Source organism: uncultured Pseudoxanthomonas sp., assembly GCF_947498795.1.
Taxonomy (GTDB): Bacteria; Pseudomonadota; Gammaproteobacteria; order Xanthomonadales; family Xanthomonadaceae; genus Pseudoxanthomonas_A.
The window spans coordinates 114360-168650 of the sequence record NZ_CANMLQ010000004.1 but is presented as its reverse complement, the minus strand read 5'-3'; the positions used below and the strand labels follow the sequence as shown (position 1 = coordinate 168650).

General features: G+C 67.7%; 56 protein-coding genes and 1 riboswitch (2 of these 57 running past the window's edge). Of the genes, 29 read left to right on the top strand and 27 right to left on the bottom strand.

Features of this window, described 5'->3' with window-relative positions:
- The 9 genes from Q0907_RS11780 to purU all read left to right on the top strand — a co-directional run.
- A protein-coding gene (locus Q0907_RS11780; RefSeq protein ID WP_299344870.1) for a sterol desaturase family protein crosses the window boundary here: on the top strand, nt 1-667 show its 3' portion. Its footprint begins 197 nt before the window's first position; the window shows 667 of its 864 coding nt (coding positions 198-864); its start codon lies off the left edge, out of view; the stop codon is at nt 665-667.
- A 74-nt stretch (nt 668-741) separates the two neighbouring features.
- Complete coding sequence (locus Q0907_RS11775; RefSeq protein ID WP_299344868.1) at nt 742-2106, top strand: VOC family protein; 1365 nt, start codon at nt 742-744, stop codon at nt 2104-2106.
- Between the two features lie 56 nt (nt 2107-2162).
- Nucleotides 2163-2723, top strand: coding sequence for a hypothetical protein (locus Q0907_RS11770; protein WP_299344866.1), 561 nt, complete (start codon nt 2163-2165; stop codon nt 2721-2723).
- Between the two features lie 65 nt (nt 2724-2788).
- A riboswitch (cobalamin riboswitch) is annotated at nt 2789-3011 on the top strand.
- A gap of 272 nt (nt 3012-3283) precedes the next feature.
- The gene (locus tag Q0907_RS11765) at nt 3284-5635 is read left to right on the top strand and encodes a ribonucleoside-diphosphate reductase subunit alpha (RefSeq protein WP_299345242.1); all 2352 of its coding nucleotides are present in this window, start codon (nt 3284-3286) and stop codon (nt 5633-5635) included.
- 231 nt (nt 5636-5866) lie between these two features.
- Nucleotides 5867-6886, top strand: a complete 1020-nt coding sequence (locus tag Q0907_RS11760; RefSeq protein ID WP_299344864.1) for a ribonucleotide-diphosphate reductase subunit beta — start codon at nt 5867-5869, stop codon at nt 6884-6886.
- A gap of 171 nt (nt 6887-7057) precedes the next feature.
- Nucleotides 7058-7474, top strand: coding sequence for an acyl-CoA thioesterase (locus Q0907_RS11755; RefSeq protein ID WP_299344862.1), 417 nt, complete (start codon nt 7058-7060; stop codon nt 7472-7474).
- Nucleotides 7475-7554: 80 nt separating this feature from the next.
- Nucleotides 7555-8820, top strand: coding sequence for a serine hydrolase domain-containing protein (locus tag Q0907_RS11750; RefSeq protein WP_299344859.1), 1266 nt, complete (start codon nt 7555-7557; stop codon nt 8818-8820).
- 67 nt (nt 8821-8887) lie between these two features.
- On the top strand, nt 8888-9205 hold the full coding sequence (locus Q0907_RS11745; protein ID WP_299344856.1) for a hypothetical protein: 318 nt from the start codon (nt 8888-8890) through the stop codon (nt 9203-9205).
- A gap of 19 nt (nt 9206-9224) precedes the next feature.
- Entirely contained in the window at nt 9225-10076 is an 852-nt protein-coding gene (gene purU, locus Q0907_RS11740) for a formyltetrahydrofolate deformylase (RefSeq protein WP_299344853.1), read from the top strand.
- 122 nt (nt 10077-10198) lie between these two features.
- On the opposite strand, the gene Q0907_RS11735 is transcribed toward purU, so the two are convergent.
- Complete coding sequence (locus Q0907_RS11735; protein WP_299344850.1) at nt 10199-11536, bottom strand: APC family permease; 1338 nt, start codon at nt 11534-11536, stop codon at nt 10199-10201.
- Between the two features lie 150 nt (nt 11537-11686).
- Between Q0907_RS11735 and Q0907_RS11730 the strand changes: the two genes are divergently transcribed.
- Nucleotides 11687-12997 (top strand): amidohydrolase, encoded by a 1311-nt coding sequence (locus Q0907_RS11730; protein WP_299344848.1) that lies wholly within the window; start codon nt 11687-11689, stop codon nt 12995-12997.
- 155 nt (nt 12998-13152) lie between these two features.
- Here Q0907_RS11730 and Q0907_RS11725 read toward each other — a convergent pair whose 3' ends face one another.
- On the bottom strand, nt 13153-13938 hold the full coding sequence (locus tag Q0907_RS11725) for a TSUP family transporter (RefSeq protein WP_299344845.1): 786 nt from the start codon (nt 13936-13938) through the stop codon (nt 13153-13155).
- Between the two features lie 133 nt (nt 13939-14071).
- Between Q0907_RS11725 and Q0907_RS11720 the strand changes: the two genes are divergently transcribed.
- Nucleotides 14072-15397: a M20 family metallopeptidase gene (locus Q0907_RS11720; RefSeq protein WP_299344843.1), complete on the top strand. Its 1326-nt coding sequence runs from the start codon at nt 14072-14074 to the stop codon at nt 15395-15397.
- A 216-nt stretch (nt 15398-15613) separates the two neighbouring features.
- On the opposite strand, the gene Q0907_RS11715 is transcribed toward Q0907_RS11720, so the two are convergent.
- Both Q0907_RS11715 and folE read right to left on the bottom strand, forming a co-directional pair.
- Nucleotides 15614-15997: a YchJ family metal-binding protein gene (locus Q0907_RS11715; protein WP_299344840.1), complete on the bottom strand. Its 384-nt coding sequence runs from the start codon at nt 15995-15997 to the stop codon at nt 15614-15616.
- Between the two features lie 145 nt (nt 15998-16142).
- Complete coding sequence (gene folE, locus Q0907_RS11710) at nt 16143-16748, bottom strand: GTP cyclohydrolase I FolE (protein ID WP_296278653.1); 606 nt, start codon at nt 16746-16748, stop codon at nt 16143-16145.
- Nucleotides 16749-16936: 188 nt separating this feature from the next.
- Between folE and dcp the strand changes: the two genes are divergently transcribed.
- Entirely contained in the window at nt 16937-19084 is a 2148-nt protein-coding gene (dcp, locus tag Q0907_RS11705; protein WP_299344837.1) for a peptidyl-dipeptidase Dcp, read from the top strand.
- A gap of 82 nt (nt 19085-19166) precedes the next feature.
- On the opposite strand, the gene Q0907_RS11700 is transcribed toward dcp, so the two are convergent.
- The 3 genes from Q0907_RS11700 to Q0907_RS11690 all read right to left on the bottom strand — a co-directional run bounded on the left by Q0907_RS11700 (nt 19167) and on the right by Q0907_RS11690 (nt 20299).
- The gene (locus tag Q0907_RS11700; protein WP_299344835.1) at nt 19167-19718 is read right to left on the bottom strand and encodes a YdeI/OmpD-associated family protein; all 552 of its coding nucleotides are present in this window, start codon (nt 19716-19718) and stop codon (nt 19167-19169) included.
- A 181-nt stretch (nt 19719-19899) separates the two neighbouring features.
- Nucleotides 19900-20148: an isochorismatase family protein gene (locus tag Q0907_RS11695; RefSeq protein WP_299344833.1), complete on the bottom strand. Its 249-nt coding sequence runs from the start codon at nt 20146-20148 to the stop codon at nt 19900-19902.
- Entirely contained in the window at nt 20117-20299 is a 183-nt protein-coding gene (locus Q0907_RS11690) for a hypothetical protein (RefSeq protein ID WP_299344830.1), read from the bottom strand. Before Q0907_RS11690 ends, Q0907_RS11695 begins: the two co-directional genes overlap by 32 nt.
- A gap of 148 nt (nt 20300-20447) precedes the next feature.
- Between Q0907_RS11690 and Q0907_RS11685 the strand changes: the two genes are divergently transcribed.
- Together Q0907_RS11685 and Q0907_RS11680 are read left to right on the top strand one after the other, a co-directional pair.
- A complete protein-coding gene (locus tag Q0907_RS11685) occupies nt 20448-21068 on the top strand; it encodes a hypothetical protein (protein ID WP_299344827.1) in 621 nt (206 codons plus the stop codon).
- A gap of 10 nt (nt 21069-21078) precedes the next feature.
- Nucleotides 21079-21504, top strand: a complete 426-nt coding sequence (locus tag Q0907_RS11680) for a hypothetical protein (RefSeq protein ID WP_299344824.1) — start codon at nt 21079-21081, stop codon at nt 21502-21504.
- Here Q0907_RS11680 and Q0907_RS11675 read toward each other — a convergent pair.
- The 3 genes from Q0907_RS11675 to Q0907_RS11665 all read right to left on the bottom strand — a co-directional run bounded on the left by Q0907_RS11675 (nt 21498) and on the right by Q0907_RS11665 (nt 23058).
- A complete protein-coding gene (locus tag Q0907_RS11675; protein WP_299345239.1) occupies nt 21498-21995 on the bottom strand; it encodes a YetF domain-containing protein in 498 nt (165 codons plus the stop codon). The two genes, Q0907_RS11680 and Q0907_RS11675, sit on opposite strands and share 7 nt — an antisense overlap.
- A 35-nt stretch (nt 21996-22030) precedes the next feature.
- The gene (locus Q0907_RS11670) at nt 22031-22372 is read right to left on the bottom strand and encodes a cupin domain-containing protein (RefSeq protein ID WP_296278659.1); all 342 of its coding nucleotides are present in this window, start codon (nt 22370-22372) and stop codon (nt 22031-22033) included.
- A 185-nt stretch (nt 22373-22557) separates the two neighbouring features.
- Nucleotides 22558-23058, bottom strand: a complete 501-nt coding sequence (locus Q0907_RS11665; RefSeq protein ID WP_299344820.1) for a M48 family metallopeptidase — start codon at nt 23056-23058, stop codon at nt 22558-22560.
- A 77-nt stretch (nt 23059-23135) separates the two neighbouring features.
- Here Q0907_RS11665 and Q0907_RS11660 point away from each other — a divergent pair, with 77 nt between their 5' ends.
- The 4 genes from Q0907_RS11660 (at nt 23136) to Q0907_RS11645 (ending at nt 25344) form a co-directional block, all read left to right on the top strand.
- Nucleotides 23136-23684: a DUF2058 domain-containing protein gene (locus Q0907_RS11660; RefSeq protein WP_299344817.1), complete on the top strand. Its 549-nt coding sequence runs from the start codon at nt 23136-23138 to the stop codon at nt 23682-23684.
- 67 nt (nt 23685-23751) lie between these two features.
- On the top strand, nt 23752-24450 hold the full coding sequence (locus Q0907_RS11655) for a class I SAM-dependent methyltransferase (RefSeq protein ID WP_299344814.1): 699 nt from the start codon (nt 23752-23754) through the stop codon (nt 24448-24450).
- Nucleotides 24451-24490: 40 nt separating this feature from the next.
- The gene (locus Q0907_RS11650) at nt 24491-24721 is read left to right on the top strand and encodes a hypothetical protein (RefSeq protein WP_299344811.1); all 231 of its coding nucleotides are present in this window, start codon (nt 24491-24493) and stop codon (nt 24719-24721) included.
- 89 nt (nt 24722-24810) lie between these two features.
- The gene (locus Q0907_RS11645; protein WP_299344808.1) at nt 24811-25344 is read left to right on the top strand and encodes a nucleoside 2-deoxyribosyltransferase; all 534 of its coding nucleotides are present in this window, start codon (nt 24811-24813) and stop codon (nt 25342-25344) included.
- Between the two features lie 2 nt (nt 25345-25346).
- Here Q0907_RS11645 and Q0907_RS11640 read toward each other — a convergent pair whose 3' ends face one another.
- Together Q0907_RS11640 and Q0907_RS11635 are read right to left on the bottom strand one after the other, a co-directional pair.
- Nucleotides 25347-26060 carry a 2OG-Fe(II) oxygenase gene (locus tag Q0907_RS11640; protein WP_299344806.1) on the bottom strand — a complete coding sequence of 238 codons (714 nt, stop codon included), beginning with the start codon at nt 26058-26060 and terminating at the stop codon, nt 25347-25349.
- A gap of 25 nt (nt 26061-26085) precedes the next feature.
- Nucleotides 26086-27111 (bottom strand): class 1 fructose-bisphosphatase, encoded by a 1026-nt coding sequence (locus Q0907_RS11635; protein ID WP_299344803.1) that lies wholly within the window; start codon nt 27109-27111, stop codon nt 26086-26088.
- 97 nt (nt 27112-27208) lie between these two features.
- Here Q0907_RS11635 and Q0907_RS11630 point away from each other — a divergent pair, with 97 nt between their 5' ends.
- On the top strand, nt 27209-28444 hold the full coding sequence (locus tag Q0907_RS11630) for a DUF4010 domain-containing protein (protein WP_299344800.1): 1236 nt from the start codon (nt 27209-27211) through the stop codon (nt 28442-28444).
- Nucleotides 28445-28604: 160 nt separating this feature from the next.
- Here Q0907_RS11630 and Q0907_RS11625 read toward each other — a convergent pair whose 3' ends face one another.
- From Q0907_RS11625 to phhA, 9 genes are all read right to left on the bottom strand, one after another.
- Nucleotides 28605-29234: a response regulator transcription factor gene (locus tag Q0907_RS11625; RefSeq protein ID WP_299344798.1), complete on the bottom strand. Its 630-nt coding sequence runs from the start codon at nt 29232-29234 to the stop codon at nt 28605-28607.
- Nucleotides 29231-30337 (bottom strand): sensor histidine kinase, encoded by a 1107-nt coding sequence (locus tag Q0907_RS11620; protein WP_299344795.1) that lies wholly within the window; start codon nt 30335-30337, stop codon nt 29231-29233. The genes Q0907_RS11625 and Q0907_RS11620 overlap by 4 nt, the downstream gene beginning before the upstream one ends.
- Nucleotides 30338-30404: 67 nt before the next feature.
- A complete protein-coding gene (gene prpF / locus Q0907_RS11615; RefSeq protein ID WP_299344792.1) occupies nt 30405-31598 on the bottom strand; it encodes a 2-methylaconitate cis-trans isomerase PrpF in 1194 nt (397 codons plus the stop codon).
- Nucleotides 31599-31610: 12 nt separating this feature from the next.
- Nucleotides 31611-32015 (bottom strand): endonuclease domain-containing protein, encoded by a 405-nt coding sequence (locus Q0907_RS11610; protein ID WP_299345236.1) that lies wholly within the window; start codon nt 32013-32015, stop codon nt 31611-31613.
- A 65-nt stretch (nt 32016-32080) separates the two neighbouring features.
- Complete coding sequence (locus tag Q0907_RS11605; RefSeq protein ID WP_296278672.1) at nt 32081-32545, bottom strand: SRPBCC family protein; 465 nt, start codon at nt 32543-32545, stop codon at nt 32081-32083.
- A gap of 43 nt (nt 32546-32588) precedes the next feature.
- Nucleotides 32589-35204: a Fe/S-dependent 2-methylisocitrate dehydratase AcnD gene (acnD, locus tag Q0907_RS11600; RefSeq protein WP_299344789.1), complete on the bottom strand. Its 2616-nt coding sequence runs from the start codon at nt 35202-35204 to the stop codon at nt 32589-32591.
- A 167-nt stretch (nt 35205-35371) separates the two neighbouring features.
- Nucleotides 35372-36958 carry a TIGR00341 family protein gene (locus Q0907_RS11595; RefSeq protein ID WP_299344787.1) on the bottom strand — a complete coding sequence of 529 codons (1587 nt, stop codon included), beginning with the start codon at nt 36956-36958 and terminating at the stop codon, nt 35372-35374.
- Nucleotides 36959-37040: 82 nt separating this feature from the next.
- Nucleotides 37041-37496 carry an azurin gene (azu, locus tag Q0907_RS11590; RefSeq protein ID WP_299344785.1) on the bottom strand — a complete coding sequence of 152 codons (456 nt, stop codon included), beginning with the start codon at nt 37494-37496 and terminating at the stop codon, nt 37041-37043.
- 46 nt (nt 37497-37542) lie between these two features.
- Nucleotides 37543-38427 carry a phenylalanine 4-monooxygenase gene (gene phhA, locus Q0907_RS11585; protein WP_296278675.1) on the bottom strand — a complete coding sequence of 295 codons (885 nt, stop codon included), beginning with the start codon at nt 38425-38427 and terminating at the stop codon, nt 37543-37545.
- A gap of 129 nt (nt 38428-38556) precedes the next feature.
- Between phhA and Q0907_RS11580 the strand changes: the two genes are divergently transcribed.
- The 3 genes from Q0907_RS11580 to Q0907_RS11570 all read left to right on the top strand — a co-directional run bounded on the left by Q0907_RS11580 (nt 38557) and on the right by Q0907_RS11570 (nt 40137).
- On the top strand, nt 38557-39039 hold the full coding sequence (locus tag Q0907_RS11580; RefSeq protein WP_299344782.1) for an Lrp/AsnC family transcriptional regulator: 483 nt from the start codon (nt 38557-38559) through the stop codon (nt 39037-39039).
- A gap of 61 nt (nt 39040-39100) precedes the next feature.
- Nucleotides 39101-39403, top strand: coding sequence for a putative quinol monooxygenase (locus Q0907_RS11575; protein WP_299344779.1), 303 nt, complete (start codon nt 39101-39103; stop codon nt 39401-39403).
- Nucleotides 39404-39525: 122 nt separating this feature from the next.
- Complete coding sequence (locus tag Q0907_RS11570) at nt 39526-40137, top strand: N-methyl-D-aspartate receptor NMDAR2C subunit (RefSeq protein WP_299344776.1); 612 nt, start codon at nt 39526-39528, stop codon at nt 40135-40137.
- Nucleotides 40138-40144: 7 nt separating this feature from the next.
- On the opposite strand, the gene Q0907_RS11565 is transcribed toward Q0907_RS11570, so the two are convergent.
- Together Q0907_RS11565 and Q0907_RS11560 are read right to left on the bottom strand one after the other, a co-directional pair.
- The gene (locus tag Q0907_RS11565) at nt 40145-41179 is read right to left on the bottom strand and encodes a patatin-like phospholipase family protein (RefSeq protein ID WP_299344774.1); all 1035 of its coding nucleotides are present in this window, start codon (nt 41177-41179) and stop codon (nt 40145-40147) included.
- Nucleotides 41180-41253: 74 nt separating this feature from the next.
- Nucleotides 41254-42210: an AraC family transcriptional regulator gene (locus tag Q0907_RS11560; protein WP_299344771.1), complete on the bottom strand. Its 957-nt coding sequence runs from the start codon at nt 42208-42210 to the stop codon at nt 41254-41256.
- Nucleotides 42211-42384: 174 nt separating this feature from the next.
- Between Q0907_RS11560 and Q0907_RS11555 the strand changes: the two genes are divergently transcribed.
- From Q0907_RS11555 to Q0907_RS11535, 5 genes are all read left to right on the top strand, one after another.
- On the top strand, nt 42385-42687 hold the full coding sequence (locus tag Q0907_RS11555; protein ID WP_296278680.1) for a hypothetical protein: 303 nt from the start codon (nt 42385-42387) through the stop codon (nt 42685-42687).
- A gap of 25 nt (nt 42688-42712) precedes the next feature.
- Nucleotides 42713-43558 carry a DUF692 domain-containing protein gene (locus Q0907_RS11550; protein ID WP_299344767.1) on the top strand — a complete coding sequence of 282 codons (846 nt, stop codon included), beginning with the start codon at nt 42713-42715 and terminating at the stop codon, nt 43556-43558.
- Nucleotides 43555-44319 carry a DNA-binding domain-containing protein gene (locus tag Q0907_RS11545; RefSeq protein WP_299344765.1) on the top strand — a complete coding sequence of 255 codons (765 nt, stop codon included), beginning with the start codon at nt 43555-43557 and terminating at the stop codon, nt 44317-44319. Before Q0907_RS11550 ends, Q0907_RS11545 begins: the two co-directional genes overlap by 4 nt.
- A gap of 18 nt (nt 44320-44337) precedes the next feature.
- Entirely contained in the window at nt 44338-44802 is a 465-nt protein-coding gene (locus Q0907_RS11540) for a DoxX family protein (protein ID WP_296278683.1), read from the top strand.
- Between the two features lie 248 nt (nt 44803-45050).
- Nucleotides 45051-47339 carry a TonB-dependent receptor gene (locus Q0907_RS11535; protein WP_299344761.1) on the top strand — a complete coding sequence of 763 codons (2289 nt, stop codon included), beginning with the start codon at nt 45051-45053 and terminating at the stop codon, nt 47337-47339.
- 280 nt (nt 47340-47619) lie between these two features.
- On the opposite strand, the gene Q0907_RS11530 is transcribed toward Q0907_RS11535, so the two are convergent.
- Together Q0907_RS11530 and Q0907_RS11525 are read right to left on the bottom strand one after the other, a co-directional pair.
- A complete protein-coding gene (locus Q0907_RS11530) occupies nt 47620-48405 on the bottom strand; it encodes a rhomboid family intramembrane serine protease (RefSeq protein ID WP_299344759.1) in 786 nt (261 codons plus the stop codon).
- A 90-nt stretch (nt 48406-48495) separates the two neighbouring features.
- Nucleotides 48496-49455 (bottom strand): TerC family protein, encoded by a 960-nt coding sequence (locus Q0907_RS11525; RefSeq protein ID WP_296278686.1) that lies wholly within the window; start codon nt 49453-49455, stop codon nt 48496-48498.
- A 243-nt stretch (nt 49456-49698) separates the two neighbouring features.
- Between Q0907_RS11525 and Q0907_RS11520 the strand changes: the two genes are divergently transcribed.
- Both Q0907_RS11520 and Q0907_RS11515 read left to right on the top strand, forming a co-directional pair.
- Nucleotides 49699-50868 carry a class I SAM-dependent rRNA methyltransferase gene (locus Q0907_RS11520; protein WP_299344755.1) on the top strand — a complete coding sequence of 390 codons (1170 nt, stop codon included), beginning with the start codon at nt 49699-49701 and terminating at the stop codon, nt 50866-50868.
- 2 nt (nt 50869-50870) lie between these two features.
- Nucleotides 50871-51539: a DUF1080 domain-containing protein gene (locus Q0907_RS11515; protein WP_299344752.1), complete on the top strand. Its 669-nt coding sequence runs from the start codon at nt 50871-50873 to the stop codon at nt 51537-51539.
- Between the two features lie 135 nt (nt 51540-51674).
- Here Q0907_RS11515 and fabV read toward each other — a convergent pair whose 3' ends face one another.
- Complete coding sequence (gene fabV, locus Q0907_RS11510) at nt 51675-52892, bottom strand: enoyl-ACP reductase FabV (protein ID WP_299344749.1); 1218 nt, start codon at nt 52890-52892, stop codon at nt 51675-51677.
- Nucleotides 52893-53049: 157 nt separating this feature from the next.
- Nucleotides 53050-54291, bottom strand: the 3' portion of a protein-coding gene (locus Q0907_RS11505; protein ID WP_299344747.1) for an amino acid permease. The gene runs 195 nt beyond the window's last position; the window shows 1242 of its 1437 coding nt (coding positions 196-1437); its start codon lies beyond the right edge, outside the window; it ends in the stop codon at nt 53050-53052.

Sequence of the window (54291 nt, the reverse complement as noted above, 5' to 3'; positions counted from 1 at the left end):
GATCCGGGAGTTCCGCGTGACCACGATCGCGATGGACCAGGCGTGGCACTGGATCGCGCTCTTCCTCGGCCAGGAGCTCTGCTACTACGCGATGCACCGTGCCGACCACCGCGTGCGATGGTTCTGGCTGAACCATTCGGTGCACCACTCGGCCGAGCAGTACAACCTGTCCACCGCCTACCGCCTCGGCTGGACCAGCAAGCTCACCGGCGCGGCGGTGTTCTTCGGCCCCCTGGTCTGGCTGGGCTTTCCGGTGCCGTACGTGGTCGGCGCGCTGGCACTGAACCTGCTGTACCAGTACTGGCTGCACACCGAGTTGGTGCCGCGCCTGCCGCGCGCCATCGAGTTCGTCTTCAACACGCCGTCGCACCATCGCGTGCACCACGCCAGCAATCCGGAATACCTGGACTGCAACTACGGCGGCGTGCTGATCGTGTTCGACCGGTTGTTCGGCACCTGTCGCGAGGAACGTCCCGGCGTGCCGATCCGCTACGGCCTGGTGGAGCCGGTACACAGCTACAACCCGGTGAAGATCGCGTTCCATGCCTGGGTGAAGCTGGCCCGCGACCTGCGCCGTACGCGTGGCATCAGGCAGGTCGCCATGACGCTGTTCGGCCCGCCCGGATACCTCCCGGGAAGCGGGAAAAAGGTTCGCCAGGGGCACTGAGAGTGGCCCGGGCGGGCGCGGGCGGCGACAATACGCGCCCCCGGCGGCCCCACGCCGCCCGCACGCAGAATCCCATGACCGCCTTCGTTTCGCCCGACCGCATCCGCGGCCTGTTCGCCCAGGCCATGTCCGACATGTACCGCGCCGAGGTGCCGCTGTATGGCGACCTGATCACGCTGGTCGGCGACATCAATGCCGACACGCTGCAACGCGATCCTGCGCTGGCCGAGCGGCTGCAGCGCACCAGCGAGACCGGACGCCTGGACCTGGAGCGCCACGGCGCGATCCGCGTCGGGACGCCGGCCGAGCTGGCGATGCTCGGGCGCGTGTTCGCGCTGATGGGCATGCACCCGGTGGGTTACTACGACCTGACCGTGGCCGGGGTGCCGGTGCACGCGACCGCGTTCCGCCCGCTGACGGAAGAGGCGCTGGCCGCCAACCCGTTCCGCATCTTCACCTCGCTGCTGCGGCTGGAGCTGATCGCCGACGCCGCGCTGCGCGCCGAGGCCGAAGCGATCCTGGCCCGCCGCGACATCTTCACCGCCGACGCGCGCGCGCTGGTCGCGCAAGCCGAACAGGACGGCGGACTGGACGACACCGATGCGCAGCGCTTCGTCGCCGAAGTGCTGGAAACCTTCCGCTGGCATGGCGATGCGACCGTCTCGCTGGAGACCTACCGCGCGCTGCACGGCCTGCACCGCCTGGTGGCCGACGTGGTCAGCTTCCGCGGCCCGCACATCAACCACCTCACCCCGCGCACGCTGGACATCGACGCCGCGCAGGCCGCGATGCTGGAACGCGGCATCCAGGCCAAGGCCCTGATCGAGGGTCCGCCGCGCCGTGCCGTGCCGATCCTGCTGCGCCAGACCAGCTTCAAGGCGCTGGAAGAGGAAGTCGCCTTCCCCGACGCCACCGGCACGCTCGTGCCCGGCAGCCACAGCGCGCGCTTCGGCGAGATCGAGCAGCGCGGCCTGGCGCTGACCCCGGCCGGCCGCGAGTTGTACGACCGCCTGCTCGCGCAGGTGCGCCAGGCGGGCGGCGCCGGCAACACGTCGGCCGACTATCCGCAGCGGCTGGCGGCGGCGTTCGCGGCGTTCCCGGATGACGAGACCACGCTGCGCCGCGAAGGCCTGGGCTACTTCCGTTACCGCCTGACCGACACGGGCGCCGCATTGCCGGCGGCCGAGCGCGCGGCGATGACGCCCGACGCTCTGGTCGATGCCGGTCATGCCGTCGTCGATCCGATCATCTACGAAGACTTCCTGCCGGTCAGCGCGGCGGGCATCTTCCAGTCCAACCTCGGCGGCGGTGAACAACGCGCGTACGACGCGCATGCCAACCAGGACGCGTTCGAAACCGCACTCGGCGCGAAGATCCACGACCCGTTCGCCCTGTACGCGCAGGCGCAGGACGCGTCGATCGCGGCGCTGCGCGGCTGAGTGCGGAAAGCTTGCGGAAACGCGTGCAAAGCGCACCATCCTTTGAAGGTATGAGAATGGCCTATCGCATCCCACGCTTCCTGTTCCTGGCAGCCCTGACCTGCTCGGCCGACGCTGCGGAAACGGGACCTAAGCCCGGGAAAGCGAACTCGGCACTGGCGGAAGAGCTTCTGAGCCTAGGACTGGCGCCGGACCTCACGCTCGGCGACTTGGGCAGGTATGCGGATCTGGACAGGAAGGCGGTCAGCACGCGCCGTTTCGGCGCCGGACGGATCTTCGATATTCCACCGAACCGCAGCGCGAAGGAGGTCGAAGAAGTATCCGTGCACCTAGCGGGTCGCGACAGGGATGGGATTGTCTCGGTGAGCTTCCTGCTTGAGGAAAAGACGGATAGCTGCTCGTCTGTCAGGGATTTCGCTCGCCGCCATAGGCTGGTGCCTCGCGTAGCGGGTGTTGCAGAACCCGATCAAGCGATGATCGCGTTCGAAGGCATCGTCAGCGGCTCACGTGTGGTCGCCATCCCGGAACAGGCGCGGCCGGCGTGCATCGGGGAGTTGGTGATTTCGCGCTCCGCAGAGGCAGGTGCCCGTCGGCGTATCCGACGCTCGGAACCGTGAAACCCGCGCCCCGCCAAGGTCTGCTGTTCCACACAACATTTGGTGTTGACGCTTCTGTATACCCCCACTATCTTGTGGCCGTCGGTTCCGGTGGTCGCAAGCCACGGGATTAAAACGGGAAGCCGGTGACGCGTTCGCGCCACTCCGGCACTGCCCCGCAGCGGTAATTGGGAACGAACCCGCCACACAGCACTGAGGCCCCATGCCTCGGGAAGCGGCGGACGTAGGAAGAAGGCTCGCCCTTCGCGCCCATGAGTCCGAAGACCTGCCGACAGCCGCGCGATGCACACCGCGCGGTGCCGGCCGCGGAATCTCCGGGGGGAGAGGGCTGGCGAAGCAGGGCGCCCGCAGTCCGTCTGCGCGGTCGCGTCTCCTGCGACGCCGCTTTCCCACTGTGATCCTCCATCCGGCCTTGCGCAGCCCCGCGAGGGACGGGCCGCCGCGTGCACCACGCATGGAGGAATCTCGTGACCCAGACCGACAGCGCCGTCGCCGACGCCGGCACCACTCCGTCCCAGAAGGACGCGTTCTCGCTGACCCCGCCGCCCACCGCCACCGCGATGAGCGTGACCAAGCGCAACGGCGGCCGCGAGCCGGTGGATCTCAACAAGATCGTGCGCGCCGTACAGCGCAACTGCGAAGGCCTGCACGCCATCGATCCGATGCGCGTGGCCACGCGCACCATCTCCGGCCTGTACGACGGCGCCAGCACGCGCGAACTGGACGAACTGTCGATCCGCACCGCCGCGCTGCTGACCGGCGAAGAACCCGAATACAGCCGACTGGCCGCGCGCCTGCTGGCCGCCTACATCGCCAAGGAAGTGACCGGCCAGGAGATCCATGCATTCTCGCAGTCGGTGACGCGTGGCCACGAGGTCGGCCTGATCAACGACCGCCTGCTGAACTTCGTGCAGACCAATGCGCGCAAGCTCAACGACGCGCTGGACGCGTCGCTCGACCTGCACTTCGACTACTTCGGCCTGCGCACGCTGTACGACCGCTACCTGCTGCGCCACCCGCACACGCGCAAGGTCATCGAGACGCCGCAGCAGTTCTTCCTGCGCATCGCATGCGCGCTGAGCGAGGACGTGCCGGAAGCGCTGGCGCTGTACCGCCGCATGGGCAACCTGGACTACCTGCCCAGCTCGCCGACGCTGTTCAACAGCGGCACGACGCACGAGCAGCTGTCGTCGTGCTTCCTGCTGGACTCGCCGCAGGACACGCTGGAATCCATCTACGCCAAGTACGGTGACATCGCCCAGCTGAGCAAGTTCAGCGGCGGCATCGGCGTGAGCTATACGCGCGTGCGTTCGCGCGGCTCGCTGATCAAGTCCACCAACGGCCACAGCAACGGCATCGTGCCGTGGCTGAAGACGCTGGATTCCTCGGTCGCGGCGGTCAACCAGGGCGGCAAGCGCAAGGGCGCGGCCTGCGTATACCTGGAAACCTGGCACGCGGACATCGAGGACTTCCTCGAACTGCGCGACAACACCGGCGACGAAGCCCGCCGCACCCACAACCTTAACCTGGCCAACTGGGTGCCGGACCTCTTCATGAAGCGCGTCGAGGCCGACCAGGAATGGTCGCTGTTCGATCCGCGCGTGGTGCCGGAACTGACCGACCTGTACGGCGCCGCCTTCGAGCTGGCGTATACGCAGGCCGAAGCGCAGGGCAAGGCGATGAAGACCACGTCCGCCCGCAAGCTGTACGGCCGGATGATGCGCACGCTGGCCGAGACCGGCAACGGCTGGATGACCTTCAAGGACAAGTGCAACGCCGCCAGCAACCAGACCCTGCGTGCGGGCAACGTCATCCACCTGTCGAACCTGTGCACCGAGATCCTCGAGGTCACCTCGGCGGAAGAGACCGCCGTGTGCAATTTGGGATCAATCAACCTGGGGCGCCATTTCGATAGCGATCCCGAGACCGGCCGCACCTGGTTCGATTTCGACAAGCTGGCCGAGACCGTGCGCCTGGCCGTGCGCCAGCTGGACCGCGTGATCGACCTGAACTTCTATCCGATCGAGACCGCGCGCCGCGGCAACCTGCGCTGGCGCCCGGTAGGCCTGGGCTGCATGGGCCTGCAGGACGTGTTCTTCAAGCTGCGCCTGCCGTTCGACAGCGCCGAGGCGCGCGCGCTGTCGGCGAAGATCGCCGAGACCATCTACTTCCACGCGCTGGAAACGTCGGTGGAACTGGCGCAGGAGCGCGGCCGCCATCCATCCTTCGCCGATACCCGCGCCGCCAACGGCGAGCTGCAGTTCGATGCCTGGAACGTGGTTCCGGAGAACGCGGAACGCTGGGACGCGCTGCGCGCGCGCATCAAGGAGCACGGCCTGCGCAACTCGCTGCTGATCGCGATCGCGCCGACCGCCACCATCGCCTCGATCGCCGGCTGCTACGAATGCGTGGAGCCGCAGGTGTCCAACCTGTTCAAGCGCGAGACGCTGTCGGGCGACTTCCTGCAGGTCAACCGCTACCTGGTGGACGAGCTGAAGAAACTGGGCCTGTGGACGCCGGAAACACGCGACGCGATCAAGCTGGCGGAAGGCTCCATCCAGGGCATCGCGCAGATCCCGGAAACGTTGCAGCAGGTCTACCGCACGGCGTGGGAACTGCCGATGCGCTCGCTGATCGACATGGCCGCCGACCGTGGCGCCTTCATCGACCAGTCGGCCTCGCTCAACCTGTTCATGGAAAGCCCGAACATCGGTGCGATGTCGTCGATGTACATGTACGCGTGGAAGCGGGGCATCAAGACCACCTACTACCTGCGCTCGCGCCCGGCCACCCGCATCGCCAAGACCACGGTCAGCAGCGCAGCGGTCACCGCGCCGCAGCGCGAGTACACGCCTACGGAGGCGATTGCGTGTTCGCTCGAGAACCCCGAAGCCTGCGAGGCCTGCCAGTAACCGCTCCCCCTGCGCCGGCTCCGGCCGACGACCCCTGGAACAGGAACACGGACGTTCCCGGCGCAAGGACGCGCCACCTTTCTTGATCGAGCCCCTCTCCCACCGGGAGAGGGGTTGGGGTGAGGGTACGGCGGCGTCACGACGTGTCGCCGCCGCTGCCTTTGCCGCACCCTCATCCGCCCTACGGGCACCTTCTCCCGGAGGGAGAAGGAACCAAGAGACCACCGCACCATGTCCGTACACCCCAAGCAGATGCTGCTAGACCCCGGTTTCGAACTGACGCTGCGCCCGATGCGCTACCCGCTGTTCTATGACATGTACCGCGACGCCATCAAGAACACGTGGACGGTGGAGGAGATCAACTTCCAGATCGACATCACCGACCTGCACTCGAAGATGACGCCGGCCGACCGCCACCTGATCCACCGGCTGGTCGCCTTCTTCGCCACCGGCGATTCCATCGTGTCGAACAACCTGGTGCTGAACCTCTACCAGCACCTCAACGCGCCCGAAGCGCGCATGTACCTGTCGCGGCAGCTCTACGAAGAAGCACTGCACGTGCAGTTCTACCTGACCCTGCTGGACAACTACCTGCCCGACCCGTCGGAGCGCTTCAAGGCGTTTGCGGCGGTGGAGAACATCCCGGCAATCAAGAAGAAGGCCGACTTCTGCTTCAAGTGGATCGATTCGCTGCAGGACATGAAGCGGATCGAGACGCGCGACCAGCGCCGGCAGTTCCTGCTCAACCAGATCTGTTTCGCCGCGTGCATCGAGGGCCTGTTCTTCTTCGCCGCGTTCGCCTACGTGTACTACTTCCGCTCGCGCGGCCTGTTGCCGGGCCTGGCCAGTGGCACCAACTGGGTGTTCCGCGACGAGAGCTGCCACATGGAGTTCGCGTTCGAGTGCGTGCGCACCGTGCGCGAGGAAGAACCGGACCTGTTCGACGACGTCATGCAGCAGCAGGTCTACGACATGCTCGAAGAAGCGATCGAGTGCGAGGTACAGTTCGCCGAGGACGTGCTGTCCGGCGGCGTGGCCGGCATCTCCACGCGCGACATGCGCCAGTATCTTCAGCACTGCGCGGACCAGCACTTCGCCAAGCTCGGCATGCCCAAGCGCTACGACGTGCGCAACCCGCTGCCCTTCATGGAGCTGCAGGACGTGCAGGAGCTGACCAACTTCTTCGAGCGCCGCGTGTCCGCCTACCAGCTGGGCGTGCAGGGCGAGGTCGGCTTCGACCACGCGTTCTGAGGCGTGACGATGGCTGACGTGGGAGCGACGTAAGTCGCGATCGCGGCAACGACACGTCGTCGTGGCATCCGAAGGGCGACGGGGTGCTTCTTTCGCCCTGTCGCGACTCACGTCGCTCCCACAGGGCCTGCGCTATGCTCCCGCCGGGAGTACGCGAACCGGAGCACCACCATGACCGAACTGGCCAACGCCGAAGCGCTCCCGACCGAGGCGCGCCTGCTGCACATGGTCTTCCCCGACCACACCAACCACCTGGGCACGCTGTTCGGCGGCCAGGCGCTGGCGTGGATGGACATGTCGGCCTTCATCGCCGCGTCGCGTTATGCGCGCACCACCGTTGTCACCGCACGCTCGGAACAGGTGGACTTCAACCAGCCGATCCACAAGGGCGACCTGGTCGAAGTGGTGGCGCGCGTGGTGAAAGTCGGCCGCAGCTCGATGAACGTGGACGTGGAAGTCATCACCGAGAACCTGCTGACCGGCGAGCGGAAGCTGTGCACGCGCGGCCACTTCGTGATGATCGCGCTCGATCCGCTGGGGCGGCCGACACAGGCGCCGCCGCTGCCGCCCGCCATCGCGCAGGACTGACCGGGCCTGCGCACCCGATGCGCGGGGTTCCGTATCGTCGTTCGTCATCCTTGTGCATGTGCCCTCCACGTGCAGCCGACATGACGCCGAATACCGCCCCGTCCTCCCCGCAGCGTCGCCGCTGGCTGGCCACGTTGGCCTCTGCACCGTTCATCGCCTGCGCGTGGCCGCATCTTGCGACCGCCGCCGCCTGCGACGATGAGGCGAACTGGATCCCGCCCGATGCCTTCCTCGCCGACCTGCCGCGACTGATGCAGGCGCTGCGCGTGCCCGCCATCGGCATTGCCGTGGTCGAGCGCGGCGAAGTCGTGTGGTCGCGCAACCTTGGCGTGCTGAATGCGGAAACGCGGACGCCGGTGGCCGACGACACGCTGTTCGAGGACGCCTCGCTCAGCAAGCCGGTGTTCGCCTATCTGGTGCTGCAACTGGCTGACCAGGGCGTGATCGATCTCGATGTGCCGCTGGTGCGCTATCGGCGGATGGACTACCTGGCCGACCATCCGTGGGTGGACCTGGTCACCGCGCGCGACGTGCTGCGCCATTCCACCGGCATGCCGAACTGGCGCAAGGACCCGGCCCACGAGAAGCTCGTGCCGGCGGTGAAGCCCGGCACGCGCATCGACTATTCGGGCGAAGCGATCTTCTGGCTGCAGCTGGTCGTGGAGAAGCTCACGGGTGAGAGCCTGGACGACTCGATGCAGCGCCTGCTGTTCGGTCCGGCCGGCATGCGCGACAGCAGCTATACGTGGAGCAAGGATCTCGCCGCGCGTTCGGTCTACGGCCATCGCGCCGTCGAGGACGAGGAAACCGGCATGCCGCCGCAGATGCTGCGCGACACCTGGAACGCGGCACAGACCGTCGCGGACCGCTGGGGCAAGCCGCTGTCCGCATGGCGTTACGAAGACGCAGAGCGCGCGTTGCCGGACGTGCAGGCCATCACGCCGAAGGGCCTGGTGAACTGGCCCGGCGACATCCTGGCCAACGCGGCCGCCAGCCTGCGCACCACGCCCACCGACTACGCGCGATTCATGGCGCTGATGGTGCGCGCGCCGCGCGCACCCTGGCAGATCAGTGAGGCGACGCGCCGCGCGATGTTGAGCAAGCAGATCGACGTGCCGGGCCGCTGGACCGACAAGGGCCTGGGCTGGAATCTTGAAAGCACCCCGCGCGGCCCGGTGTTCTACCACTCGGGCAGCAACGGCAACATCTTCAAGAATTTCGCCCTCGGCGATCTTGCCGGCGAGCGTGCGCTGGTCGCGCTGACCAACGGCGGCAGCGGCAACGTGCTGTACCGGCGCGTGGTACGTGCCGCGACGGGACACGACCTGCTGGCGTTCGACCTGTAGGCACGGCCACTGCGGGCCTGTCGACAATGTGCTAAACAGCGATCCTCACTGCCCCGGAGACGCTGCCATGGCTTTCCCCCGTCCGTCCCTTCGTTGCTTCTGTCGCAGCCTCGGCATCGTTGCCGGTTCCCTGGCCTTGTCCGCCTGCGTCAGCACGCCCGGCCCGCAGGTCGCCGGCAGCGGCAGCTGCCGCGATGCCTCGCTGGACTGGGCCGTGGGCCAACCGGCGGACGAAGCGACGCTGAAGCGCCTGTCGAGCGAGAGCGGCGCCGGTCTGGTCAACCCGATCGGCCCCACCACGGCCGTGAAGAAAGACACCCGCAACGACCGCCTGCGCGTTTACATCGACGCGCAGAACCGCATCACCGCCGCACGCTGCGAATGACACCCGATCCGAACCCCGCATGCGCCGCGACCATATCCTGACCCTCTCCTGCCCGGACACCACCGGCATCGTCTATCGCGTGAGCGGTCTCCTGTACGAGTCCGGCTGCAACATCCTGGATGCGCAACAGTTTGGCGACGACGAATCCGGGCGCTTCTTCCTGCGCGTGCATTTCGACGTGCCGGGCGCGGCCGAGATCGATGTGCTGCACGAAGGCTTCGCGTCGCTCGCGGAAATCTTCAACATGGACTGGCAGCTCCACGACGCCAGTCGCAAGGCGCGACTGATGGTGCTGGTCAGCAAGCAGGGTCACTGCCTCAACGACCTGCTGTTCCGCGTGCACAGCCGGCAATTGCCGGTGGAGATCGCCTGCATCGCGTCCAACCACGCCGACTTCGCGCCGCTCGCCCAGTCGTACGGCGTCGCCTTCCACCACCTGCCGGTCTCCGCCGAACACCGCGAAGAGCAGGAGCATCGCATCATCGACCTGGTCGAGCGCGAACGGATCGACCTGGTCGTGCTGGCGCGCTACATGCAGATCCTCTCGCCGACGCTGTGCGATGCGCTGGCCGGACGGGCTATCAACATCCACCACAGCTTCCTGCCCAGCTTCAAGGGCGCCAAGCCGTACCACCAGGCGCACGCGCGCGGGGTCAAGATCATCGGCGCGACGGCGCATTACGTGACGCGCGACCTCGATGAAGGTCCGATCATCGAACAGGATGTCGCGCGCGTGGACCATGCGATGACGCCTAAGGAACTGGTACGGATGGGCAGCGACATCGAATCGCTGGTGCTGGCCCGCGCGGTGCGCCGCCACGTGGAGCACCGCATCCTGCTCAACGGGCACCGGACGGTGGTGTTCCGCTAGGCTGCCCGGAGTAGGAATACCCGACGTGGGAGCGACGTAAGTCGCGAGCTTTTGGTGCTACCAGAGGAAGAGCTCGCGACTTACGTCGCTCCCACAATCAGCCTTCCTGCCTCGTCTGGAACTCAGCTTCCGACGCGCCGCCGCAGCCCGACCAGCACCGCGTAAATCGCGGCCAACACCACCACCGCCACGCCGATCGCCGTCCACTCGCGCGTACTCAACGTGGTGAGGATGGCGACCATGCCAACCACCGCCAGCCCCGGCACCAGCGGACCGCCGCGCAGGACGAACGGTGCACCACGCTCGCGCAGGTCGGTGCGCTGCGCCCGCCACGCGGCCACGCAGACCATCACGTACACCAGGCAGACCGCGCCGCCGGAAATCAGCACCAAGGCTTCGAAGTTGCCGACCACCGCCAGCAGGCAGGCGATGCCGGCATGCGTGGCCAGCGCCAGCAGCGGCACGCGATGGGTGGCGCTGACGCGAGCGAAGGCCTGCGGCAGGTAGCCATCGCGCCCCAGCGCGAACAGCAGCCGGGACGACCCCAGCAGGTTGCCCAGCAGGAAGCCCGCCATCGAGATGCACGCGGTCACCAGCAGGGCGATGCGCGCCGGATCCCACAACCGACCCGCGGCTTCGGCGATCGGCACGCTGCTGGTCGCGAGGGCCGGGCCCAGTACACCCTGGCAGACGATCTGCAGGCCGAGGTACAGCAGCACCACCAGCAGGATCGCGCTCAATGCCGCGCGCGGCACGCTGCGCGAAGGGTCGCGTACTTCGCCGCCGGGAATCAGCGCGGTTTCCACGCCGGAGTACGCGAACACCACCATCACCATCGCTGCGCCCAGCGCGGTCCACGAGGGCACGTCGGCGAAGGCGAAGCTGACGTGCAAGGTATCGACGAAGGCCAGGCCAACGATCACCAGCAGGAACAGCGGCACCAGCTTCAACGTCGCCAACGCCATCACCGCGCGTGCACCCAGCTTCACGCCGAAGGCATTGAGCGCATAGATCGCGGCATACACGCCCAGCAGCAGCAGCGCGCGCGGCAGGGGCGCGTCGAAGACCGGCCACAGACTGGCGGCCTGCAGCGACAGCGCCGCGGCGACGCCGGCACTGGAGGCCACGTTGCAGATCCACATCAGCGCGCCAGCCAGGAAGCCCGGCAGCGTGCCGAACACCGCGCTGACATAGGTATAGGGTCCGCCGGTGGCGGAGGCCCGGCTGCCGATGGCGGCGAAACACAACGCCACCGGCACCATCACCACGGCACCGGCCAGCAACGCCAGCGGCGCGGCGGCGCCGACCTGCGCCGACAGCGCCGCAGGCATCTTGAAGATGCCGCCACCGACGATGATGTTGATGACGGCCGCGGCCAGCGCCAGGCTGCCCACCGCGCGCAACAGCGCGGCATCGCCCTGCAGCGGACGGGAAGAAGCGGGATCGGCGTCTCGGGTCATGGGCAGGGGCGCTCTCCAGTGGCCTGCGAGCCTGCCACGCGCGCGTGGCGAATGCGAGCAACGCGCACGCATGCGCTCATGGTGATTTGCCATTGGACGCACGCGCCGCCCGGGCTAGCATCGTGCTCCCCGTCTGTCCCGGATGCCGCCATGCTTCGCGCCCATCGTTTGTTCGCCGCCGTGCTCGTCGCGACGGTCTCGCTGGCAGGCACGGACGCAGCGCGGGCACAGGACGCCACGGCGTTCGCGGCGCTGGAGCGCGCGCAGCCCCAGCTCGTGCAGTGGCGGCGCGACCTCCACCAGCATCCCGAACTCGGCGAACAGGAAACGCGCACCGCCAAGCGGGTCGCCGATCACCTGCGCTCGCTGGGCCTCACGGTGCGCACCGGCGTCGGCAAGACCGGCGTGGTCGCGGTGCTGAAAGGCACAAAACTCGGCCCGCGCATCGCCCTGCGCGCCGACATGGACGCGCTGCCGGTGACCGAACAGACGGGCCTGCCTTTCGCGTCGAAGGTGAAAGCCGAATATCGTGGCCAGCCGGTCGGCGTGATGCACGCCTGCGGCCACGATGCGCACGTCGCAATCCTGATGGGCGTGGCGCAGGCGCTCGTCGCCGCGAAGGACGAACTCGCCGGCGAAGTGATGTTCGTGTTCCAGCCGGCGGAAGAGGGCCCGCCGGTCGCGGGCGCGGTGTTCGGCGCGGCGCTGATGCTGCAGGACGGCGTGTTCAAGGACTTCACCCCCGATGCCGTGTTCGGCCTGCACGTCTGGGCCGGCCTGCCGGTCGGCAGCGTGGGCTATCGCAGCGGGCCGCTGATGGCGGCGGCGGACGAGTGGTCGCTGGTGGTGAAGGGCAAGCAGACGCATGGCTCGCGGCCGTGGGATGGCGTGGACCCGATCACCCTGGGCGCGCAGATCCTGCTGGGCACGCAGAGCATGATCGCGCGGCAGGTGAACATCGCCACCAGCCCGGTGGTGCTGACCGCGGGCCAGTTCCAGGCCGGCGTGCGCTTCAACATCATTCCGGACGAAGCGACCCTGGTCGGCACGCTGCGCACCTTCGACCCGACCGTGCGCGAGGACGTGATCGCGCGTTTCCGCCGCATCGCCGACGACTACGCGCACGCCAGTGGCGGCAGCGCCGAACTGAAGGTCGCCAACAACGCGCCTGCCACCATCAACCAGCCTGCGCTCACCCAGCGCGTACGGCCGTCGCTGGAAAAGGCGGTGGGCGCGGCGAACGTGGTCGAGATGCCGTTGGTGACCGTGGCCGAAGACTTCTCGCAGTTCGCCAACACGGTGCCCGGTTTCTACTTCTTCGTCGGCTCGACGTCGAAGGGGATCAATCCGGCCACCGCACCGATCAATCATTCGCCGCAGTTCCTGCTCGACGAACAGGCGCTGCAGACCGGCAGCCAGGCGATGCTGCAGGTGGCGCTGGATTACCTGCGCTCGCCTTGATGTCCCCCTCTCCCCGCCTGCGGGGAGAGGGTGCCGAAGGCGGGTGAGGGGCGACGAAGCCGCCGAGTGCGACATGCGCAGGCTGCAACCGAAGTATCGCGCTCGCCCCTCATCCGCCCTCCGGGCACCTTCTCCCCGCCGCGCGGGGAGAAGGGTTAGAACCCCGCCCACACCCGCAACGGATGCTGCGGATCCGCCAGAAGGCGGATCGCCAGCGCGATCGACACGGTGACCAGCAGCGGCTTGATGATCCGCGCACCCTGCTTCATCGCGAAGCGCGAGCCCAGCTGCGCGCCAAGGAACTGGCCTGCGCCCATCAGCAGGCCGATCTTCCACAGCACCGCGCCGTGCAGCAGGAACACGCCGAACGCGCCGAGGTTGGAGCCGAAGTTGAGGAACTTGGTGTGTGCAGTGGCCTTGAGGATGCCGAAGCCGGCCAGCGCGACGAAGCCCAGCATCAGGAACGAGCCGGTGCCCGGGCCGAACACGCCGTCGTAGAAGCCGATCGCCGGGACGAAGGTCAGCGCGAACACCTGCGGGCGCATGCGCTGGTGCCGGTCCACGTGACCGATGTCGGGCTTCATGCCGAAGTACACCGCGATGCCGACCAGCAGGAACGGCAGCGCCCACTTCAGCCAGTCCACCGGAATGATCGTGGCCAGCAATGCGCCACCGACAGCGCCGAGCCCCGCGGTCAGCACCATCGGCAGCTGGCCCTTGAGGTCGACGTGTCCATGGCGCGCGTAGGCCCAGCTCGCCGAGCCCGAGCCGAACAGCGACTGCAGCTTGTTCGTGCCCAGCACCTGCAGCGGCGGGATGCCGGCCAGCAGCATCGCGGGAATGGTGATCATGCCGCCGCCACCGGCGATGGCATCGATGAAACCTGCCAGCATCGCGGCGAGGAACAGCAGCAGGAGCACCTGCAGGGCGAGATCGGGCATGGTGGTTCCGGCGGGGAGCGGAGGCGTCGCCAGCCGTGATCGGCCACACGGAACGCCTGCGCATTCTAAGGTGGCATGCGCACCGTCGCGACGCAGGCGTTAGCATCGGGGCTTGCCTCCAGGAGCCGACCCGATGCGCCACGCACGTCCTCTCGCCGTTTCCCTGCTCGCCCTCGCCTGCGCCCTGCCCGCCGCCGCGCAGGATGCCGCGCCCACGCAACGGCCGGAAGTCGCCGCCGCAGGCAAGGCCGTGCAGCAGCAGGTGATCGACTGGCGCCGGCACTTCCACCAGTATCCGGAGCTGTCCAACCGCGAGGAGCAGACGTCGAAGCGCGTGGCCGAGGAACTGCGCAAGCTCGGCCTGCAGCCGCGCACCGGCATCGCGCGCCACGGCGTCACCGCGGTGATCAAGGGCGGCAAGCCAGGCCCACGCATCGCGCTGCGCGCCGACATGGACGCGCTGCCGGTCACCGAGCGCAACCGCCTGCCGTTCGCATCGAAGGCGACGTCGACCTATCGCGGCGAGACCGTCGGCGTGATGCATGCCTGCGGCCACGACGCGCATACCGGCATCCTGCTGGGCGTGGCGAAGGCGCTGGTCGGCATGAAGGACACGCTGCCGGGCGAAGTGCTGCTGGTGTTCCAGCCCGCCGAGGAAGGCGCGCCGGCCGGCGAGGAAGGGGGCGCGGAGCTGATGTTGAAGGAAGGCGTGTTCAAGGACTTCAAGCCCGAGGCGGTGTTCGGCCTGCACGTGTTCTCGTCGATTCCGGCCGGCCAGATCGGCGTGCGCCAGGGCCCGCTGATGGCGGCGTCCGACAGCTTCACCCTGAAGGTCATCGGCCGGCAGACGCACGGCTCGCGGCCGTGGGGCGGCGTGGACCCGATCGTCGCGATGGCCGACGTCATCGGCACCACCCAGACCATCGTCAGCCGCCGCACCGACATCTCCAGGCTGCCCGCGGTGGTCAGCTTCGGCGCGATCAAGGGCGGCATCCGCTACAACATCATCCCCGACGACGTCGAAGTGGTCGGCACCATCCGCACCTTCGACGAAGGCATGCGGCAGAAGATCTTCGCCGACCTGAAGAACGTCGCCACCCACGTCAGCGCCGCGCACGGCGCGAAGGTGGAAGCCAGCGTGCCCGACAACGACGGCAATCCCGTCACCGTCAACAACCCCGAGCTCACCGCGCAGATGCTGCCCAGCCTGCAGGCCGTCGTGGGCACGGACAACGTCATCACCCCGGGCCTGCAGATGGGCGCGGAGGATTTCTCGTTCTATGCGCGCGAAGTGCCGTCGATGTTCTTCTTCGTCGGCAGCACGGCCAAGGGCATCGATCCGGTCACCGCACCGAGCAACCACTCGCCGGAGTTCATGCTGGACGAATCCTCGCTCGACATCGGCCTGCGCGCCCTGCTGCAGGTGACGCTGGATTACCTGGAGAAGCCGAAGGGTTGAGGTTCAATGGCATCCCCCTCTCCCCGCCTGCGGGGAGAGGGTGCCGAAGGCGGGTGAGGGGCGAACGGAGACCTGTTGCTCCACCGCACGCGAAACCATCAAAGCAGTGACCACGCGTGTAATGGGCGCGCGACATGGCCAGCGTCACCGCTTCGTTCGCCCCTCATCCGGCCTCCGGCCACCTTCTCCCCGCCACGCGGGGAGAAGGGTTCAACATCACCGATGCTCGCCATCCACGTACAGCCATCGCCCGCCGATGCGGGCAAAGCGGCTGCGCTCTTGCAGGCGCACCGCACTGCCGCCGCCGACGCGGTAGCGGGCGACGAACTCGACTTCGGCCGTGTCCGGCCCAGTGATGCGGTGCGATTTCACCGCGAGCCCCAGCCACGTCGTCCTCGGTGCACCGGGGGCGTCCAGGCCGATTTCGTCTGGCCGCGTGTCGGGATGCCAGGTCGTACGCAGGTAGTCCGCGTTGCCGGCGACGAAGGCGCTGTAGCGCGAGCGCATCAGCGCTTCGGCATCAGGCGCGGGCTCACCGCCGTGATAGCGGCCGCAGCAGGCCGCGTAGTCGCGGCTGGTGCCACAGGGGCAGGCATTCATGGCTTCGCTTCACTGTAGGAGCGACGTAAGTCGCGACCGGGCACCTTCAGGCTACAGGAAGGTTGATTCCTCGAGATGAGCAAGCACATGGACAGTGGCATCATGCGGTCGCGACTTACGTCGCTCCTACAACAGCCGCACGCACTCAACGCTTCCCGTGGCCCGTCTCGATGAAGCGCAGGAATTCCGCGCGGGTGCGCGCGTCCTCGCGGAAGGTGCCCAGCATCTTGCTGGTCACCATGCTGACCCCGCGCTTGTGCACGCCACGGGTGGTCATGCATTCGTGCGCGCCGTCGACGACGACGGCCACGCCGCGCGGCTGCAGCACGTCCTGGATGCACTGCGCGATCTGCGCGGTCATCTTCTCCTGCACCTGGAAGCGGCGCGCGTACACGTCCACCACGCGCGCCAGCTTGCTGATGCCGACCACCTTGCCGGCCGGCAGGTAGCCCACGTGGGCACGGCCGATGATCGGCGCCATGTGGTGTTCGCAATGACTTTCGAATTCGATGTCGCGCAGCACTATCATCTCGTCGTAGCCGGCGACTTCCTCGAAGGTGCGCGCCAGGTACTCGCGCGGATCCATCTGGTAACCGCTGAACCAGTCGCGGTAGGCCTTGGCCACGCGCTTGGGCGTATCGAGCAGGCCTTCGCGCGTGGGATCTTCGCCCGCCCACTCCAGCAACACGCGTACCGCATCCTCGGCCTGCGCCTGGGTGACCTTGCCGGGATTGTCGTCGGACGGGTTCATCGCATGGATTCCTGCGGGGGGCGGGGAGGATAACGCATTTGTCTGGCGGGTCCCTTACGGTGCGCAGGGGCGCGCGGATGCGGCCGCGGTCGGCCGGCACTCGCCAAGCCGCGCGTGCAGGCGCACGCTATGCCCCGGTCCACCACCGTGACGGGCGATCCCGTCGAAGTCCGTTCCCGGAGTTCTCCATGCTGCGTACGCTGTTGCTTTCCTCCGCCATCGCCGTCGCCCTGTCCGCCTGCGGCGACCGCCCCGCTTCCGAAACCGCCATGCCCGCCACCGCCACCACGCCCGCCCAGGGCGAAAACCCCCTGTTCACCGCCAGCACGCTGCCGTTCCAGGCGCCGCCGTTCGACAGGATCAAGGACGCCGATTACCAGCCCGCCATCGAGGAAGGCATGCGCCAGCACCTGGCCGAGGTGCGCAAGATCGCGGACAACGCCGAGCCGGTCACCTTCGCGAATACCTTCGAGGCGCTGGAGCGCAGCGGCACGCTGCTGACGCGCGCGACCAGCGTGTTCTTCGCGATGACCGGCGCCAACACCAATCCCGCGCTGCAGGCCGCCGAGGAAGCGCTCGCGCCGAAGCTGGCCGAACACAGCGACAGCATCCACTTGGATCCGGCGCTGTTCGCCCGCGTGAAGGCGATCTACGACCAGCGCGACGCGCTCGGCCTGACGCCGGAACAGAAGACCGTCGTCGAACACACCTACGACGGCTTCGTGCGCGCCGGTGCGCAACTGTCGGACGCCGACAAGGCCGAGCTGCGCAAGCTCAACAGCGAGGAATCCTCGCTGACCACTGCCTTCGGCAACAAGCTGCTGGCGGCCGGCAACGCCGGCGGTGTGTTCGTCACCGACAAGGCGAAGCTGGACGGCATGGACGAAGGCGCCATCGCCGCCGCCGCCGAGGCCGCGAAGGCCGCAGGCAAGGACGGCCAGTGGCTGCTGAGCCTGCAGAACACCACCCAGCAGCCGGCGCTGGGCTCGCTGAAGGACCGTGCGCTGCGCGAGCAGCTGATGGCCGCGTCGCTGGGCCGCGCCGAGAAGGGCGACGGCAACGACACCCGCGCCACCATCCAGCGCCTGGCCGAGCTGCGCGCGCGCAAGGCGCAGTTGCTCGGCTTCCCGAACTATGCCGCCTACAGCATCGCCGACCAGATGGCCGGCACGCCCGAGGTCGCCCTGAAGCTGCTCACCGACACCGTGCCCGCCGCGACCGCGCGGGCGCGTGCCGAGCTCGCCAAGATCCAGGGCGTGGTGGATGCGCAGAAGGGCGGCTTCACCGCCGGCGCGGCCGACTGGGACTTCTACGCCGAGCAGGTGCGAAAGGCCGAGTTCGACCTGGACGAGTCGCAGATCAAGCCGTACTTCGAACTGGACCGCGTGCTGAAGGACGGCGTGTTCTTCGCCGCCAACCAGCTGTACGGCATCACCGCGAAGGAGCGCAAGGACATCCCGGTCTACCATCCCGATGTGCGCGTGTTCGACATCATGGATGCCGACGGCAAGCAGCTGGCGCTGTTCTACCTGGATCCGTTCAAGCGCGAGAGCAAGCAGGGCGGCGCGTGGATGGGCAACTTCGTCGAGCAGAACGGCCTGACCGGCGACATCCCGGTGGTCTACAACGTGGAGAACTTCACCAAGCCCGCCGCCGGCCAGCCCGCGCTGTTGAGCTTCGACGACGTCACCACGCTGTTCCACGAATTCGGCCACGCACTGCACGGCTTCTTCTCGAAGACGCAGTACCCCAGCGTGGCCGGCACCAACGTGCCGCGCGACTTCGTCGAGTTCCCGTCGCAGTTCAATGAGCACTGGGCGCTGGACCCGAAGGTGTTCGCCCACTACGCCAAGCACTACCAGAGCGGCGAGGCGATGCCGCAGGCGCTGGTCGACAAGATCGTCAAGGCACGCACCTTCAACCAGGGCTACGCGACCACCGAGTACCTGTCGGCGGCCCTGCTCGACCTCGCGTGGCACACGCTGCCTGCCGGCGGCGGCCAGCAGGACGTGGATGCGTTCGAGAAGCAGGCACTGGCCAGGTACAAGGTCGACCTGGCGGCGGTGCCACCGCGCTACCGCACCAGCTACTTCAGCCACATCTGGGGTGGCGGCTACGCGGCCGGCTACTACGCCTACTTCGGTGCGGAAGTGCTGGACCACGACGCCTTCCAGTGGTTCCGCGAACACGGTGGCCTGACCCGCGAGAACGGGCAGGTCTTCCGCGACAAGGTGTTGTCGATCGGCCACTCGCGCGACCTGGCTGAGGCCTATCGCGCATTCCGCGGCAAGGATCCGAGCGTCGAACCGTTGCTGGAGCATCGCGGCCTGAAGTGACCGGCGTTGCATGGCCGGAAGAAAGCAAGGCCCGCGCATGCGGGCCTTCTTTTTTCCGGCGGCAGGCCACGGGGCCGCTGCATCATTCGGCCGTGGTCGGCGCGCCCATGTTGCCTTTGCTGTACATGCCCGAGCGATCGAAGCAGCAGGCACGGCGCTTGCCCGACGCGAGCATGTCGCAAGCGGTGGCGATGCGTTTCACGCGCGTCTCGGCCTTCTTGCCTGACGTCATCCAGTGGATCCAGTCGCGGCGCGCGAGCGGAGTGAGGCTGCTCCATACCGCGTCCGCTTCCGGCGCGGCGGTGAGCGCCTTGCGGATATCGGGGGGCACGGGCGGTTCCGGCTCGTCCTTCACGGGCGCGATCGCCAGTTCGACCTTGTCGCCTGCCGCGACGCCGGCCGCCTCGCGCAAGGCGGTCTCCACCTTCAACCAGTGGCTGCCCTCGCCATCGGGTTCCAGCGTGGCCGTGAACGGTTTGCCCGCGAACGTGCCGTCCACTGTCGTCATGCTGCGCGTGGGCAACTTGGCACTGGCCGCCTTCGGCAATACGAGGAAGGTCCACGTCGCGCCTTCCGGTTCGGCGGGGCGCTGCAGCGTGGCGTTGAAGCGGATGCGGCCGGTCGACGAGGTCATGGCGGCATGGTAATGCGGTAGGGACACCCCGTCGTGAAGACGCACCGCCCCGGTCTCATTCTGGGAACATCTTCGCCACCGACTGCGTCGTCAGCACGCAGGCACCGAGTGTGCGCGACATCAGATCGACCGCGTTGCGCAGCCGCGCCGGACTGATCGCGGCCACCGCATCCCTGGGCACTCACAACGCGAACTCACGCATGTTGGCGTCCTGCGCCGTGACCAACACGCAGGCATCGGCGGCGACTCCTGTTAGCACGAGCCGACGTACACCCAGCTTCGCCAGCAGGATCGGCAATGGCGTCGCCAGGAAGCCGGAGTGTTTGGGCTTCAGCACGTGGTAGTCCTGGGGACGCGGCGCGAGCCGCTGCACGATGGCGGCCGAGGTACCGCCTCGCTCACGGCAGGCGGTCACCAGTGTCGCCGACATGGCCCTGCCAATGGGCGAAGTTGTCGTTCACGTAGATCGTCGGCGCGCCTGCCGCGTCGAAGCGTTCCCGCAACGCCACGATCCTCGGCGTGATGCGGACTGCGGCCGCGCCGAGGCGCGTCCCGCCCTCGAAATCGAACAGGTTGATCATGTCCAGCACGATGAGCGCCGTTCCGTTCACGACACCGTGCCATCAATGGGTCGTTTCATGATGTGAACGTGCTGCATGCGTCACCGTCACCTGATGTTTGCGTGGCCTGGCCTACAAGAGACACTCCTTCTTCCCGTGGAGTCTAGCCATGGCACGTTCCCGCAACGTCAACACCGAACAGGTCCACGAACTTTTGCTGCAGGCGCTGGAGACCGAGCGCGGCGGCATCGAGATCTATACCGCCGCGATCAAGGCGGCGGTGAACAAGGACCTGAAGAAGGAATGGGGTGAATACCTGGAGGAAACGCGGACGCACGAACAGGTGCTGACCCGAGTGTTCGAACAGCTGGGCATGGACACCGAAGAGGCCTCCCCGGGCCGCGCGGTCGTTGCGCACCAGGGCGCCTCGCTGGTCAAGGCCATCGAGATGGCGATGAAGAACGACAAGCCCGAGGCCGCCGAGCTCGTGGCTGCGGAATGCGTGGTACTGGCTGAAACCAAGGATCACCAGAACTGGGAGCTGATCGGCAAGGTCGTCGAACAGGGTGGTGAGCTGGCCAAGGTGCTCGAGCCGGCGTACAAGGCCGTGGAAAGCGACGAGGACCATCACCTCTACCACACGATGGGCTGGTGCCGGGAGCTGTGGATCCAGTCGCTCGGCATGCCGGCCGTCCTGCCCCCGCCCGAAGAGGTCAAGCAGGTCGAGACCGCCATCGGCGCGTCGCGTGCGGAGCAGGCGCGTGAGCAGATGCTCGGCCGCAAGCACTGACGGCGCGGGCATGACGCACGTCGCCCGCTCCGGTCCGCGTCGCGTTGCCGACCTGGTTCCCGTCGATCCCGCCCTGCTGACGTTCGGGATCGACGTGTTCCAGGCCGTGATGACCGGCGCCATGCCCGTCACCGACTACGACGGCGACGACCTGCCCTGCATCGGCATGAATGCGATCAGCCGACAGGTGGGCGGACATGGACTGACGCCGCAGGAAGAGGCATCGCTGGTGTTGCGCGTGGTTGCGTTCGGCGAGTTGCTGGGACACGCCGAGCGCGATACCCGCATCGCCGGCCATGTGGCGCCGGCATCGACCGGCGGATACCAGATCACCACCGCGTTCCTGCAGGCGGCCGCAGCGGCCGACATCGTGCAGTGCGCGGACGGTGGCTTCGCCTACGATCTGGAAAGCATCGCCGCGCGTCTGGTTCACTGAGGTTTTTCGTCGCCCGGTTCCCGGCGGCGGATAAAGGTGATCTCGCCCGACGACTCCAGCACCGCAAGCGCGATGTCCGACAGCGTGGCATAGCCTGCAGACCGCCGCGCGATGGCGAAGTCGCGCTCGCTCAGCGACTGGCGCGCGAGTTCGTCGCGAAACAGGTGGCCATGCCGCACGAGGATGACCGGCTTGCCTTCGACCCACTCGTCGAAACGGCGCGAGCGCGAGGAGAGTTTTCCGACGCCCCAGTTCAGCCCCAACAGGGTCGCGGCCAGGATCAATCCTCCCAGCAGCGACGTGTCCTCGCCGATCAACGAGTTCTGCACCGCCGTGCCGAGCAGCACCACGACCAGCAGGTCGAAGGGCGTGAACTGTCCCACCGTCCGCTTGCCGCTCAACCGCACCATCACCAGCACCACCACGTAAACCGCTGTCGCCCGCAGGACGAACTCCCACCAGGGCATGCCCAGGTCGAACAGGCTGCGCATCAGGCTGTCCATCTTCGTCACCTCTTCTTGTCGTTTCAGGGTTTGCCGGCTGAGCGCTCTTCACCGTCGGCGGTGTAGGCAGGGGGCGAATAGAAGTTCACCGTCTTCAGGGGAGTGCGGCCCGTGGCGCGGATCTCGTGCCGCTCGCCACGTTCGATCAGCAGGAGGCTGCCGGGCCGCAACGGTCGCCGCGCGCCTTCGACGATCGCCACGCCCTCGCCCGCTGCCACGAACAACCATTGGTCCGCGCCACGATGACGGTTATCCGGCCCACCCTCACTGCCGCCCGGCTTGATCACCATCTGCGCGGCCTGCACGCCATTCGCCTCGAAGATCGGCAGGAAGCCGATGCCCATGCGGAGATGTCGGGATTTCATGGCGCCGTGGTCTGCAGCCGATAGGGCGTGCAGCATCGACCGCCCGGTGTGCAGGAGCCGTCAATGCCTGGGAACCGGCGAGTGGCGTGCTGTCGCCCGCGGCAAGAAGCCGCTGGCACGTGACGTACTGTCCGCTCTGATCGCTTCTGCAGTCCCGGGTGCGCTGCGCTTACCCGGGCTATACCCTACAGTCCGGCGCCCAGCTCCCACTGCGTCAGATACAACCGAAGATCGAACTCCAGCTGGTGGTAGTCCGGCTCCATGTGCGTGCACAGCTGGTAGAAGGCCTTGTTGTGTTCGGCTTCCTTGAAATGCGCGAGTTCGTGCACGGCGATCATCTTCAGGAACTCGGCGGGCGCTTCGCGGAACACGGTGGCGATGCGGATTTCGCGGCTGGCCTTCAGCCGGCTTCCCTGTACGCGTGAGATCGTGGTGTGGGTGCCCAGTGCATGCTTCATCACCTGCAGCGTGCTGTCGTACACCACCTTGCCCAGCGGCACCGAGCGGCGCAGGTACTGTTCCTTCAGCGCCTGCACGTAGGCGTACAGCTGGCCGTCGCTGCGGATGGCATGGGCATGGGGATACTTCTTCGCCAGCATCGGGGCCAGCCCGTCCTGCGTGATCAGCGCGCGCACGCGCGCCTGCAGGTCCTGCGGGTAGCCGGCGAGGTACTTCAGCGTGTCCATCGGACGGGGGCGGGCATGGCGTGGCAAGCGGGAACGGCGAGTATGATGCCGCGAAAACACCACGAAGCACCGACGACATGGCGAAGGGAAATCCGCTGCAGGAACAACTGCTGAAGGCCGGGCTGGTCAAGAAGTCCAAGTTGGCCGAGGTCGCGCGCGAGCAGAACAAGGCGCGGCACGCCAAGGGACCGGCCGCGCCCAACGAGATCCAGCGCGAGGCCGAACGCGCCCGTGTCGGGAAGGCCGAACGCGACCGCGCGCTCGAAGCCGAACGCAAGGCGCAGGCGCGGACCGCTGAACTGCGCGCGCAGGCACGGCAGATCATCACCGACCGCAAGGTCCCCCGCAGTGGCGAGATCGAGTACCGGTTCACCGCAGACGGTGCCATCCGCACCGTGCTGGTCAACGATGATCTGAAGAAGAAGCTGTCGGCCGGCGTGCTGGTGATCGTGCGTATCGACGACCGCTACGAACTGCTGCCACGCGTGGCCGCCGACAAGGTGCGGGAGCGCGATGCCGCCATGATCGTGCTCGACCACGGCCACGGGACCGAGGCCGGGTCGGCGACTTCGGAGGATGATGACTACTACGCGCAGTTCAAGGTCCCCGACGACCTGGTGTGGTGACGCCGGTGCTCGACGGCGGGCTTGACGGCCCGTGTAGGGTGGAATGAGACCCCCTGCGGAGACCGCCATGCAGCAGCACGAACTCGATGCCCTCTTCGACCAGCAGGCCGCCGGCTACGATGCGCGCTGGGTGCGTATGGCGCCGATCCGCGACAGCCTGCTGTTCCTGATGGAAACGGTGTTCGCGGACCTGCCGGAGGATGCGCGCGTGCTGTGCGTGGGGGCCGGCACCGGTGCCGAGATCGCCCACTTCGCGCGGCGCTTCCCGCGCTGGACGTTCGTCGCCCTGGACCCGTCGACACAGATGATCGCCGCCTGCCGCGCACGCGCCGAGCGCGAAGGCTTCGCCGACCGCTGCACCTTCCATGCCGGCGTGGTCGACACCTTGCCGGACGACGCGGCATTCGATGGCGCGACCTGCCTGCTGGTTTCGCAATTCCTGCTGGATCCTGACGCGCGCACTGCCTTCTTCGGCGCGATCGCGCGCCGCCTGCACGCGGGCGGCACGCTGGCCTGGGCCGACCTTGCGTGGGACACCGAGGCCGCCGATTACCCCGCGATGCTGCGGCTGTGGATGGCGACCATGTCCGGGGCTGGCCTGGACGATGGCGCGCTCGAGCAGATCCGGGCCAACTACGCGCGCGATGTCGCCATCCTGCCGCCCGACCGCGTCGCCGCGTTGGCGGAGGCCGGCGGTTTCCCGTCGCCCCTGCGCTTCCACCAGGCCGGCATGATCCACGGCTGGTGCGCCCGCACGCCGCGCTAGGATTGTTCGCCGCCCAGGCAGCCGTCCCCACGGAGATCCCATGCGCCTGACCTGCCTGCCGCTCGCGTTGTCGCTTCTGGTGTCGCCCGCCGTCGCGCGGGACGCCTCGACCGCCGTGGCGCCTGCGGTGGAAGACACCGGCACGCTGGCCGATGCGCCCTACCGCATCGACATTCCGGCCGACTGGAATGGCGAACTGATCGTGCTGGCGCATGGCTTCGAGCCGGTCGGCGTGCCACGTGCATCGCCGTGGACGAGGGTTCAAACGTAGCGCGGGATCGCGCGCTGCGACGATCGGTCACGCCACGCGCGGCGCCCGCATGCCGACAATGCAGGCCTTCGCCGCCAGTGCCTTCCTCGATGATTCCGTCGCTGTACCTTGCCGGTCCCGACATCTTCCGTCCCGATGCCGTGGCGCGGGGTGAAGAATTGAAAAGGCTGTGCGCACGCTACGGGTTCGAAGGCCTGTTCCCGCTGGATGCGCAGGTGGCCGGACAGGCGACCGGTGACCCGCTCGACACCGCACGCTGGATCTACCGCGCCGACGTGGGCCTGCTCGACGCTGCCGACGCCGTGCTGGCCAACCTCGACTTCTTCCGTGGGGCGGAGCCGGACAGCGGCACCTGTTTCGAAGTCGGCTACGCCATCGCACGCGGCAAGCCCGTCTATGGCTACGTGCCCGAAGGCGGCAGCCTGGCGGAGCGCATCCGCCGGCGTTGCCCGCAGCATCTGGGCGCCGGCGCCGGCACCGATGCCAGCGGGTGGGAGCTGGAGGAATTCGGCTTGCCCCTCAATCTGATGCTGTCCGTGCCGTGCGTGATGGTGGTGGGCGATGCGGAGACCGCGCTGCAGCGCGCGCGTGCCGACCTGGACGCGCGTCGACCGACGGACTGACTTCAGCGGCTGCCGTACAACCGTTCCGCCCGCTGGAACAGCACCCAGCTCGTCGCGATGTACTTGTCGCCGTGCAGCGGGCGGTTGCCGCGGTGGGTATGGGTGAAGGCCGTCGGTGCGATCAGCAGGCTTCCCGTGCGCGGCGCGATCTTGCGCTGCTGGTGGAAGAACTCGGTTTCGCCTTCGCTGAAATCGTCGTTGAGGTACAGCGTCCACAACACATGGCGGTGCAATGTCTCTGCATCGGCCGCCTTGGGGAACAGCTCGCAGTGCCAGTACGGATAGCCGCCTTCGCCGGCCGCGTACCGCTGCAGGTTGATGCGGCCGGGCACGAACACCTTCATCACCAGCTTCATCAGGGCGGCATCGTCCATGGCCGCGATGTCGTCGTAGCGCAGGCGGCGCAGGTGCCCCTCGGCATCAGGTTGCTGCAGCATCAGCGGCGCGATCAGGCTGAACGGGTATGTGCGCAGGTACTGCTGCAGGCCGGTCAGCACCGCCAGGTTCAGGCGCTGCTCCACGTCGCGCCAATCGGCCACGCCGGTGATGCTGATGTCGCGGCTGTGCTTCAGCTCGGGATGGAGGCCGCCGCCGACGCGGCCGGGCTGGTCCTGCCCGCTGGCATCGAAGCGCGCGACGATGGCCCGGCAGGTGTCCGCATCCAGGGCGTCGGGGTAGACCTCGATGAAGTCGGCGGGCGGAGGATTCGGCGTCATCGCCGGATTCTAGCCGCGCCGCCGGTCAGGCGGCCGCCGTGTCGTGGGCCAGGTGGTAGCCGACGGCGGCCTCGACTTCCTTCTTCGAACCGAGGAACACCGGCACGCGCTGGTGCAGCTGGGTCGGGCGCAGCGACAGGATGTCCTCGCGGCCGGTGCTGGCGGCGCCACCGGCCTGTTCGACCAGCAGGCCCATCGGGTTCGCCTCGTACATCAGGCGCAGCTTGCCGGCCTTGCCCGGATCCTTGCGGTCCCACGGGTAGATGAAGATGCCGCCGCGGGTCAGGATGCGGTGCACGTCGGCCACCATGCTGGCGATCCAGCGCATGTTGAAGTCCTTGCCGCGCGGGCCGTCCCTGCCGGCGAGCAGGTCGTCGACATAGCCCTGCATCGGCGCTTCCCAGTGGCGCTGGTTCGACATGTTGATGGCGAACTCCTTCGTCTCCTCGGGAATCCGCATGTCGCGCTGGGTCAGCACGAAGGCGCCCTGCTCGCGGTCCAGCGTGAATGCGTGCGTGCCGTTGCCGGTGGTGAGCACCAGCATCGTGCTCGGGCCGTAGATGCAGTAGCCGGCGGCGACCTGGTCGCGGCCGGGCTGCAGGAAGTGTTCGTCGCCCGGCGTCGTCACGCCGTCCGGCGAGCGCAGCACCGAGAAGATGGTGCCGACGGAGACGTTGACGTCGATGTTCGAGCTGCCGTCCAAGGGGTCGAACAGCAGCAGGAAGCCACCGCGCGGATAGGCGTCCGGGATCGGCTGGCTGTGATCCATTTCCTCCGATGCGCACGCCGCCAGGTGGCCGCCCCAGGCGTTGGCTTCCAGCAGGATGTCGTTGCTCAGCACGTCCAGCTTCTTCTGCGCCTCGCCCTGCACGTTGCCGGTACCGGCGTCGCCCAGCACGCCGCCCAGCGCGCCCTTGCTGACCGCGATGGAGATGCTGGTGCAGGCGCGGGCCACCACCGCGATCAGCTGGCGCAGGTCGGCGCTGATGCGGCCGGCGCGCTGTTCTTCGATCAGGTAGCGGCTCAGCGAGACGGCGGACGGAGCGGGCATGATGGGATCCACGGCGAAGGTGCGCGCATTGTCCGGGTTGACGAGACCAATGCAAGACCATTCGTTATGCTCGCGGGCCTGAACGAGGGAGGATGGGATGGACGAGGCGACCCCGCAGACCTGGCTGGCGCTGTCCTCGGCCCTGGGGCTGGGCCTGCTGATCGGGCTGGTGCGCGAGCGCAGCCCCGGTCGCGCGCACGGCATCGCCGGCCTGCGCACGCATGCGCTGGTGGCGCTCGGCGCCGCGGTTGCGGCTTGGCTGGGGCAGCCCGTCCTGCTGGTCGCCCTGGGGGTGACCGGCGTACTGGCCGCCATGGGCTACCGCGCCACGCGCCAGCACGATCCCGGCCTGACCAGCGAGGTGACGCTGGTGCTGACGTTCCTGCTCGGCGCCATGGCGATGCACACGCCGGCGCTGGCGACCGCGCTCGCGGTCGTCGTCGCGGTGCTGCTGTACGCCAAGCAGCCGCTGCACGAACTCACGCGTGAGACCTTCAGCGAGCGGGAAGTCTTCGACGGCCTGCTGCTCCTGGCGTCCGCGCTGGTCATCCTGCCGATCCTGCCCGACCGTCCCATCGGCCCGTTCGACGCGATCAACCTGGCGACGATCTGGAAGCTGGTGGTGCTGGTGATGGCGGTCAGCGCACTGGGCCATGTGGTGCTGCGCGTGGTCGGCAACCGCTGGGGGGTGGCCGCTGCCGGTTTCTTCGCCGGCTATGTGTCGTCGACAGCGGCGACCATCGGGTTCGGGCAACGCGCAAAGGAAACGCCGGCGCTGCTGCGTTCGGCGGTCGCGGCAGCGCTGCTGTCCAACCTCGCGTCGCTGACCCTCTGCGTGCCGATCCTGTGGGCCGTATCGCCGCCGCTGGTGCGCGACCTGCTGCCGGAACTCGGTGCGATCGGCGCCGTGCTGCTGGCGGGCGGCCTGCTCGGCCTGCATCGTGGCGAAGACGATGCGGTGACGCCGCCGACCTCCGACAGCCGCATGTTCCGTTTTGGCCAGGCGCTGGGTTTCGCACTGCTGGTGGCGGTGCTGACCTTCGTCGCGGCAGCGCTGGCAGCGTGGATCGGTCCACGCGGCGCCATGGCCGCCGCCGCGATGTCGGCATTGGCAGAGTTGCACGCCGCGGTGGCGACGCTGGCCAACCAGTTTTCGCGCGGTGGACTGGAAGCCGCGGAAGCCCGGTGGTGGATGCTGGCATTGCTGGCCGCCAGCCTGACCGCGAAGTCCGTCATTGCCTGGGTCAGCGGTGGGACGGCCTATGGGTTGCGCGTGTCTGCGGGCCTGATGGCCGCACTCGCTGCGGGCGCGGCGATGGTGGCACTGTTCTGAAGCTCGGCTTTTCTGTAGGAGCGACGTAAGTCGCGACCGGGATATTGGTACACCTTTGTCGGTGACAACAGCCTGGGCAGATCGAGTGTGCCGATTTCCGGGATGCGCTGACGCCGTCCGGTCGCGACTCACGTCGCTCCTACAAGGAATCGAACATCCCTCAGATAATCCGCAACGTGATCGCCTTCAGCACGGCGCGGGTACGGTCGCGCGTGCCGAGCTTGTCGAGGATGGTGGACACGTAGTTCTTCACCGTGCCTTCGGCCAGGAACAGCGTGCGGGCGATTTCCTTGTTCGAGTAACCACCGGCCAGCAGGCGCAGGATCGCGACTTCGCGTTCGCTGAAGGTATCGGTGGGCGGTGCCTCATCGCGGAAGCGGAAGCGCGCACGCACCGGATCCGTGCTGACCGGCTGCAGCAGTGTTTCGCCACTGGCGACACGCTGGATGGCGTCGTGCAGGTCTTCCGGCGCGGCGTCCTTCAGCAGGAAGCCCTGTGCGCCCGCGTCGGTGGCGCGCAGCAGCAGGTCGCTGTCGTCGAACGTGGTCAGCAGCAGCACCGGCGTCCGGTCGCCGCGTTCGCGCAGCTTGATCAACGCATCGATGCCATCCACGCCCGGCATGCGGATGTCGCTCAGCACCACGTCGACCGGCTGCACTTCCAGCTTGGCGAGCAGATCGGCGCCGTCGTCCGCTTCGAACACCACCTCCACCTGCTGCGCCTTCAACAGGGCACGCAGGCCGGCGCGTACCAGCGCCTGGTCATCGGCCAGGGCGACCCGCACGCTCATGCGGGCAGCCTCACGTCCACGCGCAAGCCACCGGTGGCGCTGCTTCCGAGGCGCAGCTCGCCACCCATCGCCGCCACGCGCTCGCGGATGCCCGACAGGCCGTTGCCTTCGCATAGCCGGCCTTTCAACCGACCGTTGTCTTCGATATGCAGGTGCATGCCCGCGTCCTCGTTCTTCAGTGCAACCGTCAGCGTGTCCGCGTTCGCATGGCGCGCGGCGTTGGTCAGGCACTCCTGCACGATACGCAGCAACGACTCGGCCACCGCCGGGTCGGCGATCTGCACGCCCTCGGCGATCTGAAGGTCCAGTGCCGGTCGCGGCAGCGGCGCCGCCAGCGCCCGGATCGCGGTCTGCAGGTCCAGCCCCCGCGAATCGCGCATCGCCTGCACCACGCTGCGGATGTCGTCCAGCAGTTCGGTGGAGAGTTGCTGCGCGATGCGCACTTCCTCGCGTCCCGCCAATGCCGGATCGCTGGCCAGCGCACGCAGGTTGATCTTCATCGCGGTGAGCTTGTGCCCGGCGACGTCGTGCAGTTCGCGCGCCACTCGCAGTCGCTCGGCATCGCGCGCGCTGTCGGCCAGCAGGGCGCGCGTGGCCAGCAGGTCCGCGTTGACGCGCGCCAGCGCGTCACGGGAATCCTCCGCACGGCGCGCGTAGTGCACGCACAGGCCCGCGAGCGCCTGGAAGCCCATGTTAATCAGCGTCATCGTGGCCGGTGCGCCGAAGTCGTGGTGCACCAGCAGCGTGTAGAAGGCCGTGTTCAACACCACCGCGGCGCCGATCACCCAGCGCGGCGACAGCACGTTGACCGCGCACGCCACCCACACCACCAGCAGCACCTGCGCGGTGCCGACCCGGGGTGTGAGCCAGGCCAGCAGCAGCGCAAGACCGGCCATCGCCACCAGCGCGATCCGGCGCGACCGCTTCCAGGTGTCCGGTGCCACCGCGAACAGAAGAAAACCCGCCGCATACGCACCCAGCGCCGCAGCGGCGGCCGGCAGGATGTCCGGCGGCAGGAAGCGCAGGCCCAGGGACACGGCGCCGATCGTGAAGACGCCGGCGAGCGTCATGGGTTCGCGAAGTCGGGTCAGGGACGTCCACATGCGCCCATGCTGTCGCGTGGGCGCGGCCGAGGCAATGGTCCGGGCGAAAGTGGTGACTTCCGGCAGGTCAGAACGCGTCGCCGGGAACGCGCACCGTGCCTTCCATCAGCACGCGCGCACTGCGGCTCATCACCGCCTTCGTCACCACCCAGGTGCCGTCCACCTGTTTGACGTCCGCACCGACGCGCAGCGTGCCGGACGGATGGCCGAACACCAGCACGTCGCGCGTGCCGCCGCCTGCCGCCGCATTCACCAGCGTGCCCGGCACGGCCGCCGCCGTGGCGATGGCGACCGAGGCCGTACCCATCATCGCGTGGTGCAGCTTGCCCATCGAGATGGCGCGGGCGAGCAGGCCGACATCAGTGGCGCTGACCGGCTTGCCGCTGGATGAGACGTAATCCTTCGGCGGCGCGACGAACGCCACCTTCGGCGTCAGCGGTCGCTTTGCCGCGGCCGCGACATCGGACACCAGCCCCATGCGCACCGCACCGTGTGCGCGGATCGCTTCGAGCTTCGCCAGCGCGTCTTTGTCCTCGTTGATCGCGCCCTGCAGCTCGGTGCCGTCGTAGCCGAGCGCCGCCGCCTCGACGAACACCACCGGCACGCCCGCATTGATCATCGTCGCCTTGAACACGCCCACGCCGGGCACGTCGAGGTCGTCCACCAAACGGCCGGTGGGAAACATCGCGCCACCGCCGTCGCCATCGCCATCGTCGGCGGGATCGATGAATTCCAGTTGCACTTCCGCCGCGGGGAACGTCACGCCATCCAGTTCGAAGTCGCCGGTTTCCTGCACCTCGCCATGGCTCACCTGCACGTGCGCCACGATGGTCTTCTGGATGTTGGCCTGCCAGATGCGCACCGTGCACAGACCATCGCGTGGGACGCGCGCGGGATCGATCATCCCGTTCGCGATCGCGAACGGTCCGACCGCCGACGACAGGTTGCCGCAGTTGCCGCTCCAGTCGATGAAGCCCTCGTTGATCGGCACCTGGCCGTACAGGTAATCCACGTCATGCCCGGGCTGCGCGCTGGGCGAAATGATCACCACCTTGCTCGTGCTCGACGTCGCCCCGCCCATGCCGTCGGTGTGCTTGCCGTACGGATCGGGCGAACCGATCACGCGGCACAGCAATGCATCGCGCGCCGGCCCCGCTACCTGCGCCCGCTCGGGCAGGTCCTGCAGGCGGAAGAACACGCCTTTCGACGTGCCGCCGCGCATGTAGGTGGCGGGGATGCGGATCTGGGGGGTGCTAGGCATGTTTCGACTCGTCTAGGTCTGCGTTTCTCCCCTCTCCCCTTGCGGGAGAGGGGTCGGGGGAGAGGGCGCTCTTGCATGCAGCGCCCGCCATATGGATTCCAGCACAGCATCGGTCTGCAGGAGTATCTCGTCGTTCCAGAACCGCAGCACGACAAAACCTTGTTCGGTCAGCCAGGCATCACGGCCTGGGTCTGTCGATGATTCGACATGCTGGCTGCCATCCGCTTCAACGATCACCCGCGCACCGAAGTGTACGAAGTCGACGATATAAGGTCCGATCGGCTGTTGGCGGCGGAACTTTTGGCCGTCGAGCCGATGTGCCCGCAGATGCTTCCAGAGCCGGTGCTCGGCATCCGTCATGTTGCGGCGAAGCTGCTTCGCGAACTGCCTTGATTCCATGCGCTCCCCTCTCCCCAACCCCTCTCCCGCGAGGGGAGAGGGGCTTGCAACATCCATGTGCAGAGAGAGGAGCATATACATCGTCACGCGCCGTCGGGAATCTCCGGCTCCACCAGCTTCGCCAACATCTCCAGCGATTCCTGCCAGCCCTGGTAGCAGAAGTCGACCGGGATCGCGGCGGGAATGCCTTCCTGCACGACGTTGAGCTCGGTGCCGACGATGTTCTTCTTCAGGGTTACCGTGACCTGCATCTGGCCCGGCAGGCCGGGATTGTCGAACTGGTCGGTGTAGCGCAGCAATTCGCCCTCCACCAGCTCCAGGTAGGTGCCGCCGAAGGAATGGCTGGAGCCGGTGCCGAAGTTGGTGAACGACATCGTGTAGCCGCCGCCCACGCGGGCGTCCATCGAATGGACCTTGCCGGTGAAGCCATGCGGCGGCAGCCACTTCACCATCGCATCCGGATCGAGGAAGGCACGGTAGACGCGCGACGGCGGCGCGCGCAGCACGCGGTGCAGGCGGACGGTACCGGGGGTGGCGTTGTCGGACATGATCGGACTCCTGTGCGGTGGGTGTACCGATTCGACGAACGGGTCAGGCCGCTTTCGACGCGTCCAGGAAATCCTGGGCGAACCGTTGCAGTACCCCACCCGCTTCGTAGATCGAGACCTCTTCGTCCGAATCCAGCCGGCAGGTCACCGGCACCTGCACGGTCTCGCCGTTCGCGCGGTGGATCACCAGCGTCAGGTCGGCGCGCGGCTTGCGCACGCCCACCACGTCGAAAGTCTCGGTGCCGTCGATGCCCCAGGTCTTGCGCGTCTCGCCGGCCTTGAACTCCAGCGGCAGCACGCCCATGCCGATCAGGTTGGTGCGGTGGATGCGCTCGAAGCCCTCGGCCACGATTGCTTCCACGCCGGCCAGCCGCACGCCTTTCGCCGCCCAGTCGCGCGAGCTGCCCTGTCCGTAGTCGGCGCCGGCGATGATCACCAGCGGCTGCTTGCGGTCCATATAGGTCTCGATGGCTTCCCACATGCGCACCACCTGCCCGTCCGGTTCGATGCGCGCCAGCGAGCCCTTCTTCACTTCGCCATTGACCACCGCCATCTCGTTGACCAGCTGCGGGTTGGCGAAGGTCGCGCGCTGCGCGGTGAGGTGGTCGCCGCGGTGCGTGGCGTAGGAATTGAAGTCTTCTTCCGGCAGGCCCATCTTCGCCAGGTACTCGCCCGCCGCACTCGAGGCGAGGATCGCGTTCGACGGCGACAGGTGGTCGGTGGTGATGTTGTCGCCCAGCACCGCCAGCGGGCGCATGCCGTGCAGCGTGCGTTCGCCGGCCAGCGCGCCTTCCCAGTACGGCGGACGGCGGATGTAGGTGCTCTGCGGGCGCCAGGCGTACAGCGGATCCACGCGACCGCCGTGCTCGACGCGCACGTTGAACATCGGCTCGTAGACCTTGCGGAACTGCGCCGGCTTCACGCTGGCCTTCACCACGGCATCGATTTCCGCGTCGCTGGGCCAGATGTCCTTCAGGGTGATCGCGTTGCCGTCGGCGTCCGTGCCCAGCGCGTCCTTCTCGATGTCGAAGCGCACCGTGCCGGCGATCGCATAGGCGATCACGAGCGGCGGTGAGGCCAGGAAGGCCTGCTTCGCGTAGGGATGGATGCGTCCGTCGAAGTTGCGATTGCCCGACAGCACGGCGGTGGCGTACAGGTCGCGGTCGATGATCTCCTGCTGGATCGCCGGGTCGAGCGCGCCGCTCATGCCGTTGCAGGTCGTGCAGGCGAAGGCGACGATGCCGAAGCCGAGTTTCTCGAGATCCGGCAGCAGGCCGGATTCCTCCAGGTACAGCTGCACGGCCTTCGATCCGGGCGCGAGCGAGCTCTTCACCCACGGCTTTCGCACCAGGCCCTTCGCGTTGGCGTTGCGGGCGAGCAGCGCGGCCGCGATCACGTTGCGCGGATTGGAGGTGTTGGTGCACGAGGTGATCGCCGCGATGATCACCGCGCCGTCGGGCATCAGGCCCTGCGCTTCCTCCGCCCTGCCCGCCTGCAACTTGCCTTCGTCGGCGATGCCGCGCTCGGCCAGCGCGCTGGTCGGCAGGCGCTTGTGCGGATTCGACGGGCCGGCCATGTTGCGCACGACGGTGGACAGGTCGAACCGCAGCGTGCGCTCGTACTGCGCGGTCTGCAGGTCATCGGCCCACAGGCCGGCGGTCTTCGCATAGGTTTCGACCAACGCGACCTGCTCGTCGCTGCGGCCGGTCAGGCGCAGGTAGTCCAGCGTGTTGTCGTCGATGAAGAACATCGCCGCGGTGGCGCCGTACTCGGGCGCCATGTTGGAAATCGTCGCGCGGTCGCCGATGGTCAGCGCCGCCGCGCCCTCGCCCCGGAATTCGAGGTAGGCACCGACGACCTTTTCCTTTCGCAGGAATTCGGTCAGCGCCAGTACCACGTCGGTCGCGGTGATGCCGGGCGCGGGCCTGCCCTGCAGTTCGACGCCGACGATGTCCGGCGTGCGCATCCACGAGGCGCGGCCGAGCATGACGTTCTCCGCTTCCAGTCCGCCCACGCCGACGGCGATCACGCCCAAGGCATCGACATGCGGCGTGTGGCTGTCCGTGCCCACGCAGGTATCCGGGAAGGCGACGCCATCCTGGACGTACACGACCGGCGACATCTTCTCGAGATTGATCTGGTGCATGATCCCGTTGCCCGGCGGAATCACGTCGACGTTCTTGAACGCCAGCTTCGTCCAGTCGATGAAGTGGAAGCGGTCTTCGTTGCGGCGGTCCTCGATGGCGCGGTTCTTCGCGAACGCATCCGGGTCGTAGCCGCCGCACTCCACTGCCAACGAGTGATCGACGATCAACTGCACGGGCACCACCGGGTTCACCTGCGCCGGATCACCGCCCATGTCGGCGATCGCATCGCGCAGGCCGGCCAAGTCCACCAGCGCCGTCTGGCCGAGGATGTCGTGGCAGACCACGCGTACCGGAAACCACGGGAAATCCAGGTCGCGGCGGCGTTCGACCAGCTGCCGAAGGTAGTCGTCGCGGCGCGCGGGATCGGCGCGGCGCACGATGTTCTCCGCATGCACGCGCGCCGTGTACGGCAGCGTGGCCCAGGCGCCGGGTTGCAGGGCATCGACCGCGGCGCGCGCGTCGAAGTAGTCGAGCGCGGTGCCCGGGAGCGAGGTGCGGAAATCGGTATTCATGGCGTGCCGTCTGCTGTGAACGAGGCGCGCGGCGCGATGCACGCGCGCGAGCCGTCATTATGCGCGCCGACCTACCGCAGGCGCGGCAGACCCGTGGATGTCGCCGTGCTTTTCTTCGATCCGTTGACACTCATCGTCAACATGCCCACGGGAGGCGGCGTCCGCCGTCAGAGCGTAGCAGGCCGGACGCGGACCTCCCGCAGCACCGTCGCCCCCTCGCTGGCCGCGGCACTGCGTGCATCGGCCCCCGGCACCGCGCGGGCCGTGACGCCGCGGATGCCGAGCTTTTCAAGTGCGGCAGCGACGCTCTCGGCACGCGCCAGGGCCAACGCCGCGTCATTGCCTGCGAAGCCATCGACGCGGACGCGATCCACGCCCCAGCGCTGCAATGCCCACGCGATGGCTTCCACGCGTGAGCCGGCCTCGGCGTCCAGTTCGGACCGTTCATCGCCGAACGCGATCGGCGGCAGCGCCTGCAGCGCCGGGACGACCTCCACCTGAAGCGCGCCCGCCTCGTTGCCCGCCAGCGCCTGTTCAAGACGACGCGCCTGCACGATATCGAGGCCGCCGGCCGCGTTGAGCTGCCAGCGCGCCTGCTGGCCACCTTCGAGGACATCGAGCTTCCCGAAGTGCGCGATGGCCTGCTGATGCATGGCTTCGGTCGCGCGCGTACCGGCGCTCCTCTGGGCTGCGTCGCGCTCGGCGACGCCTTGCAGGCGCACTACGCTCTCCCGGAGCTGCGCCAACGATGCCTGCTCGCTTGCCAGCGCCTTCTCGTCGGCGGTCAGGAGCTCGCGCAAGGACACCTCGACGGGTTTGGCGAGCAGCGGCTCGAGCTTGCGTTCGAGTTCGCGGTCGAGCTGCGGCCGATGTCGGGGCAACAGCATCACGGCGTCGACGCGCAGCACGTCATCGTTGCGCTCCACACGCAACGTGGTGAGCTGGCCACCCTGGCTTCGTGCGGCTTCATCCATCACGTTGCGGATGGTTCGGTCCGCGAAGCCCCGCGCAGCGATATCCCGCAGCGCCAGGCCCAGGGGAATCGACAGCAGCACGAACGTGCCGACGATCATGCTGGCCTGCCAGGCGGTCTGCTTCGGGGAATCGTCGCCCCCGAACTGGTACCAGCGCGCCATGATCGTGACCGACAGGGCGATGGCCAGCAGGTTGGTCATGAACAGGAACAGGGCGCCGCCGGCGATGCTGGCGTTCAAGGTGGCGATGCCGAAGCCCACGACGGCCAGCGGGGGCATCAGCGCGGTCGCAATGGCGACACCGACGATGGTCTCGCCCTTGCGGGTGATGGTGGCGTAGGCACCGGCCAGGCCGGAAAACACGGCCACCAGCAGGTCGAACAGCGTGGGTTCGGTGCGCGCCAGGATTTCGGGCGTCGCCTCCTGCAGCGGCGAGACGAGCACGATCGCGGTCGCGGTCACCAGCGCCACCGCCGTGCCCACCGCCAAGGTCTTGAGCGACTCGCGCAGGCTGCGGAAGTCGAAGGTGGCCAACGACATGCCGAGTTCGACGATGGGCCCCATCAACGGCGAAATCAGCATCGCGCCGATGATCACCGCCACCGAGTTCTGCAGCAGGCCGAGCGTGGCGATGCCGCACGCCATGACGGTCATGAACGCGTAGCGCGGCCCCAGCTGCCCGTTCTCGTCGACATTGCGCAACACGGCGACGCGATCCACCTGCAGGTGTTCGCGGCGCCATTGGCGCAGCCAGCGCCACAAGGCTTCGGCAGAGGCCATCGTGAATCCCGTCGCAGGACCGGCGCGCATCATACCAACGCCGGCCGCGGGCCCGTCCGGCCCGGGCCCGCCCTGGCTCACGTCATTCGAAGACCAGCGCACCCTTCATCATGCTCCAATGTCCCGGAAACGAGCAGAAGAACGTGTACGCCCCACCCTTGCGCAGCCGCGCGGTGGGAAACACCACCTCGGCGCTCTGGCCGCCGCCGATCACGCGCGTGCGCGCGATCACCCGCGCATCGTTGCGCGGCAGGTAATCGTCGGCGAGTTTCATCCGGCCGCCGGCGAGGCCGACATCGCGATGATGGCGCGTTTCCGTCAGCACCCAGTTGTGCCCCATCGCCTGCGCGGGCATGCGCCCGACGTGCTTCAGCGTCACCCGCAGTTGCGCGCAGTCGCCCGGCACGCGGATGGTCTTCAGGTTGAAGGTCATCATGTCCGTCGCCTCCACCGTGATCGCGCAGTTGCGAGCGAACGCGGCGCTGGAGACGCACGACAGCGCGCAGAGGACGATCAGCGGGAACAGGCGTCGCAGCATGGGGCATCCGAACCGGAGAGGGAGGCCCGCGATTGTACGGCGCGGGTCAGACGTCGCCGCCGTCCGCCCAGCCTTCGCCCGTGCCGCGGTGGAACACGCGGTCGTCGACGTGCACGTCGCCGGCCGGGACGGCGTCCTGCGCGTCCAGCCGCGCATAGATCGGCGTGAAGTCCGGCGCGGTAGCGTTCATCAGCTGCTCGAAGCTGTCGATCACGAAGTAGGTCTTCTGGAACGTATCGATGCGGTAGCGCGTGCGCATGATCCGCTCCAGGTCGAAGCCGATGCGGTTGGGCGCGTCCGATTCCAGCGAGTACAGCGACTCGCCCTTCGACGAGACGATGCCGGCGCCGTAGATGCGCAGGCCGTCCGGCGTATTGATCAGGCCGAACTCCACCGTGTACCAGTACAGGCGCGTCAGGTGCTGCAGCGCGTCCGGTCCGATGCCGTGCGCCTTCACGCCGCCCTTGCCGTACGCCTCCATGTAGTCGGCGAACACCGGGTTCATCAGCAGCGGCACGTGGCCGAACAGATCGTGGAAGAGGTCCGGTTCGGCGATGTAGTCGATCTGGTCCGGGCGGCGGATCCACCAGGTCACCGGGAAGCGGCGGTTCGCGAGGTGGTCGAAGAACTCCAGCTCCGGCAACAGCCCTTCCACGCCGACCAGCGTCCAGCCGGTGGTGGCGCGCAGCACCTCGTTGAGGTCGTCGAAGCGGGGGATGCGGTCCGGCGCCATGCCCATGGCGTCCTGCGCCTGCAGGAACTCATCACAAGCCCGACCCACCAGCAGGGCGCGCTGGCGTTCGTACAGGGTGCCCCAGGTGGCATGGTCGTCGGCCGGGTACTCGGCCGGCTGGTCGACGATGGCGGTGGTGTAGACCGGCACGTAGCCCTTGTCGGTCTGCTGGTGCTCGACGCGGCGCGGCTCGTTCATGGGGCTCCCCGGGAAAACGCTGTGATCCGACGATCCTAGCGGCAGATCCACGCAACAGGCTTGCGAAGTTGCGCCTATACCGACCAATGGCGCAATGAAATTGCATGAATGCGCTAGGATTCGCACGAAATGACCGAAGCCGCCTCGCTCGACCGCACCGACCTGCGCCTGCTGGCCCTGCTGCAGCTCGAAGGCCGGGCCACCAACGCCGACATCGCCGCCCAGGTGAACCTGTCGCCGTCGGCCTGCCTGCGCCGCATCCAGCGGCTCGAGGCGACCGGGGTGATAGCCGGTTATGCCGCGCGGGTCGACCCCAAGGCGGTGGGCCTGGGCCTGCAGGCCTTCGTGCGCGTGCAGCTGGAGCGGCACGACCCGGCCAGCGTCCAGCAATTCGGCGATCGCGTGCAGGCCTGGGACGAAGTGGTCGCCTGCTACGCGCTTACCGGCGACATGGACTACTTGCTGCACGTGGTGGTGCAGGACCTGGAGCACTTCTCCCGCTTCCTGCTCGACAACCTGCTCAACGCCAGCGGCGTGGCCGACGTGAACTCCAGCTTCGTGCTGCGCGCGGTGAAGACCGACGGCGGCTTGCCGTTGTTGCCCAGGACCTGACGCGGACGATCTCTGTCCTCGACGCGTGCTACAACGCGCGCAATCTCCACGAGGACCCGCCATGTACGGACTGATCGGCAAGATGCGCGCGACGCCGGGCCAGCGCGATGCGCTGCTCGCGATCCTGCTGGAAGGCACCGACGCCATGCCCGGATGCCTGAGCTATGTCATCGCGCGGGATCCCGCCGACGCGGACGCGATCTGGATCACCGAGGTCTGGACCGATGCCGCAAGCCACAAGGCCTCGCTCTCGCTGCCGGCCGTGCAGCAGGCCATCGCGAAAGCGCGGCCGATGATCGCCGGATTCGACAGCCACATCGAAACGGTCCCGGTGGGTGGGCAGGGGTTGTCATCGGTGCGGTGATCCATGGAACATCGATGTGGGAGCGACGTAAGTCGCGATGACGGCGCCGCGGCGGCTTATCGCGACTTACGTCGCTCCCACAGATGCGCTGCGTCCACACGTCTTTCGTCCTAGACTGCGTCATGGACGTTTTCGCACCTTCCTGGCAACGCGCATGGGCCGGCATTGGCGCGGTGGGCGAGGGGGACGCGCCGTTCGCTCAGCTGATGGCCGCGTATGCGGAACCACAGCGCCACTACCACACGCAGCAGCACCTCGGTGAATGCCTGTCGGCGTTCGACGCTGTGCGCGCGCTGCCCGAGCACCCGGCCGAAGTCGAACTCGCGCTCTGGTTCCACGATGCGATCTACGACATCAAAGGGCATGACAACGAGCAGCGCAGCGCCGACTGGGCGCGCGATGCGTTGAGCGATGCGGGTGCGCCGACCGATGCGGCGCAGCGTGTGCACGACCTGGTGATGGCGACGCGGCATACCGCGGTGCCGTCGGGACGCGACGAACAGCTGCTGGTCGATATCGACCTGTCGATCCTCGGTGCGGCGCGTGCGCGCTTCGACGAGTACGAGCAGCAGATCCGCAAGGAATATGCGTACGTGCCGGGCTTCCTGTTCCGGCGCAAGCGGCGCGAGATCCTGAAGGGCTTCCTGGATCGGCCTGCGATCTACAGCACGCCGCATTTCCACGACGCGCTGGAGGCGAGGGCACGCGACAACCTGCGTCGCGTGACCGGCTGACCGTCGCTTATTGCTTCACCGGTTGACCGGCGGCATCGCACTTCACGTCGCGGCCGAACAGCTTGCCCAGGCGCGAGGGTTCTTCCAGGCAGCGCGGGTCAGGCTTCGGCGGCGCGTGCCTGGCCGCGTGCGCGGCGGTGCGGGTGCGCTGCAGTTCGGCGAGTCTGGCCTTGATCTGCGGCATCGCCGCCAGTGCGGCGCGTTCGCCTTCGAGGATGGCGTTGTTCTTCTGTTCGAAATCGGCCGGGCCGATGTCGTTGACCTTCGGACGGATGACGACGTCCGCGCGCGCCAGTTCCTGTTCGCCTAGGCGCTGGCCCATGATGCCGATGGACTGGTTGACGATGCCCAGCATGCTGCCGGGCTTGGTGCCGGGCGCCTTGGTGGAGATGTCCACGGCGATGACGAAATCGGCGCCCAGCTGGCGCGCGGCATCCACCGGCACCGGGCTCACCACGCCGCCGTCGACGTAGCTGGCCTTGCCGATCACCACCGGTTCGAACACGCCCGGGATGCTGCTCGATGCGCGCACCGCCTGGCCCGTGTTGCCACGCACGAAGACGGTGCGTTCGCCGTTCTCCAACTGCGTGGACACAGCGGCGAACGGCTTCTCCAGCTGCTGGATGGTGCGCTTGCCGACAAGGTCGTTCACGTAGTCCTGCAGCTTCTGCCCCTGCACCAGGCCGCCGGAGAACAGGCGCACGTCACGGATCTTCGCTTCGTCCAGCGCGAAGGCCTGTTTCTGCATCTGGAACGGGTCCATGCCGCTGGCATACAGCGCGCCGACCACGCTGCCGGCGCTCGTGCCGGAGACGATCTGCGGTTCGATGCCGTTGGCTTCCAGCATCTTGATGACGCCGATGTGCGCGAATCCCTTCGCCGCACCGCCCCCGAGCGCGATGCCCACCTTCGGCTTGGGCGCGGCGGGTATCGGCGCCACCACCGCGGCGACCGGCGTGGGCCTGACGTTGTCGCCACCGCAGGCGACCAGCAACAACGGGGCAAGCAGCAGGGCGGGGGTCAGGCGAGCGGCAAGGCGCATGGGCGGCGAGTGGGCGGGACGGGTGCGCAGGATAGCGCCCCCTCGCGCAACCGCAGCCAACGATCACGCCCGGATCAGGACGCCCCGCCGGAACGGCGCCGCGCGTTGCCCGGACCCACGCCTTCGATGCGCTTGAAGAAGCGGCGGAAGGCCGCCTCGCTGCTGTAGCCCAGCATCTCGGCGATCGCGGCGACGGAGAAGCGCCGGTTCTTCAACAGCCGGCGCGCCTCGGTTGCCCGCCAGTGCGACAGGTACTGGATGGGCGGCGTGCCGACGGTGGCCGAGAACAGCTCGGCGAACGCGGTGCGGGACATGCCTGCCTCCTGCGCCATCGACTGGATGGTCCAGTCCTCGCCGGGACGCGCATGGATGGCCGACAGCGCGCGCGACAGGCGCACGTCGGTGAGCGCAGCGAGCAGGCCGCGCGGCTGCTCGGCCTGGCGCACGTACTCGCAGACCGCCATGGTGAACAGCGAGTCTGCGAGCTTGTTCTGCACCAGCTGGCGACCCCAGCGGCGTTCCCGGCTGGTGTCGGCCAGCATCTGCGCGAGTTGCCTGAAGCCGGCGCTGCTGTCCTGGCTGCGGATCACGAACCACCGCGGCAGCGCGGCGAAGATCGGGTTGTGCGAGCCGGTGATGAACTCCAGCTCGCCGCACAGCATGCTGGTGTCGCCGACATCCGGCGCGTCGGGCAGATGGGGATCGGCCGACGACGAGAGCACATGGCGCACGCCGGCAGGAAAGACGATCAGGTCGCCGCGCTCGAGCAACACCGGCACGTCCAGCGCTTCTCCGGTGATCCAGCACTGCCCCTGGGTCAACAGGTGGAACTGCCCGTGGTGCGTCGCCGGCTCGCTGTCGTACCACGTTCCGCAGTAGCGGACATCCGCGGTGATCTCCACGCGCATGCGATAGGCGCCCAGCACGGTCTCGAGGACGGCGTCGCGGTCTTCGTGCTCCGCCAGGCCGGAGGCGGGGGTGGGCAAGGTGTCCATGGCGCCATCGTAGGCGACGGGGTGGATACGGGCCATGACCGCGCGTCCGCCGATTCATGCGCGTGCGTCCGCCCGCACACCGCGCCGGACGATGGGGCATATCGCGGGAACGCTCGGGAATGGTTGCCGCGGATGCGGGACGGTGGAATGGCATGGCGTCCTGCGGCGCTCCGTCGACGACGCCTTCCCCAACTCCAACGAGGCTTTCCAATGAACACCACCAAGCTGTCCGGTCTGTCCGTAGCGGTCGCCGCCGCCGCCCTCTTCCTCGGTGCACCGATGGCCCATGCGGCCGAATCCGGGTCGGCCAAGGTCGGCCACTGCGTCGGCGCCAACGCCTGCAAGGGACAGGGCGCGTGCAAGAGCGCCTCCAACGCCTGCAAGGGCCAGAACGCGTGCAAGGGCCACGGCTTCACCGAATCCACGGCAGAGACCTGCAAGACGGCCGGCGGCAAGTTCGAGGCACCCAAGCCGCAGAAGAAGGCGGCCGATGCGAAGAAGGCCAACACCTGACGCCACGCGCGAGCCACGACACGCCATGACCACGCCCCTTCAGGGTTTCGGTTTGGGCCTGCGGCCACAGCACTACGACGCGCTGCTCGCGGGCAGCGCGCGCGTGGACTGGCTGGAGATCCTCAGCGAGAACTACCTGGTCGACGGCGGCCGTCCGCTGTGGATGCTGGACCGGATGGCCGAACGCTGGCCCATGGCGATGCATGGCGTGTCGCTCGACATCGGCGGTAGCGATCCGCTGGACCGCGAGTACCTGCACGCGCTGGGCCGCCTGGCCCGGCGCGTGCGGCCCCGGGTCGTGTCGGACCACCTGTGCTGGACCCGCCAGGGTGGGGTGCAGTTCCACGACCTGCTGCCCTTGCCTCAGAACGACGAAACGGTCCTGCATGTCGCCGCGCGTGTGCGGCAGGTGCAGGACATCCTCGGCATGCCATTGCTGCTGGAGAACGTGTCCAGCTACCTGCGCTTCGGCGACGACACGCTGGATGAAGCGCAGTTCCTCTCGGCGATCGTGGCCGAGAGCGGTTGCGGATTGCTGCTCGACGTGAACAACGTCTTCGTCAACGCGCACAACCATGGGTTCGATGCGGTGGCGTTCCTCGATCGCCTGCCGCCTGCGGCCGTCGGCCAGATGCACCTGGCCGGGCACAGCGAGGATGCGCGCGGCAGCGGCCTGCTGATCGATACCCACGACGCTGCGGTCCCCGACGGCGTCTGGTCGCTGTATGCGGACGCCGTGCGGCGCTTCGGCAACGTGCCCGCGATGATCGAGCGCGACGATCACATCCCTCCGCTGGACGCGCTGCTCGCCGAGCTCGACGTGGCACGCGCGGTCGCCGCAGGCGCGGCTGCGCAGGCGTGTGCGGCATGAGCCGGTCGATGGCCCTGGTCGACCGGCAGCGGCAGCTCGCGGGCTGGCTGCTGCGCCGGGATCCTGCGGAGGCGCCGCTCGTCTCCGATGCACTCCCGGCCCCTGCGTCGATACGCCTGCGCGTGTATGCGGACGGCTACCGGTGGCGACTGGTGGAGGTGCTGGGCCACGACTTTCCCGCCTTGCGCGCCTCGCTGGGCGAGGACCGCTTCGATACGCTGGCCGAGGCGTATCTTGCCGCCCATCCCTCGCGCCATCCCTCGGTCCGGCACCTGGGGCAGCACTTCCCACGCTGGCTGGCGTTGCGCGACGCGACGTCCGCCGATCTCGCGCGCCTGGAGTGGCAGCAGGGCGAGGTCTTCGATGCCGCCGATGCACCGGCATGCAGCATCGACGACGTGGCGGCGCTGTCTCCCGAGGCGTGGACGCGTCTCCGATTGCACGTTCACCCCGCGGTGCGCCGCCTGCGCCTGCGCAGCACCGCTGTCGCCGTGCTCGACGCCCATGCCCGGGGCCAACCCCTGCCCGCCCTGCGTCCGCAGGCACCCACGGCGTGGCTGCTCTGGCGCGCCGGGTTCGACGTCCATTGGCGCCGCCTGCCCCGCGACGAGGCGATGGCGCTGGTGGCGATCGAGCGAGGCGACACATTCGCCGACTGGTGCGTGCGCCTGCACGGCCGTTCGCCCGCCATGCGTGCCGCTCGCCTGCTGAAGCGGTGGTTGTCCGATGGCCTGGTGGCCGACCTGTCCTTCCCTGCCTGACTCTTCCTGGAGATCTCCATGCAAACCCTGCCCGTGCATGTGCGTGCACTCGCCTTCCTCCATGACCACGAATGGATCGGCCCGTTGCTGGTGCGGCTGGTATTCGGCTACTTCTGGCTGGAGACCGGCTGGGCCAAATTGAACAACCTGGCGTTCTTCACCGAACGCTTCGTCGAATGGGGCATCCCCTGGCCCGCGTTGAGCGCAACGGTCTGCGCGGGCACCGAATTCATCGGCGGCCTGCTGATGATGCTCGGGCTGGCGACCCGCCTGACCATGCTGCCGATGATCTTCAACATGCTGGTGGCGCTGGCCGTCGTCGTACTGCCGGGCATCTCGACGCTCGACGAGTTCGTCGAGCTGGACGAGGTGCTTTACGTGGCGGTATTCGCCTGGCTGCTGTTTGCCGGACCGGGCCGCGCCAGCCTGGACCACCTGATCGCGCGACGCGGTGCACGGCGCGATCCCCTGGCGGCGTCATAGCCGTCGGGTCCGCCCTCCGCCGGTCGGACGGGGACTTGCGTGGGCTCCCGTTCCGCAGACCGCGTGGCGGGCGAGGCGGGCGAGGCGGACGGGGCGGCAGGGGGTGGAAGACCGCCCCTTGTGTCAGCCAGGCCGGAGCTCGTCGGAAACGGGACTTCCGGCCATTGCCCCCGTTGTTGCTGTAATGCAACATTCGCGTGCTAGCGCCGCCGCGCGCCCCGAATCCCACCCACTCGGAAAGCCACGCCATGTCCCCAGTCCGCCCGGCCGCCGTCCGGCCGCACCGCCTCGCCTTTGCCATCGCCGCGCTGCTGCCCTTCGGCACCGCCCTCGCCCAGGACGCCGCCTCCCCGGCAGAGAAGGACGCCGCCACGCTCGACACCGTGCAGGTCACCGCGCAGCGCAAGGTCGAGAACATCCAGGACGTGCCCGTCTCCATCAGCACCGTCAACGGAGAGCAGCTGGGCGTGCTGGCGTCCGGCGGCACCGACATCCGCTTCCTGTCCGGCCGCGTGCCCAGCCTGAACATCGAATCCTCGTTCGGCCGCGCCTTCCCACGCTTCTACATCCGCGGCTACGGCAACACCGACTTCCGCCTCAACACCTCGCAGCCCGTGTCGCTGGTGTACGACGACGTGGTGCAAGAAAACCCGATCCTGAAAGGCTTCCCGCTGTTCGACCTGGAGCAGGTCGAAGTGCTGCGCGGCCCGCAGGGTTCGCTGTTCGGGCGCAATACGCCGGCCGGCGTGGTGAAGTTCGAATCGGCCAAGCCGTCGCAGGAAACCAGCGGCTACGGCAAGGTCGGCGTGGGCAGCGACAACATGTGGAACGTCGAAGGCGCCGCCGGTGGCGCGCTGAGTCCGAACTGGTCCGCGCGTGCGTCGGTGCTCTACCAGCGCCGCGACAACTGGGCGGAAAACACCTATCAGGGCCCGAGCGACGGTTTCGAAGGCTATGACGAATCCGCCGGCCGCGTGCAGTTCCTGTACGAAGGCGACGGCTTCGAAGCGCTGCTCAACGCGCATGCCCGCAAGCTCAACGGCACCGCGCGCCTGTTCCGCGCCAACATCATCGACCCGGGCACCAACAACTTCGTCCCCGGCTTCGACGAGGACAAGGTGTCTCAGGATGGTCTGAACTATTCCGAACTGGAGTCGCAGGGTGCCAGCGCACGCCTCAACTGGGACATCGGCGACTACAAGCTCTATTCGATCACCGGCTACGAAAGCGTCGAGACGATCAACCGCGGCGATATCGACGGCGGCTACGGTGCGGTGTTCCTGCCCGATTCCGGTCCGGGCGTGATCCCGTTCGCGTCGGAAACCGCCGACGGCATTCCCGACCATTCGCAGTGGACGCAGGAGTTCCGGATCGAATCCGAATACGCCGGTCCGTGGAACTGGCAGGCCGGCCTGTTCTACTTCAAGGAAGACTACCAGGTCGAAAGCTTCAGCTACGATTCGTTGAACAACAGCGCACAGGATGGTTACCAGCGCATCCGCCAGACCAACGATGCCTGGGCCGTGTTCGGCGCCGCGACGTGGCAGGCGACCGACAGGCTGGAGCTGCGTGCTGGCCTGCGTTACACCGTCGACGAGAAGAAGCTGACCGTCGAGGATTACTGGAACACCGGCTTCGCGGCCTGCGTCCTGGCCGGCAAGTGCACGCTGGCGCAGCTGGCCGCGCTGGAGCCGGATGGCGATCTCTCCGCCTCACCGGAAGACAAGAAGTTCAACTGGGACCTCTCCGCCACGTATGCGGTCAGCGATGACGTGAATCTGTATGCGCGTGCCGCGACCGGCTTCCGCGGCAGCAGCATCCAGAGCGCGGGTGCGTTCAACGCCAAGTCCGTCGCCGGTCCGGAAACCGTCACCTCGGTCGAGACCGGCATCAAGGCGGATTTCTGGGACAAGCGCGCGCGCCTGAGCGCCGGCGTGTACTACTACCGGGTCAAGGACCAGCAGCTGACCGCCGTCGGCGGCGCCGCCAACGCGAACATCCTGCTCAATGCCGAGAAGACGGTGGGCAAGGGCTTCGAACTGGACATGCAGGCGTACGTGCTGGACAACCTGCTGCTCACGCTGGGCAGCAGCTACAACGACACCGAGATCCAGGACAACGATCTCGCCGTTGCCGTGTGCGCCGCCTGCACCGTCACCGATCCGCGCAACACCGGCGGCCTGGCACTGATCGACGGCAACCAGCTGCCGCAGGCCCCGAAGTGGGTGCACAACCTGACCGCACGCTACAGCGTCGGCCTGGGCGACGGCAGCGAGCTGTACGTCTACACCGACTGGGCCTATCGCAGCGAAGTGAACTTCTTCCTGTACGACTCCATCGAGTTCACCGGCAAGTCGTCGCTCGAAGGCGGCCTGCGCGTGGGCTACGGCTGGGGCTACGGCGACTACGAAGTGGCCCTGTTCGGGCGCAACATCACCGACCAGCGCCGCATCGTGGGCGGCATCGACTTCAACAACCTGACCGGCTTCATCAACGAGCCGCGCACGGTAGGCGTGGAGTTCACCGCGAAGTTCTGATCCGTACAAGCGCGTGATTGGCACACGGGCGCCGTGGGGCGCCCGTGTTGTATGTAGCGTGCGCCGCGCGCACGACCTCATGATCCCCGGGCAACACCGCAGTCGTGCGCATGGCGCACGCTACGTGCACGAGCCGTGCCTCGTGGGAGCGACGTGAGTCGCGAAAGGGCGCGATCCCTCATTCGCAAGAAGAAAAGGCAGACCAATATGGCCTGCCTTTTCCTTGTGCCTCATCGACAGCAGACCTCCTTCGCGACTCACGTCGCTTCCACAGGAAGCGTCAGGACGTGGGTGGCTCGCGAGGCGGGAAACGCAGTACCACGCCGCGCTGCTCTTCTTCCGCAGGTTCGGGGCGCACCCACAGCAGCGGCACTTCACGCGGCGCCGGCAATTCGAGTTCGTCGTCGCTGCGTGCGGCCGCTTCTTCTTCCTCGATCTCCCAGCTGTACTTCTTGCGCGGCAGTTCGGGGTCCAGGCGACGGAACAGGAAGGCGGCGATCAGGCCTGCCACCGCGCCACCCAGGTGCGCCTGCCAGGACACGCCGGCCTCGCGGGGCAGGATGGTGAGCACCATGCCGCCGTAGAACAGGAAGGCGATCATGCCGGCGGCGATCGCGGCGCGGTCGCGACGCAACAGGCCGAGCATGAAGATCATGAACATCAGGCCGTGCGTCAGTCCGCTGGCGCCGAGCGTGTGCGTGCCGGGATCGGCCAGAAGCCAGGGCCCCAGGCCGGAACCCAGCCACACCAGCGGGATCGCCCACAGCGTGGCGCGCGGATAGACAGCGCCGGCCAGCGTGCCGAGGATCAGCAGCGCGGAGGCATTCGCGGCGATGTGCTCCAGCGACCCATGCAGCAGCGGTGCGGTGAGGATCCCGAGCAGGCCTTCCACCGACAACGGCGCAATGGTGAAGGCCCGCACGTCGAAACTGTTCTGTGCCGAGTACACCATGGCCAGCACCAGCACGAAGGCCAGGCTCAGGTTGAGCGCGCGCAGCAGGCGCTTGCGGTCATAACGCCGCTGGGTATCCGGGTCGAACGCCGGGTCGTCGGGATGCAGGTCCATGATGCAGTTCTGGCGGCGTCCGGCGCGAATGCAAGCCCGCGCCGCGATGGACAGACCATCCCGCGGACGGGATGGTCTGCCGCGCAGGCCTCAACCGGCCGGTTCCGCCTTCTGCGGGCGTGCCAGGCTCAGCACGATGGTGACGCCCAGGATCGCCGCCACGGTGCCCAGCGCCCACGGCACCGGGATCTTGTAGAGATCGATCAGCAGCATCTTGATGCCGATGAAGCCCAGTACCACCGCTAGGCCGTAGGGCAGCAGGTGGAAGCGGTCGGCCATGCCGGCCAGCAGGAAGAACATCGCGCGCAGGCCCAGTACCGCGAACACGTTCGAGGTCAGCACGATGAACGGGTCCGAGGTGATCGCGAAGATCGCCGGGATGCTGTCCACCGCGAAGATCACGTCGGTCACGCCGATCAGCACCAGCACCACGAACAGCGGGGTGAACCAGCGCACGCCGTTCTCGCGCACGCTCAGCCTGTCGCCGCGGTAGCCGTCGGTGAGCTTCAGGTGCTTGCGCATCCAGCGCAGCGCGGGGTTCTTCTCCAGGTCGGGTTCCTTGCCGGCGGCGAACCACATCTTGATGCCGGTCAGCAGCAGGAAGGCGCCGAAGAGGTAGAGCAGCCAGTGGAACTTCGCCAGCAGCGCGGCGCCCGCGAAGATCAGGATGCTGCGCAGGACGATGGCGCCCAGGATGCCGATCACCAGCACGCGCTGGCGCTGTTCCTCAGGCACCGCGAAGTAGGTCATCACCATCAGGAAGACGAAGATGTTGTCGACCGCCAGCGCCTTTTCGACCAGGTAGCCGGTCAGGAACTCCAGGCCCACGCGGTTGGCTTCCACCAGGCCGGCCGTCTCGTTGACGTACCACCACAGGCCGCCGTTGAAGGCCATCGCCAGCGCGATCCAGCCCAGGCTCCACCACATCGCTTCCTTGAACGTCACCTTGTGCGCGCCGCCGTGGCGCATCAGCACCAGGTCGACCAGCAAGGCGATCACCACCAGGCCGCCGAAGCCGGCCCATAACCAGGGGTTGCCAATCGTTTCCATCGAGATTCCCGAAAAAAGTGGAGGACGGCCGCAGGCGCGGACATCTCGGAACCGGGAAACGGGGATCCGGGGTATGCCTTCGCCATCGCGGCGAAGGTCTCGCTCACAACCCGTCGGGCTGCCGTGGGACCGGAGCATCGCTGCTCGAAATGACGGCCGGCACGTTTGGGAGCTACTCCCCTTCTGTGGCGAATTGTCCGGACGGTGGCCGGCCGGGTCAACCGGGCGGGTAAAATGCCGTTCATGAATACGCCCAACCCGACCGTACGCCTGAAGAACGCCTGGCGTTCCAGCCACCCGTGGATCTTCCAGAAGCTGGTCGAGAAGCCCGCCGCCAAGCCCAAGTCCGGCACCCTCGTCGAGGTGGTCGGGGTGGACGGCGAATGGATCGGCCGCGGCTTCTACAACGGCCACTCGCGCATCGCCGTGCGCATCCTGGAGACGCATCCGGACATCCCGGTGGATGCCGGCTGGTTCTCGCGCAAGATCGCCGACGCGGTCTCGCTGCGTCGCGACGTGCTGAAGCTGGACGCCATCAGCGACGCCTGGCGCGTCGTGCACAGCGAAGGCGACGGCCTGTCGGGCCTGGTCGTGGACCGCTACGGCGACCTGATCGTGGTGGAGTTCTTCGCGGCCGGCATGTTCCGGCATCGCGAATGGATCTACGAGGCGCTGCGCGAACAGTTCCCCGGCTGCCGCTTCCACAGCTTCGCCGACGAGCACGTGCAGAAGCAGGAGAGCTTCGACTTCCACGGCAACACGACCACCGAAGCGGCCGTCATCACCGAGTACGGGGTGAAGTTCCGCGCCGATCCGGCGGGCGCGCACAAGACCGGCTTCTTCGCCGACCAGCGCGAGAACCGCGAGTGGCTGAGCCAGCAGGTGGACGGCAAGACCGTGCTGGACCTGTGCTGCAACACCGGCGGCTTCGCTGTGTACGCCGCGGCACGCGGTGCGACCGAGGTCGTCGGCGTGGACATCGACCAGGACGTCATCCAGATCGCCAAGGGCAACGCGAAGCTCAACAACGTGCGGCCCAAGTTCGTGCAGGCCGACATCTTCCCGTACCTGCGCGATGCGGCGAACCGCGGCGAGCAGTACGACGTGGTGATCCTGGACCCGGCCAAGATGACGCGAGACCGCGAGCAGGTGATCGCCGCGCTGAAGAAGTACCTCGACATGAACAAGCTCGCGCTGGGCGTGGTGAAGCCCGGTGGCATGTTCGCCACGTTCTCGTGCACCGGGCTGGTCAGCGAGGAGCAGTTCCTCGACATGCTGCGCCGCGCCGCGTATTTCTCCGGCCGCACGATCCAGATCCTCAAGGTCGCCGGCGCCGGCCCCGACCATCCCTTCATGGCGCACGTGCAGGAATCGCGCTACCTGAAGGCGGTGTTCTGCCGCGTGGTGGATTGAGCATGCGCGGCCAGCGGGTCGTTCCGGTCCTGCTGGCTACGCTGATGGCGGGTTGCGCATCGACGCCCGAGGCGCCCTGGCATTCGCTGGCAGAGGCGGGCCAGTGGCGCAGCGTCGGCGCTTCTGCGCTGGACGCGCGCTGGCAGGTCCGCGATGGCGAACTCGTGCTGATCGCTGCCGGTGGCGGCGACATCATCAGCGTCGATACCTACGGTGACTTCGAGCTGGAATGGGAATGGCGCGTGCAGCTGGGTGGCAATAGCGGCCTGTTCTATCGCGCCGTTGACGCGTCGCCGATCTGGGCGCGGGCAGTGGAGTACCAACTGCTCGATGATCGGGCGGCCGAGGATCGCATCGTGCCGAGCCACCGTGCCGCGGCGGTCTACGACCTTGTCGCCCCTGCGCGCGATGTGCTGCGTCCCCTCGGGGAGTACAACCACGCGCGCATCGTCGCCTGCGGTCCGCGCGTGACGCATTGGCTCAACGGTGTGCGTGTCGCGACCTACGACCTGGACAGCGATGACTGGAAACGTCGCGTCGCTGCCAGCAAGTTCGCCGACCAGGCAGAGTTCGCCAGAGCGCGTCGCGGCCACCTCGGGCTGCAGGACCATGGCAATGCCGTGTACCTGCGCAACATGCGTATCCGCGCCCTGGGCCGGAGCTGCTCATAGGCTTTGTTGTGGGAGCGACGTAAGTCGCGATGACCCTGTGCAGCGATCTGCCATCGCGACTTACGTCGCTCCCACAGACAAGACCTACGCAAAAGGCGGGCCGAAGCCCGCCTCGTCATGCGCCACACTGAGCGATCAGTTTTCCGGCGACAGTTCGATGCAATCGAACTTCACGTCCGGGTCCACGTCTGCGTCGTAATCCACGTCGCTGCGCTCGAAGCCGAACAGCTTCAGGAACTCGTGCTTGTAGTTGGCGTAGTCGGTCAGCTGGAACAGGTTCTCGCTGGTGACCTGCGGCCACAGGGCCTTCGCTTTCGCCTGTACTTCCGGCTTGAGCTCCCAGTCGTCCAGGCGCAGGCGGTTCTCGTCGTCGGTCTCGGCGGGAGCACCGTCGGCTCGGTACATGCGGTCGCGATACAGGCGGTCGAGCTGCTCGATGGTGCCTTCGTGCAGGCCCAGTTCCTTCATCACCTTGAAGACGATGCTGATGTACAGCGGCATCACCGGGATCGCCGAACTGGCCTGCGTCACCACCGACTTCAACACGGCGACGTTCGCCGTGCCGCCGGTCTTCTTAAGGCGTGCATCGAGGCGTTGCGCGGTCTGGTCGAGGTCGACCTTGGCGCGTCCCAGCGCACCGTGCCAGTAGATCGGCCAGGTGATGTCGGTGCCGATGTAGCTGAAGGCCACCGTGCGCGCGCCGTCGGCCAGCGCGCCCGCCTTCTCCAGCGCATCGATCCACAGTTCCCAGTCCTGCCCGCCCATCACGGTGACGGTATCTTCGATCTCCTGCTCGGTGGCCGGCTCGATCGTCGCCTGGGTGATCTGGTCCTTGTTGGTGTCGATGGCCGTGGACGTGTAAGGCGCCCCGATCGGCTTCAGCGCCGAACGCTTCACTTCGCCCGTGGCAGGCAGCTTGCGCACCGGCGAGGCGAGCGAATAGACCACCAGGTCCACCTGGCCGCCCATCTCCGTCTTGATCAGCTCGATGACCTTGGCGCGCGCTTCGTCGGAGAACGCATCGCCGTTGATCGAGCGGCTGTACAGCCCGGCGTCCTTCGCCGCCTTGTCGAACGCGGCGGAGTTGTACCAGCCCGCGGTGCCCGCCTTCTTCTCGCTGCCGGGCTTCTCGAAGAACACACCCAATGTGTCCGCGCCGAAGCCGAATGCCGCGCTGATGCGCGCCGCCAGGCCGTAGCCGCTGGAAGCACCGATCACCAGCACCTTCTTCGGCCCATCGTTGCGAACGCCCTGCGCGCGCGTGGCGGCGATCTGGTCGCGCACGTTGAGCGCGCAGCCGAGCGGATGGGTGGTGGTGCAGATGAAGCCGCGGACTTTGGGATGGATGATCAACGTGGTAACCCGGGGGATGGTGTGCCTGCGCGGCATCTTAGTGCCGCGGGCGTCGGGAATGAAGCGTCGGCACTGCAGACGCATGCGTATGGACGCGCTGTGCGCACGACCCGGATCGTCTTGGGATGCTGCGTTCGTGCGCATGGCGCACGCTACGTCATGCGTCGCCGCCCTTCGCGAGCATGCTGTTGCGGCGGCTGTAGGCGAGATAGACGACGATGCCAACCACGTTCCAGATGAGGAACCACAGTTGCGTGCGGTGCGGCAGGCTCCAGAACAGGTACAGGCAGCCTAATATGGCGACCGGACCGACCACCCAGGCCAACGGCGTGCGGAACACCCGCGGCCGGTTAGGTTCGCGCTTGCGCAGTACGAGCAGGCAGACACCCACCGCGACGAATGCGGCCAGCGTACCGGCGTTGGCAAGCGCGGCGATTTCATCCAGCCGCGCGACGCCGGCCAGCGCCGCGACCAGCACGGCGGTGAACACCGTGATCGCCACCGGCGTGCCGGTGCGCGGATTGACCTTCGACAGGCTGCGCGGCAGCAGGCCGTCGCGCGACATGACGAAGAAGATGCGGCTCTGTCCATAGAAGAACGCCAGCAGCACGGTCGGCAGCGCGACGATGGCCACGATGCCGATCACCAGCGCGGCGGTGCCGTGGCCGAGCTCGCGCATGATCAGCGCCAGCGGCTCGGCGCTCTGGCCGAACACGGTGTAGCTGAGCGCGCCCACGGCCGCCACCGCGACCACCAGGTAGATCAGCGTGCAGCCGACCATCGAGCCGATGATGCCGATGGACAGGTCGCGGCCGGGATTCTTGGTCTCTTCGGCTGCGGTGGAAATCGCATCGAAGCCGTAGAACGCGAAGAAGATGATCGCCGCCGCCGCCATCACGCCCCGTTCGACACCGTCGGTTCCGATCGACTTCGGGAAGCCATATGGCATGAATGGCTGCAGGTTGTCCGGATTGAACGCCGGCAGCGCGACCGCGATGAACACCGCCAGGGCGATCAGCTTGAACACCACCAGGATCGCGTTGAGCGTCGCGCTCTCGCGCGTGCCGGCGATCAGCAGGCCGGCGACGGCAAAGGTGATGACGATGGCGGGCAGGTTGATCACGCCGCCGGCGTGCGGACCGGCCGCCAGCGCCGCGGGCAGGGTGACGTTCCAGCCGAAGTTCTGCTGCACCCATTCGAGGAAGCCGGCGAAGTAGCCGGACCACCCCACGGCCACCGTGCTGACGACCAGCGAATACTCCAGGATCAGGCTCCATCCCACGATCCAGGCGATGGATTCGCCCAGCACGCCATAGCTGTACGTGTAGGCGCTGCCGGCAGCCGGCATCATCGTCGACAGCTCGGCATACGCCAGCGCCGCACAGGCGCAGACCACGCC

What these genes read in the sequence shown, in the direction of transcription:
- Q0907_RS11635 (WP_299344803.1), bottom strand. Translation starts at nt 27,111, where the DNA reads ATGCCCGCTCCGTCCGCCGTCTCGCTGAGCCGCTACCTGATCGAAGAA.
- azu (WP_299344785.1), bottom strand. Translation starts at nt 37,496, where the DNA reads ATGCTGCGACGCCTGTTCCCGCTGATCGTCCTCTGCGCGCTGTCGTGC.
- Q0907_RS11525 (WP_296278686.1), bottom strand. Translation starts at nt 49,455, where the DNA reads ATGGAAACGATTGGCAACCCCTGGTTATGGGCCGGCTTCGGCGGCCTG.
- Q0907_RS11565 (WP_299344774.1), bottom strand. Translation starts at nt 41,179, where the DNA reads ATGCGCCTTGCCGCTCGCCTGACCCCCGCCCTGCTGCTTGCCCCGTTG.
- Q0907_RS11620 (WP_299344795.1), bottom strand. Translation starts at nt 30,337, where the DNA reads ATGTGGACGTCCCTGACCCGACTTCGCGAACCCATGACGCTCGCCGGC.
- Q0907_RS11515 (WP_299344752.1), top strand. Translation starts at nt 50,871, where the DNA reads ATGCGCGGCCAGCGGGTCGTTCCGGTCCTGCTGGCTACGCTGATGGCG.
- Q0907_RS11720 (WP_299344843.1), top strand. Translation starts at nt 14,072, where the DNA reads ATGCGCCACGCACGTCCTCTCGCCGTTTCCCTGCTCGCCCTCGCCTGC.
- Q0907_RS11545 (WP_299344765.1), top strand. Translation starts at nt 43,555, where the DNA reads ATGAGCCGGTCGATGGCCCTGGTCGACCGGCAGCGGCAGCTCGCGGGC.
- Q0907_RS11670 (WP_296278659.1), bottom strand. Translation starts at nt 22,372, where the DNA reads ATGAAATCCCGACATCTCCGCATGGGCATCGGCTTCCTGCCGATCTTC.
- purU (WP_299344853.1), top strand. Translation starts at nt 9,225, where the DNA reads ATGCGCCGCGACCATATCCTGACCCTCTCCTGCCCGGACACCACCGGC.
- Q0907_RS11580 (WP_299344782.1), top strand. Translation starts at nt 38,557, where the DNA reads ATGACCGAAGCCGCCTCGCTCGACCGCACCGACCTGCGCCTGCTGGCC.
- Q0907_RS11665 (WP_299344820.1), bottom strand. Translation starts at nt 23,058, where the DNA reads ATGGACACGCTGAAGTACCTCGCCGGCTACCCGCAGGACCTGCAGGCG.
- Q0907_RS11535 (WP_299344761.1), top strand. Translation starts at nt 45,051, where the DNA reads ATGTCCCCAGTCCGCCCGGCCGCCGTCCGGCCGCACCGCCTCGCCTTT.
- Q0907_RS11595 (WP_299344787.1), bottom strand. Translation starts at nt 36,958, where the DNA reads ATGGCCTCTGCCGAAGCCTTGTGGCGCTGGCTGCGCCAATGGCGCCGC.
- Q0907_RS11540 (WP_296278683.1), top strand. Translation starts at nt 44,338, where the DNA reads ATGCAAACCCTGCCCGTGCATGTGCGTGCACTCGCCTTCCTCCATGAC.
- Q0907_RS11745 (WP_299344856.1), top strand. Translation starts at nt 8,888, where the DNA reads ATGGCTTTCCCCCGTCCGTCCCTTCGTTGCTTCTGTCGCAGCCTCGGC.
- Q0907_RS11765 (WP_299345242.1), top strand. Translation starts at nt 3,284, where the DNA reads ATGAGCGTGACCAAGCGCAACGGCGGCCGCGAGCCGGTGGATCTCAAC.
- Q0907_RS11630 (WP_299344800.1), top strand. Translation starts at nt 27,209, where the DNA reads ATGGACGAGGCGACCCCGCAGACCTGGCTGGCGCTGTCCTCGGCCCTG.
- Q0907_RS11550 (WP_299344767.1), top strand. Translation starts at nt 42,713, where the DNA reads ATGACCACGCCCCTTCAGGGTTTCGGTTTGGGCCTGCGGCCACAGCAC.
- Q0907_RS11650 (WP_299344811.1), top strand. Translation starts at nt 24,491, where the DNA reads ATGCGCCTGACCTGCCTGCCGCTCGCGTTGTCGCTTCTGGTGTCGCCC.
- prpF (WP_299344792.1), bottom strand. Translation starts at nt 31,598, where the DNA reads ATGCCTAGCACCCCCCAGATCCGCATCCCCGCCACCTACATGCGCGGC.
- Q0907_RS11530 (WP_299344759.1), bottom strand. Translation starts at nt 48,405, where the DNA reads ATGGACCTGCATCCCGACGACCCGGCGTTCGACCCGGATACCCAGCGG.
- Q0907_RS11570 (WP_299344776.1), top strand. Translation starts at nt 39,526, where the DNA reads ATGGACGTTTTCGCACCTTCCTGGCAACGCGCATGGGCCGGCATTGGC.
- Q0907_RS11520 (WP_299344755.1), top strand. Translation starts at nt 49,699, where the DNA reads ATGAATACGCCCAACCCGACCGTACGCCTGAAGAACGCCTGGCGTTCC.
- Q0907_RS11690 (WP_299344830.1), bottom strand. Translation starts at nt 20,299, where the DNA reads ATGATCAACCTGTTCGATTTCGAGGGCGGGACGCGCCTCGGCGCGGCC.
- Q0907_RS11700 (WP_299344835.1), bottom strand. Translation starts at nt 19,718, where the DNA reads ATGACCTCGTCGACCGGCCGCATCCGCTTCAACGCCACGCTGCAGCGC.
- Q0907_RS11675 (WP_299345239.1), bottom strand. Translation starts at nt 21,995, where the DNA reads ATGCGCAGCCTGTTCGACCTGGGCATGCCCTGGTGGGAGTTCGTCCTG.
- dcp (WP_299344837.1), top strand. Translation starts at nt 16,937, where the DNA reads ATGCTGCGTACGCTGTTGCTTTCCTCCGCCATCGCCGTCGCCCTGTCC.
- Q0907_RS11760 (WP_299344864.1), top strand. Translation starts at nt 5,867, where the DNA reads ATGTCCGTACACCCCAAGCAGATGCTGCTAGACCCCGGTTTCGAACTG.
- Q0907_RS11730 (WP_299344848.1), top strand. Translation starts at nt 11,687, where the DNA reads ATGCTTCGCGCCCATCGTTTGTTCGCCGCCGTGCTCGTCGCGACGGTC.
- Q0907_RS11750 (WP_299344859.1), top strand. Translation starts at nt 7,555, where the DNA reads ATGACGCCGAATACCGCCCCGTCCTCCCCGCAGCGTCGCCGCTGGCTG.
- Q0907_RS11660 (WP_299344817.1), top strand. Translation starts at nt 23,136, where the DNA reads ATGGCGAAGGGAAATCCGCTGCAGGAACAACTGCTGAAGGCCGGGCTG.
- Q0907_RS11755 (WP_299344862.1), top strand. Translation starts at nt 7,058, where the DNA reads ATGACCGAACTGGCCAACGCCGAAGCGCTCCCGACCGAGGCGCGCCTG.
- Q0907_RS11555 (WP_296278680.1), top strand. Translation starts at nt 42,385, where the DNA reads ATGAACACCACCAAGCTGTCCGGTCTGTCCGTAGCGGTCGCCGCCGCC.
- Q0907_RS11770 (WP_299344866.1), top strand. Translation starts at nt 2,163, where the DNA reads ATGGCCTATCGCATCCCACGCTTCCTGTTCCTGGCAGCCCTGACCTGC.
- Q0907_RS11655 (WP_299344814.1), top strand. Translation starts at nt 23,752, where the DNA reads ATGCAGCAGCACGAACTCGATGCCCTCTTCGACCAGCAGGCCGCCGGC.
- Q0907_RS11605 (WP_296278672.1), bottom strand. Translation starts at nt 32,545, where the DNA reads ATGTCCGACAACGCCACCCCCGGTACCGTCCGCCTGCACCGCGTGCTG.
- acnD (WP_299344789.1), bottom strand. Translation starts at nt 35,204, where the DNA reads ATGAATACCGATTTCCGCACCTCGCTCCCGGGCACCGCGCTCGACTAC.
- Q0907_RS11680 (WP_299344824.1), top strand. Translation starts at nt 21,079, where the DNA reads ATGACGCACGTCGCCCGCTCCGGTCCGCGTCGCGTTGCCGACCTGGTT.
- Q0907_RS11725 (WP_299344845.1), bottom strand. Translation starts at nt 13,938, where the DNA reads ATGCCCGATCTCGCCCTGCAGGTGCTCCTGCTGCTGTTCCTCGCCGCG.
- Q0907_RS11775 (WP_299344868.1), top strand. Translation starts at nt 742, where the DNA reads ATGACCGCCTTCGTTTCGCCCGACCGCATCCGCGGCCTGTTCGCCCAG.
- Q0907_RS11640 (WP_299344806.1), bottom strand. Translation starts at nt 26,060, where the DNA reads ATGACGCCGAATCCTCCGCCCGCCGACTTCATCGAGGTCTACCCCGAC.
- Q0907_RS11735 (WP_299344850.1), bottom strand. Translation starts at nt 11,536, where the DNA reads ATGACCCGAGACGCCGATCCCGCTTCTTCCCGTCCGCTGCAGGGCGAT.
- Q0907_RS11645 (WP_299344808.1), top strand. Translation starts at nt 24,811, where the DNA reads ATGATTCCGTCGCTGTACCTTGCCGGTCCCGACATCTTCCGTCCCGAT.
- phhA (WP_296278675.1), bottom strand. Translation starts at nt 38,427, where the DNA reads ATGAACGAGCCGCGCCGCGTCGAGCACCAGCAGACCGACAAGGGCTAC.
- Q0907_RS11685 (WP_299344827.1), top strand. Translation starts at nt 20,448, where the DNA reads ATGGCACGTTCCCGCAACGTCAACACCGAACAGGTCCACGAACTTTTG.
- folE (WP_296278653.1), bottom strand. Translation starts at nt 16,748, where the DNA reads ATGAACCCGTCCGACGACAATCCCGGCAAGGTCACCCAGGCGCAGGCC.
- Q0907_RS11560 (WP_299344771.1), bottom strand. Translation starts at nt 42,210, where the DNA reads ATGGCCCGTATCCACCCCGTCGCCTACGATGGCGCCATGGACACCTTG.
- Q0907_RS11575 (WP_299344779.1), top strand. Translation starts at nt 39,101, where the DNA reads ATGTACGGACTGATCGGCAAGATGCGCGCGACGCCGGGCCAGCGCGAT.
- Q0907_RS11625 (WP_299344798.1), bottom strand. Translation starts at nt 29,234, where the DNA reads ATGAGCGTGCGGGTCGCCCTGGCCGATGACCAGGCGCTGGTACGCGCC.
- Q0907_RS11695 (WP_299344833.1), bottom strand. Translation starts at nt 20,148, where the DNA reads ATGTCGGCGACACTGGTGACCGCCTGCCGTGAGCGAGGCGGTACCTCG.
- Q0907_RS11715 (WP_299344840.1), bottom strand. Translation starts at nt 15,997, where the DNA reads ATGAATGCCTGCCCCTGTGGCACCAGCCGCGACTACGCGGCCTGCTGC.